53 protein-coding genes and 3 tRNA genes (2 of these 56 cut by a window edge) are annotated in these 57,671 nt (G+C 32.5%); 23 read left to right on the top strand and 33 right to left on the bottom strand.

Going from position 1 to position 57,671, the window contains the following annotated elements; translation table 11 throughout:
* Positions 1–278: the 5' end (the start) of a DUF4407 domain-containing protein gene (locus tag AC1Q5Z_RS11330; RefSeq protein ID WP_343589809.1), read on the bottom strand. The gene continues 823 nt to the left of window position 1, outside the view; 278 of the gene's 1,101 nt are visible here — the first part of the coding sequence; it begins with the start codon at positions 276–278; its stop codon lies off the left edge, out of view.
* 239 nt (positions 279–517) lie between these two features.
* Between AC1Q5Z_RS11330 and AC1Q5Z_RS11325 the strand changes: the two genes are divergently transcribed.
* Together AC1Q5Z_RS11325 and AC1Q5Z_RS11320 are read left to right on the top strand one after the other, a co-directional pair.
* Positions 518–3,328 carry a TonB-dependent receptor gene (locus tag AC1Q5Z_RS11325; protein WP_343589808.1) on the top strand — a complete coding sequence of 937 codons (2,811 nt, stop codon included), beginning with the start codon at positions 518–520 and terminating at the stop codon, positions 3,326–3,328.
* A gap of 76 nt (positions 3,329–3,404) precedes the next feature.
* Positions 3,405–4,463, top strand: a complete 1,059-nt coding sequence (locus AC1Q5Z_RS11320; RefSeq protein WP_343589806.1) for a phytase — start codon at positions 3,405–3,407, stop codon at positions 4,461–4,463.
* A gap of 125 nt (positions 4,464–4,588) precedes the next feature.
* Here the strand turns inward: AC1Q5Z_RS11320 and pckA are convergent, their stop codons facing one another.
* Entirely contained in the window at positions 4,589–6,193 is a 1,605-nt protein-coding gene (pckA, locus tag AC1Q5Z_RS11315; protein WP_278019745.1) for a phosphoenolpyruvate carboxykinase (ATP), read from the bottom strand.
* 301 nt (positions 6,194–6,494) lie between these two features.
* Positions 6,495–6,881 (bottom strand): DUF423 domain-containing protein, encoded by a 387-nt coding sequence (locus AC1Q5Z_RS11310; protein WP_278019746.1) that lies wholly within the window; start codon positions 6,879–6,881, stop codon positions 6,495–6,497.
* Positions 6,882–7,068: 187 nt separating this feature from the next.
* On the opposite strand from AC1Q5Z_RS11310, the gene AC1Q5Z_RS11305 reads away from it, so the two are divergent.
* Complete coding sequence (locus tag AC1Q5Z_RS11305; protein WP_492444866.1) at positions 7,069–8,433, top strand: saccharopine dehydrogenase family protein; 1,365 nt, start codon at positions 7,069–7,071, stop codon at positions 8,431–8,433.
* Between the two features lie 159 nt (positions 8,434–8,592).
* Here AC1Q5Z_RS11305 and AC1Q5Z_RS11300 read toward each other — a convergent pair whose 3' ends face one another.
* From AC1Q5Z_RS11300 to AC1Q5Z_RS11275, 6 genes are all read right to left on the bottom strand, one after another.
* Positions 8,593–9,735, bottom strand: coding sequence for a M56 family metallopeptidase (locus AC1Q5Z_RS11300; RefSeq protein ID WP_492444864.1), 1,143 nt, complete (start codon positions 9,733–9,735; stop codon positions 8,593–8,595).
* A gap of 133 nt (positions 9,736–9,868) precedes the next feature.
* A complete protein-coding gene (locus tag AC1Q5Z_RS11295) occupies positions 9,869–11,071 on the bottom strand; it encodes a M56 family metallopeptidase (protein WP_343589422.1) in 1,203 nt (400 codons plus the stop codon).
* Positions 11,068–11,442 carry a BlaI/MecI/CopY family transcriptional regulator gene (locus tag AC1Q5Z_RS11290; protein ID WP_253787085.1) on the bottom strand — a complete coding sequence of 125 codons (375 nt, stop codon included), beginning with the start codon at positions 11,440–11,442 and terminating at the stop codon, positions 11,068–11,070. The genes AC1Q5Z_RS11295 and AC1Q5Z_RS11290 overlap by 4 nt, the downstream gene beginning before the upstream one ends.
* The gene (locus AC1Q5Z_RS11285; protein ID WP_492444861.1) at positions 11,439–12,401 is read right to left on the bottom strand and encodes a DUF6624 domain-containing protein; all 963 of its coding nucleotides are present in this window, start codon (positions 12,399–12,401) and stop codon (positions 11,439–11,441) included. The genes AC1Q5Z_RS11290 and AC1Q5Z_RS11285 overlap by 4 nt, the downstream gene beginning before the upstream one ends.
* 19 nt (positions 12,402–12,420) lie before the next feature.
* Positions 12,421–12,849 carry a toxin-antitoxin system YwqK family antitoxin gene (locus tag AC1Q5Z_RS11280; RefSeq protein WP_492444859.1) on the bottom strand — a complete coding sequence of 143 codons (429 nt, stop codon included), beginning with the start codon at positions 12,847–12,849 and terminating at the stop codon, positions 12,421–12,423.
* A 419-nt stretch (positions 12,850–13,268) separates the two neighbouring features.
* On the bottom strand, positions 13,269–14,657 hold the full coding sequence (locus AC1Q5Z_RS11275) for a dipeptidase (RefSeq protein WP_492444857.1): 1,389 nt from the start codon (positions 14,655–14,657) through the stop codon (positions 13,269–13,271).
* Between the two features lie 110 nt (positions 14,658–14,767).
* Here AC1Q5Z_RS11275 and AC1Q5Z_RS11270 point away from each other — a divergent pair.
* The 4 genes from AC1Q5Z_RS11270 (at position 14,768) to AC1Q5Z_RS11255 (ending at position 17,184) form a co-directional block, all read left to right on the top strand.
* Positions 14,768–14,849 (top strand) — tRNA-Leu (locus AC1Q5Z_RS11270).
* Positions 14,850–15,028: 179 nt separating this feature from the next.
* Positions 15,029–15,886: a hypothetical protein gene (locus tag AC1Q5Z_RS11265; RefSeq protein ID WP_492444856.1), complete on the top strand. Its 858-nt coding sequence runs from the start codon at positions 15,029–15,031 to the stop codon at positions 15,884–15,886.
* A gap of 81 nt (positions 15,887–15,967) precedes the next feature.
* A complete protein-coding gene (locus AC1Q5Z_RS11260) occupies positions 15,968–16,258 on the top strand; it encodes a helix-turn-helix domain-containing protein (protein WP_492444854.1) in 291 nt (96 codons plus the stop codon).
* On the top strand, positions 16,258–17,184 hold the full coding sequence (locus AC1Q5Z_RS11255) for a hypothetical protein (RefSeq protein ID WP_492444852.1): 927 nt from the start codon (positions 16,258–16,260) through the stop codon (positions 17,182–17,184). Before AC1Q5Z_RS11260 ends, AC1Q5Z_RS11255 begins: the two co-directional genes overlap by 1 nt.
* Before the next feature lie 65 nt (positions 17,185–17,249).
* Here AC1Q5Z_RS11255 and AC1Q5Z_RS11250 read toward each other — a convergent pair whose 3' ends face one another.
* From AC1Q5Z_RS11250 to AC1Q5Z_RS11225, 6 genes are all read right to left on the bottom strand, one after another.
* On the bottom strand, positions 17,250–18,359 hold the full coding sequence (locus AC1Q5Z_RS11250) for a YaaC family protein (RefSeq protein WP_492444850.1): 1,110 nt from the start codon (positions 18,357–18,359) through the stop codon (positions 17,250–17,252).
* A 61-nt stretch (positions 18,360–18,420) separates the two neighbouring features.
* Positions 18,421–19,251: a hypothetical protein gene (locus AC1Q5Z_RS11245; protein WP_492444848.1), complete on the bottom strand. Its 831-nt coding sequence runs from the start codon at positions 19,249–19,251 to the stop codon at positions 18,421–18,423.
* Between the two features lie 62 nt (positions 19,252–19,313).
* Positions 19,314–19,892, bottom strand: coding sequence for a super-infection exclusion protein B (locus AC1Q5Z_RS11240; RefSeq protein ID WP_492444846.1), 579 nt, complete (start codon positions 19,890–19,892; stop codon positions 19,314–19,316).
* Positions 19,893–19,976: 84 nt separating this feature from the next.
* Positions 19,977–21,692, bottom strand: coding sequence for a hypothetical protein (locus AC1Q5Z_RS11235; protein ID WP_492444844.1), 1,716 nt, complete (start codon positions 21,690–21,692; stop codon positions 19,977–19,979).
* Entirely contained in the window at positions 21,689–22,786 is a 1,098-nt protein-coding gene (locus AC1Q5Z_RS11230) for a hypothetical protein (protein WP_492444842.1), read from the bottom strand. The genes AC1Q5Z_RS11235 and AC1Q5Z_RS11230 overlap by 4 nt, the downstream gene beginning before the upstream one ends.
* Before the next feature lie 185 nt (positions 22,787–22,971).
* Positions 22,972–23,829 (bottom strand): hypothetical protein, encoded by an 858-nt coding sequence (locus tag AC1Q5Z_RS11225; protein ID WP_492444840.1) that lies wholly within the window; start codon positions 23,827–23,829, stop codon positions 22,972–22,974.
* A 146-nt stretch (positions 23,830–23,975) separates the two neighbouring features.
* Between AC1Q5Z_RS11225 and AC1Q5Z_RS11220 the strand changes: the two genes are divergently transcribed.
* On the top strand, positions 23,976–24,200 hold the full coding sequence (locus AC1Q5Z_RS11220) for a helix-turn-helix transcriptional regulator (protein WP_492444838.1): 225 nt from the start codon (positions 23,976–23,978) through the stop codon (positions 24,198–24,200).
* Here the strand turns inward: AC1Q5Z_RS11220 and AC1Q5Z_RS11215 are convergent.
* Positions 24,190–24,642 (bottom strand): hypothetical protein, encoded by a 453-nt coding sequence (locus AC1Q5Z_RS11215; protein ID WP_492444836.1) that lies wholly within the window; start codon positions 24,640–24,642, stop codon positions 24,190–24,192. The genes AC1Q5Z_RS11220 and AC1Q5Z_RS11215 overlap by 11 nt on opposite strands.
* A gap of 324 nt (positions 24,643–24,966) precedes the next feature.
* Positions 24,967–26,277, bottom strand: a complete 1,311-nt coding sequence (locus AC1Q5Z_RS11210; RefSeq protein WP_492444835.1) for a phage integrase SAM-like domain-containing protein — start codon at positions 26,275–26,277, stop codon at positions 24,967–24,969.
* A gap of 397 nt (positions 26,278–26,674) precedes the next feature.
* On the opposite strand from AC1Q5Z_RS11210, the gene AC1Q5Z_RS11205 reads away from it, so the two are divergent.
* Positions 26,675–27,637: a hypothetical protein gene (locus AC1Q5Z_RS11205; RefSeq protein ID WP_492444833.1), complete on the top strand. Its 963-nt coding sequence runs from the start codon at positions 26,675–26,677 to the stop codon at positions 27,635–27,637.
* 669 nt (positions 27,638–28,306) lie between these two features.
* Here the strand turns inward: AC1Q5Z_RS11205 and AC1Q5Z_RS11200 are convergent.
* Positions 28,307–28,546 carry a hypothetical protein gene (locus AC1Q5Z_RS11200; RefSeq protein ID WP_278019755.1) on the bottom strand — a complete coding sequence of 80 codons (240 nt, stop codon included), beginning with the start codon at positions 28,544–28,546 and terminating at the stop codon, positions 28,307–28,309.
* 86 nt (positions 28,547–28,632) lie between these two features.
* On the opposite strand from AC1Q5Z_RS11200, the gene AC1Q5Z_RS11195 reads away from it, so the two are divergent.
* Together AC1Q5Z_RS11195 and AC1Q5Z_RS11190 are read left to right on the top strand one after the other, a co-directional pair.
* Positions 28,633–28,863: a helix-turn-helix domain-containing protein gene (locus tag AC1Q5Z_RS11195; RefSeq protein ID WP_008466338.1), complete on the top strand. Its 231-nt coding sequence runs from the start codon at positions 28,633–28,635 to the stop codon at positions 28,861–28,863.
* Between the two features lie 70 nt (positions 28,864–28,933).
* A complete protein-coding gene (locus AC1Q5Z_RS11190; RefSeq protein ID WP_492444830.1) occupies positions 28,934–29,395 on the top strand; it encodes a YcxB family protein in 462 nt (153 codons plus the stop codon).
* 54 nt (positions 29,396–29,449) lie between these two features.
* Here the strand turns inward: AC1Q5Z_RS11190 and AC1Q5Z_RS11185 are convergent, their stop codons facing one another.
* Both AC1Q5Z_RS11185 and AC1Q5Z_RS11180 read right to left on the bottom strand, forming a co-directional pair.
* Positions 29,450–29,806, bottom strand: coding sequence for a GIY-YIG nuclease family protein (locus AC1Q5Z_RS11185; RefSeq protein WP_492444828.1), 357 nt, complete (start codon positions 29,804–29,806; stop codon positions 29,450–29,452).
* Positions 29,807–29,810: 4 nt separating this feature from the next.
* Entirely contained in the window at positions 29,811–30,401 is a 591-nt protein-coding gene (locus tag AC1Q5Z_RS11180; protein WP_492444826.1) for a TetR/AcrR family transcriptional regulator, read from the bottom strand.
* A gap of 301 nt (positions 30,402–30,702) precedes the next feature.
* On the opposite strand from AC1Q5Z_RS11180, the gene AC1Q5Z_RS11175 reads away from it, so the two are divergent.
* Positions 30,703–31,494 carry a hypothetical protein gene (locus AC1Q5Z_RS11175; RefSeq protein ID WP_492444824.1) on the top strand — a complete coding sequence of 264 codons (792 nt, stop codon included), beginning with the start codon at positions 30,703–30,705 and terminating at the stop codon, positions 31,492–31,494.
* 223 nt (positions 31,495–31,717) lie between these two features.
* Here AC1Q5Z_RS11175 and AC1Q5Z_RS11170 read toward each other — a convergent pair whose 3' ends face one another.
* The 9 genes from AC1Q5Z_RS11170 to AC1Q5Z_RS11130 form a co-directional block, all read right to left on the bottom strand.
* On the bottom strand, positions 31,718–32,377 hold the full coding sequence (locus AC1Q5Z_RS11170; protein WP_492444822.1) for an HAD family hydrolase: 660 nt from the start codon (positions 32,375–32,377) through the stop codon (positions 31,718–31,720).
* A gap of 350 nt (positions 32,378–32,727) precedes the next feature.
* Positions 32,728–34,311 (bottom strand): MFS transporter, encoded by a 1,584-nt coding sequence (locus AC1Q5Z_RS11165; RefSeq protein WP_177211227.1) that lies wholly within the window; start codon positions 34,309–34,311, stop codon positions 32,728–32,730.
* Position 34,312: 1 nt separating this feature from the next.
* A complete protein-coding gene (locus tag AC1Q5Z_RS11160; protein WP_073408093.1) occupies positions 34,313–35,362 on the bottom strand; it encodes an HlyD family secretion protein in 1,050 nt (349 codons plus the stop codon).
* A gap of 79 nt (positions 35,363–35,441) precedes the next feature.
* Positions 35,442–36,797 (bottom strand): TolC family protein, encoded by a 1,356-nt coding sequence (locus AC1Q5Z_RS11155; protein ID WP_492444820.1) that lies wholly within the window; start codon positions 36,795–36,797, stop codon positions 35,442–35,444.
* Positions 36,798–37,067: 270 nt separating this feature from the next.
* Complete coding sequence (locus AC1Q5Z_RS11150; protein WP_492444819.1) at positions 37,068–37,889, bottom strand: helix-turn-helix domain-containing protein; 822 nt, start codon at positions 37,887–37,889, stop codon at positions 37,068–37,070.
* A 262-nt stretch (positions 37,890–38,151) separates the two neighbouring features.
* A tRNA-Asp gene (locus AC1Q5Z_RS11145) sits at positions 38,152–38,225 on the bottom strand.
* Between the two features lie 769 nt (positions 38,226–38,994).
* A tRNA-Asp gene (locus AC1Q5Z_RS11140) sits at positions 38,995–39,068 on the bottom strand.
* 86 nt (positions 39,069–39,154) lie between these two features.
* A complete protein-coding gene (locus AC1Q5Z_RS11135) occupies positions 39,155–40,081 on the bottom strand; it encodes a DUF58 domain-containing protein (protein ID WP_111367556.1) in 927 nt (308 codons plus the stop codon).
* On the bottom strand, positions 40,078–42,645 hold the full coding sequence (locus AC1Q5Z_RS11130) for a M1 family aminopeptidase (protein WP_492444817.1): 2,568 nt from the start codon (positions 42,643–42,645) through the stop codon (positions 40,078–40,080). Before AC1Q5Z_RS11130 ends, AC1Q5Z_RS11135 begins: the two co-directional genes overlap by 4 nt.
* Before the next feature lie 157 nt (positions 42,646–42,802).
* Here AC1Q5Z_RS11130 and AC1Q5Z_RS11125 point away from each other — a divergent pair, with 157 nt between their 5' ends.
* From AC1Q5Z_RS11125 to AC1Q5Z_RS11105, 5 genes are all read left to right on the top strand, one after another.
* Positions 42,803–43,153 (top strand): hypothetical protein, encoded by a 351-nt coding sequence (locus AC1Q5Z_RS11125; RefSeq protein WP_343589450.1) that lies wholly within the window; start codon positions 42,803–42,805, stop codon positions 43,151–43,153.
* 451 nt (positions 43,154–43,604) lie between these two features.
* A complete protein-coding gene (locus tag AC1Q5Z_RS11120; RefSeq protein WP_343589452.1) occupies positions 43,605–44,027 on the top strand; it encodes a DUF4625 domain-containing protein in 423 nt (140 codons plus the stop codon).
* Positions 44,028–44,032: 5 nt separating this feature from the next.
* The gene (locus AC1Q5Z_RS11115; protein WP_492444814.1) at positions 44,033–44,503 is read left to right on the top strand and encodes a DUF4625 domain-containing protein; all 471 of its coding nucleotides are present in this window, start codon (positions 44,033–44,035) and stop codon (positions 44,501–44,503) included.
* A gap of 10 nt (positions 44,504–44,513) precedes the next feature.
* Positions 44,514–46,721, top strand: coding sequence for a TonB-dependent receptor (locus tag AC1Q5Z_RS11110; RefSeq protein ID WP_492444812.1), 2,208 nt, complete (start codon positions 44,514–44,516; stop codon positions 46,719–46,721).
* A gap of 50 nt (positions 46,722–46,771) precedes the next feature.
* On the top strand, positions 46,772–47,995 hold the full coding sequence (locus AC1Q5Z_RS11105) for a hypothetical protein (protein WP_492444810.1): 1,224 nt from the start codon (positions 46,772–46,774) through the stop codon (positions 47,993–47,995).
* Between the two features lie 83 nt (positions 47,996–48,078).
* Here the strand turns inward: AC1Q5Z_RS11105 and AC1Q5Z_RS11100 are convergent, their stop codons facing one another.
* On the bottom strand, positions 48,079–48,657 hold the full coding sequence (locus AC1Q5Z_RS11100) for a hypothetical protein (protein ID WP_343589460.1): 579 nt from the start codon (positions 48,655–48,657) through the stop codon (positions 48,079–48,081).
* 34 nt (positions 48,658–48,691) lie between these two features.
* The gene (locus AC1Q5Z_RS11095) at positions 48,692–49,273 is read right to left on the bottom strand and encodes a hypothetical protein (RefSeq protein ID WP_198854784.1); all 582 of its coding nucleotides are present in this window, start codon (positions 49,271–49,273) and stop codon (positions 48,692–48,694) included.
* A 229-nt stretch (positions 49,274–49,502) separates the two neighbouring features.
* On the opposite strand from AC1Q5Z_RS11095, the gene AC1Q5Z_RS11090 reads away from it, so the two are divergent.
* Positions 49,503–50,207 carry a LytR/AlgR family response regulator transcription factor gene (locus AC1Q5Z_RS11090; protein ID WP_233074016.1) on the top strand — a complete coding sequence of 235 codons (705 nt, stop codon included), beginning with the start codon at positions 49,503–49,505 and terminating at the stop codon, positions 50,205–50,207.
* Positions 50,204–52,282 (top strand): tetratricopeptide repeat-containing sensor histidine kinase, encoded by a 2,079-nt coding sequence (locus AC1Q5Z_RS11085; RefSeq protein ID WP_492444808.1) that lies wholly within the window; start codon positions 50,204–50,206, stop codon positions 52,280–52,282. The genes AC1Q5Z_RS11090 and AC1Q5Z_RS11085 overlap by 4 nt, the downstream gene beginning before the upstream one ends.
* 166 nt (positions 52,283–52,448) lie before the next feature.
* On the opposite strand, the gene trxA is transcribed toward AC1Q5Z_RS11085, so the two are convergent.
* Positions 52,449–52,766: a thioredoxin gene (gene trxA / locus AC1Q5Z_RS11080; RefSeq protein WP_008466289.1), complete on the bottom strand. Its 318-nt coding sequence runs from the start codon at positions 52,764–52,766 to the stop codon at positions 52,449–52,451.
* Positions 52,767–52,997: 231 nt separating this feature from the next.
* On the opposite strand from trxA, the gene AC1Q5Z_RS11075 reads away from it, so the two are divergent.
* The 3 genes from AC1Q5Z_RS11075 to AC1Q5Z_RS11065 all read left to right on the top strand — a co-directional run bounded on the left by AC1Q5Z_RS11075 (position 52,998) and on the right by AC1Q5Z_RS11065 (position 57,000).
* The gene (locus AC1Q5Z_RS11075) at positions 52,998–55,469 is read left to right on the top strand and encodes an AsmA family protein (RefSeq protein WP_492444806.1); all 2,472 of its coding nucleotides are present in this window, start codon (positions 52,998–53,000) and stop codon (positions 55,467–55,469) included.
* 99 nt (positions 55,470–55,568) lie between these two features.
* A complete protein-coding gene (locus tag AC1Q5Z_RS11070; RefSeq protein ID WP_492444804.1) occupies positions 55,569–56,036 on the top strand; it encodes a hypothetical protein in 468 nt (155 codons plus the stop codon).
* A gap of 190 nt (positions 56,037–56,226) precedes the next feature.
* Complete coding sequence (locus tag AC1Q5Z_RS11065) at positions 56,227–57,000, top strand: HNH endonuclease (RefSeq protein ID WP_492444802.1); 774 nt, start codon at positions 56,227–56,229, stop codon at positions 56,998–57,000.
* A gap of 50 nt (positions 57,001–57,050) precedes the next feature.
* Here AC1Q5Z_RS11065 and AC1Q5Z_RS11060 read toward each other — a convergent pair whose 3' ends face one another.
* Entirely contained in the window at positions 57,051–57,284 is a 234-nt protein-coding gene (locus AC1Q5Z_RS11060) for a hypothetical protein (RefSeq protein WP_129746039.1), read from the bottom strand.
* A gap of 344 nt (positions 57,285–57,628) precedes the next feature.
* On the opposite strand from AC1Q5Z_RS11060, the gene AC1Q5Z_RS11055 reads away from it, so the two are divergent.
* Positions 57,629–57,671 carry the start of an HPF/RaiA family ribosome-associated protein gene (locus AC1Q5Z_RS11055; protein ID WP_111286077.1) on the top strand. It continues 272 nt past the right edge of the window, so only the first 43 of its 315 coding nucleotides appear in the window; its start codon is at positions 57,629–57,631; the stop codon falls past the right edge of the window.

The raw sequence follows: 57,671 nt of genomic DNA, 5'->3' as shown, positions 1-57,671 counted from the left end.
AAAAATTCGTCTAAGAAACGATCTCTTTTCTTAATAGTAGAAACAATGAATCGGTCTAAATTGAAGATTAGTAAACTCCAAACAAATCCGAAAATTAAAGCTGGATAAATAGAATCGAAAACGGTAAAAAGTGCATAAGCACTGGCTAGAAAAGCCATTACTGCTGTAAAGAACACCGTGGCTCCAATACCAACATATTTGGTTTGTTCGCCTTCTGAGCAGTCTTTCAGGATGTCTCGGTCGACTCCTGAACATAGGATAAAAAATTGTTTTAACATGATTGATGATTTTTGATTAAGATGATACGGCAAATTTAGCGCCAAAAATTTAATTCTCAGGTAAATAGTCAATTTGTTTTTAATCGATTCTATAAAATTTCTTTTTTTTAAATGTTATTTTAACATTAATCTATCTCTAATGTTGGCCAGGAATCATAACACTATGTTAATTTTTTTTCAAGGCTTTAGTAATACGTAGGTCTTAGTTTCGCAACCGAAAATCAAACTAAACACACACAATGAAAAATTTTTATCTATTAACAGCATTCTTTTTATTCGCCTTTACAGGTTTTGCACAGAAAGCGATTATATCTGGAAAGATATTAGACGCCGATGACAAACTGCCTCTTCCTGGAGCTATGGTTCAAATTGTAGGCGAGAAAAAATACACCGTTTCTGATTATAACGGTCGTTTCGAGTTATTAAATATTAACGAAGGAACTTACAAAGTTGAAGTAAAATATATTGGATATGCTACTTTAACTCAAGAAATAAAAGTAGAGCAAGGAAAAAACAATGTAATTGACTTTGCTCTTAAAGCTTCTGAAAATGAATTGAAAGAAGTTGTTGTTGGAGACATCTTAAAAGGTCAAGCAAAAGCGCTGAACCAACAAAAGAACAACAAAAACATCGGAAACGTAATTTCTTCTGATCAAATGGGACGTTTTCCTGATGCTAACGTTGGAGACGCTTTAAAACGCGTTCCTGGTATTACCATGCAAAATGACCAAGGTGAAGCGCGTAACATTATTATTAGAGGTTTGGCTCCATCTTTGAACTCTGTAACTTTAAATGGTGACAGAATTCCATCTGCAGAAGGAGATAATAGAAACGTACAAATGGACTTAATTCCATCTGATATGATTTCTACAATCGAAGTAAACAAAACGCTTACATCAGATATGGATGCCGATGCAATTGGAGGTTCTGTAAACTTAATTACAAGAGCAACTCCAAACGGAGAAAGAATTTCTGCAACTCTTGCTGGAGGATATTTGCCAATTCGTGACCACGCTTCTTATACTGCTGGTTTTGTTTACGGTAACCGTTTTGCTAATGATAAACTTGGAGTAGTTTTTAGCGGATCTTACAACAATGTTGATTATGGTTCTGATAACATCGAAAACGAGTGGGTAAAAGATGATTTTGGAAATCAATATTTACAAGCTTCAGAAATTAGAAAATATGATGTACAACGTATCCGTCGTAGTGCTTCTGTTGCTTTAGATTATAAATTCAACGATAACAATACGATTTTTGCTAATGCAATCTACAACTGGAGAGATGATAGAGAAAACCGTTTTAGAACTACTTACGATGATATCGAACCTCTCTATAATGGTGAAGAAATTGTTGGTTTTGAAGGTCGTGTAAAACGTCAGACAAAAGGAGGTTTAGACAACAGCAGAAATAAAAACAGAAGATTAGAAGACCAAAGAGTACAAAATTATTCTATTCGTGGAGAGCACTTAATCAATTCTACATTAGATTTAGATTGGTCTGCTAACTATGCAAAAGCAAGAGAATACCGTCCGGGTGAGCGTTATATCGAATACCGTCAGAAAGGTTTAGAAATGTTTGAAGATTTATCTGATATCAGATTTCCTTTAATAACAACAGTTGGAGAATCTGTTGACGAATTTAAATTTGATTCTGTTACTGAAAACACAGACGAAACAAGCGAAAGCGAGTTTGGCGCAAAAGTAAATATCCGTTTCCCTTTCTCTGTAATTGCTGGAGAAAAAGGAAGATTGAGAACTGGTCTTAGACTTCGTTTAAAAGAAAAAGAAAGAAACAATATGTTCTATTCTTATACTCCACTAAACGATGATATGGAATTATTATCTCAAGTTCCAACAAGTTATTATGACGGAAAAGATTTTAATCCAGGAAGCAAATATGTACCAGGAACTTTTGCTTCAGCTTCTTTCTTAGGAAGTTTAGATTTGAATAATGCTTCTCTATTCGAAAAAGAAGCAGATCCAGCAGAATATTTAGCTGTAAACTATAATGCTAAAGAAAGAATTACTGCTGCTTACGTAAGATGGGATCAGGATTTTAACGATAAACTTTCTATGGTTTTAGGTTTCCGTATGGAAAACACGCACATTGACTACACAGGAAACCGTGTATTAGACGAGGAAGAATTAGAAAGCAAAATCAACAACACCAACTCTTACACTAATTTATTGCCAAGCATTTCATTCCAATACAATGCAACAAAAGATTTAGTTTTAAGAGCAGCTGCTACAACAGCTTTAGCTAGACCTAACTATTACGCATTAGCTCCTTATGTAAACAATATCGCTGCAGATAAAGAAATTACAGCTGGAAATCCAGATCTTAAAGCTACTTACTCATACAATTATGATTTCATGGCAGAGAACTATTTCAAATCTGTTGGTTTAATTTCTGGAGGTGTTTTCTACAAAAGATTAAATGATTTCATTTACAACTACAGCGACAATCAATATACTGATGCGAAATTTGCCGCAGATTTCCCTAATCAAGTAAACCCAATTCCTGCGGGAGAAAACTGGTCGTTCTTACAATCAAGAAATGGAAAAAATGTTGATGTTTACGGATTTGAAGTTGCGTTCCAACGCCAATTAGATTTCTTGCCTGGTAAATTCTTAAAAGGTTTTGCAATCTACTTAAACTATACTTATACACAATCTAAAGCAAAAGGTATTGCTGATGAGGATGGAAACGAAAGAAACGACATCAGTCTTCCTGGAACAACACCTCACATGTTTAACGGATCTTTATCTTGGGAAAACAAACGTTTCTCTGCAAGAATCTCAACCAACTTTACATCTGATTATTTAGATGAATTAGGTTCTGAGTCTTACAAAGACAGTTACTATGACAAACAGTTTTTCTTAGATGCAAATGCTTCTTATAAGATCACAAAGCAATTACGTGTTTTTGCTGAAGCAAACAACTTAACAAACCAGCCGTTACGTTACTACCAAGGAGTTGCGGCTCATACTAAACAAGCAGAATACTACCAGCCTCGTTACAATTTCGGATTGAAATTAGACTTGTAATGCTGCACTTTTATAAAATTCTTAAATTAGACAGAGTTTAATGCTCTGTCTAATTGCATTAAAATATACTATACAAATGAAAAATAAATCTTTAGTTGCTTTTTTACTCTTAGGCTTAGCTTTTACAGCTTGTAAAAACGATAAATTAGCGCCCGTTCAGCCAAATGCTGTAAAACCAACAATTGTTACAGAAGCACTTCCTCACGACACAGATGATCCTTCAATTTGGATCAATCCAACTGATGCGTCAAAGAGTATTATTGTTGGAACAGATAAAGACACAGACGGAGGTTTGTATGCTTTTGATTTGAATGGAAAAATCCTTAAAAAATCAATTCCGTTAAAACGTCCTAACAACGTTGATATCGCTTACGGATTAATCATTGACGGAAAAAAAGTTGATGTTGCCGTAACAACAGAACGTGAAGAAAACAAAATCAGAATTTTCAGTTTACCTGATTTAGAGCCAATTGATAACGGCGGAATTCCTGTTTTTGAAGGAGAAACGCAACGCGATCCAATGGGAGTTTCATTATACACTCGTCCAAGCGATGGGAAGATTTTTGCTATTGTAGGAAGAAAAACGGGACCTTCTGGAAGTTATTTATGGCAATATGAACTTTCTGGAAATGGCAAATTTGCTGTTGCGAAAGTGGTTCGCAAATTTGGAACGTACAGCGGAAAGAAAGAAATCGAAGCTATTGCAGTAGACAACGAATTAGGTTTTGTGTACTATTGCGATGAACAAGCTGGAATAAGAAAATACAAAGCAGACCCGGCTTTAAACGATAATAAAGAATTGGCTTTCTTTGGTCAGAAAGATTTCAAAGCAGACCACGAAGGAATCGCGATCTACAAAAAAACAGATTCTACAGGATATATTTTAGTATCTAACCAGCAGGCAAATTCTTTTATGGTTTACCCAAGAGAAGGCGCCAACGGAAATCCAAACAATCATCCGTTATTGGCGGAAGTTCCAACTTCTACAATTGAATGTGATGGTGCCGATGCTACTAGTGTAAATTTAGGGCCAAAATTCAAAAACGGACTTTTCGTGGCGATGAGCAACGGAATGACTTTCCATTATTATGCTTGGGATTTGATCCAAAAACGCATAGACGAAGCTAAAAAATAAAAGTTTCAAGGTTTTCAGTCGCAGTCCCGTGTTCAGTGTCTATTTTTTTTACTGCGATTGGAAACCAACTAAAAAAAGCTGTTCATTTCTGAACAGCTTTTTTATTTTGAATTAAATAATTCCTTTTATTCTGTAATCGGTGCACCTGCTAAGATTTCAGCATTTGCAAACTCTTCAAATTTGGCGAAATTAGCTTTGAATTTATGTGCTAATTCCAACGCTTTTTTATCGTATAAATCTTTGTCTTCCCAAGTATTTCTAGGATTTAAAATTTCCACTGGAACATTTGGACAATCTTGAGGAATTTCAATTCCAAATACTTCATGATTTTTAAACGCTACATCGTTTAATTCTCCTTTTAATGCAGCAGTAATCATAGCACGAGTATATTTAAGCTTCATACGGCTTCCTGTTCCGTAAGCTCCTCCAGTCCATCCTGTATTGATTAACCAAACTTTTACTCCTGCATCTTTCATTTTTTTGCTCAACATTTCAGCATAACGCGTTGGATGCAAAGGCATAAATGGCGCTCCAAAACAAGCAGAGAAATTAGGTTGCGGCTCTGTTACACCCGCTTCTGTTCCAGCAACTTTTGCTGTATAACCAGAAATAAAGTGGTACGCTGCCTGACCTGGAGTCAATCTTGAGATTGGAGGCAAAATTCCGAAAGAATCGGCTGTTAAGAAAAATATATTTTTTGGATTGTGTCCAACCAAACCTGGCTGAACATTATCAATATGTGTAATTGGGTAACTTACACGAGTATTTTGTGTAATAGAAACATCGTCAAAATCAACTACGTTTGTCCCTGCTTTGAAAACCACATTTTCTAAAAGCGCTCCTTTTTTGATTGCTCTAAAAATATCTGGTTCATTTTCTTCTGTTAAATTAATCACTTTTGCATAACATCCGCCTTCAAAATTGAAAACAGTGTTTTCGTTTGTCCATCCATGCTCATCGTCACCGATTAATTTACGCTCTGGATCTGCAGATAAAGTTGTTTTACCAGTACCAGACAATCCGAAGAAGATTGCTGTATCTCCTGCTTCACCAACATTGGCGCTGCAGTGCATTGGAAGTGTATTTTTGAAAACTGGAAGAATAAAGTTTAATGCAGAGAAAATTCCTTTCTTCATTTCTCCTGTATAACCTGTTCCTCCAATTAAAGCAATTTTTTTAGTAAAATCTAAAATAGCAAAATTAGACTGGCGTGTTCCGTCTACAGCAGGATCTGCCATAAAACTTGGAGCACAAACTACTGTCCATTCTGGAGTAAAATTTGCCAGTTCAGAATCTTCTGGTCTTAAGAACATATTGTAGCAAAACAAGTTTGACCAAGCAGTTTCTGTTACAACACGTACATTCAATCTATAATTTGGATCAGAACAAACATAAGAATCGCGAACAAAAACTTCTTTGTCTGATAAAAATGCTGTTACCTTATTATAAAGCTTTTCAAAAGCTTGGGGTTCAAATGGGATATTTACATTTCCCCACCAAACTTGATCTTTTGTAATATCATCTTTTACGATAAAACGATCTTGTGGAGAACGGCCTGTAAATTCACCTGTATTAATTGCTAACGCTCCAGTAGAATTTTCAACACCTTGACCTGACTGCAAAGTAATCGCATGTAATTCATCTGCAGATAGTTGATAACGAACTTTTGCATTTTCAATTCCTAACTCTTTTAACGAAATCGATTGCGCGAAAACTGTATTAGTGTCCATAAGTTTTTAAGTTGTGTGTGATTTTTTGTTTAAAGCAAAATTACAGATTTATTTTTATTTCTTTTAAAATACTTAAATTTCACTTTAATTTATATGAAAAAAGAGAAATTTCACTTTAAAAATTATAAAAAGAAAAAAATAATCGCTTCTAATTTGTTTATTTACAACCTAATGCGTGATTTTGTTATATTATTTTTGTTTGACAACAGAAAATACAAAAAAGTCACACAAATAAAGTTATATGTTATTTATGTGACAAAATTAAAGATTAATTCTTAGACAGAATTTTTTTTTCGGGATTTTATGATTTTCTCTTCAAAATCGTAAAGAATAATAGCGTCCAGGCAATAATTAATAGAAAACCACCTACTGGAGTTGCGAATACTATAATTTTAGATTCAAACAAAGTGTAGTCTTTTGTTGCCAATAAATAGATCGAACCGCTAAAAAGAACAACACCTGCAACAACGAAATTATAGATCGTTTTTAAGGTCTTTTCTGCAAGTTCTTTTTGTGTAGATAAAAACAGAAGAAATAGAGCGTGATACATTTGGTAACGAACACCAACTTCAAAAGTATTTAATTGGTCAACCGAAAGATATTTTTTTAATAAATGAGCACCAAAAGCACCCAAAATAATAGCTAACATACCAATAAAAGCTCCAGTTAAAACGATTCTTCTTTTCATAATATATCTCTTTTGAAATTTCAAACAAAAATACTTCAAACGAACTGAAAAACCGCCGTTGTTTCTGGATTATTTAGAACAAAATCAAATTATTTTTTGGGTTTTGCGAAAAAAATAATTTTATTTTCTTTAATTTGAATTGTTATATTTATAACATTTAAATATATTTGTGTTAAATATTTAAAGCATGAGAAACATTTTAATATTTGGAGCAGGAAGATCTGCATCGTCTTTGATTCGATATTTATTATCGAAATCTAATGAAGAACAACTACATTTGACTGTAGCGGACCTTTCATTGAATCTTGCGAAAGCAAAAACACAAGATCATCCTAATGCCACACCGATTGCCTTAGATATTTTTAATGCAGAAGAAAGAAAAAAAGCTATTGCAAATGCATCAATAGTAATTTCAATGCTTCCTGCGCATCTGCATATCGAAATTGCAAAAGACTGTTTGGAATTCAAAAAACATCTTGTTACCGCATCTTATATAAGCGATGCCATGCAGGCTTTAAACGAAGAAGCCATTAAAAACAATTTGATTTTTATGAACGAAATTGGCCTCGATCCAGGCATCGATCATATGAGCGCCATGAAAGTCATTGACGAAATCAGATCTAAAGGCGGTAAAATGATTTTGTTTGAATCTTTCTGCGGAGGTTTAGTAGCTCCAGAATCTGACAATAATTTATGGAACTACAAATTTACTTGGGCGCCAAGAAACGTTGTTTTGGCGGGACAAGGTGGTGCAGCGAAGTTTATTCAGGAAGGCACTTATAAATACATTCCGTACAGCGCTTTGTTTAGAAGAACTGAATTTCTGGAAGTAGAAGGCTACGGGAAATTTGAAGCCTATTCTAATCGCGATTCTCTTAAATACCGTTCGGTTTATGGTCTAGATGATATTCTTACCTTATATAGAGGAACTATTAGAAGAGTTGGTTTTTCTAGAGCTTGGAACATGTTTGTACAGCTCGGCATGACAGATGACAGCTATATTATAGAAGATTCTGAAAACATGAGCTACCGTCAGTTTATCAATTCTTTTCTACCTTATCATCCAACAGATTCAGCTGAAATTAAAACACGTCTGATCTTAAAAATCGATCAAGACGATATTATGTGGGATAAACTTCTGGAATTGGATTTATTTAACCCAAACAAAAAAGTAAATCTTCCTAAAGCAACTCCAGCTCAGATTTTGGAAAAAATCTTAACTGACAGCTGGGCTCTTGAACCAGAAGATAAAGATATGATTGTGATGTACCACAAATTTGGTTATGAACTAAATGGAGAAAAGAAACAAATCGATTCTAAAATGGTTTGTATTGGCGATGACCAAACTTATACCGCAATGGCAAAAACAGTCGGACTTCCGGTTGCTATTGCTACATTATTGATTTTAAACGGAAAAATTACAACTCCAGGTGTACAACTTCCTATTAAAAAGGAAGTTTACGAACCTATTTTGAAAGAGTTAGAAGAATATGGGGTCATTTTTAACGAACAAAATGTACCTTATTTTGGTTACAATCCAGATTTGTTTTAGTCTAGATTGCATGTTTATTTTTAGAATTTTTTTTAAATTAGTTTTTTGATTTTATCCGCTTCTCCCATCAAGAAGCGGATTTTTTTTATTTTGAGTTGCAAAGAGGCAAAGATTCAAAGGCACAGAGAAAAACCTTTGAACCTTTGCTACTCTGAACCTCTACTTCTCACTTTGAAGCGTTATAGGCAATGAATACAAAACTCGAACGGCTTGGCCATTTTCGGTTGCGGGAATCCATTTTGGCGAAAGTTTCAAAACTCTTATTGCTTCCTCTCCTGCTCCATATCCTAAATCTTTTACAATTTTAAATTCAGACAAACTCCCGTCTTTTTCAACCATAAACTCAATAAAAAGCTTGCCTTCTATTTTTTGTTTCGAAAATTCTTCTGGCATTTTAAAATTTTGTCCCACAAACATATAGAACTTTTCTATTCCGCCAGGAAATTGTGGCTTTTTTACACTAGCCTCAATATAGTTAATGTAATTATCTTTTTTAGTTGTCAAATTATCACTTGATTGTGCAACTGCTTCCGAATTAAAAGCAATTAACAATACAACTGAAACAGCAATCACACAACTCGCTTTCAAAATCATTAAAAATGGCGATTTCTCTTTTGTCATCATAAGTAAACGTTTTTTAGTTATTTGGTAATTGATAGTACTTGCCAACGAAACAGTTTGTTTATTTGAAGCAAATTGCAACAATAAGTTCTGATAGCTTTTAACTTCATCAAATTGTTTGTTTACAGCTTCATCGGCCAAAAATTCATGATTGAGTTTTATGGCTTTTTCAAACAAAACAAACATCGGATTAAACCAAAATACGATTTGTAAAACCTCAACAAAAAGAATATCCAAAGTATGTTTTTGCTCTAAATGTGCTTTTTCATGAGCGATTAATTCTGATGGAATTTTTCCATTTGCAAAATCTTCTTTACCAATAAAAATAGCATTCCAGAAAGAGTGTGGCAAAATCGATTCTTTCATTAAAACAAGTTTCTGATTGTCTATAAATTGTACCGAATTCTTTTTCATTTTCAAGAAAAAGGAAGACACATTTATAGCAAATCGAATCAGTAAAATTGTTGCAATTAGAAGATAAATTACACCTAAAAAGAAATATACGATTTCATTGTATGAAACTTCATTTAAGATTGATTTATTAGCCACGATCATTATTTCATCCAGCTGAATTGTTTTAATTTTTGACGGAAAAAATGATGCAATCGAAAACAATTGCAGCGGAATAACTAGGCTAAAAATTAAACTTCCGAGAAGATAGACACGATTAAAGCGAAACATTCTTTCGTTTTCTAATAACAATTTATACACTGCATAAAACACAGCTAGCAGCAAACCGGATTTTAAAAGATATGTTATCATTTTTTCTTTTTTTCTGAATCGATTATTTACCTTTTTTAAGAATGTTTTATTCTCAAGGATTTTGTGGTCTTCTAAACATTGTAGTATCAAACTTCATATCTTGATAACCATAAGATTTTCTTCGTTCTTTTACTCTTCCTTCACTTTCGCTAATTATAGCACTCACCTCAGAACCAGATTCTTGTTTTTTATTTAAAGCTTCATTCTCTTTTACATCCTGCGTTTTTTTTGAAGCAACTGCTGGCTGAGACGAAACTTTGGTTTTCTTCTTGTCTGTTAACTTAACAGATTTTTCCTTTACAATCACCTCCTGTTTTTTATCTTTTGAAACAACTGTTTTCTCATCAGAAGAATTTTTACTTGTACTACTTTTTACTTCTGTTTTCACTTCTTGTGCAACTGTTTTCATGCATAACAGCAACATTAAAATCGTGACCAGAGGCACTACAGCAATTTTCTTTAAAAACGCTGTGTTTTTTGATGTTCTTTTTTTCATCATTATTAATCGTTTTTTTGTTACTAAATAATTCAAATTACTGGCCAAGTAAATCGTTTGTTTCTCGCTTCCTTTTGTTAAAAGTAAATTTTGGTAAAACGGAACATTATTATAAGTTTTCACAATTTCTTGATCGGCAAGAAATTCGTGATTGAGTTGTATTGCTTTTTTATAAAACAAAAAGATCGGGTTAAACCAAAAAACAACTTTTAAAAACTCTATAAAGAGAATATCCAAAGTATGTTTTTGATGCACATGAACCAATTCGTGCGTGTACAATTCGGCTTCAATATTTTGCTTTTTATAATCTTCTAAATTGATAAAAATGTAATGCAAAAAGGTATGTGGCACTATTTTTTCTTTTACCAAAACCAATTTTGAATTCTTAAATTCTACATTTGGAGAATTGCCAATTCTGGAAAAAATCTTCCAAATATTTCTTCCAAACCTTACCGCCATCAACAGCATTACGATTGCGTATAAAGTCCATAAAAGAATAAATTTATAATCTACTTTTTCCGCTGTTTGATGAATCGGCGTATTTAGCGCATGCTGACTAATAGCAACTTGCCTTGAAAAATCTACAGGAATTTCTTTGATAATTTCAAATGAGATAAACGGAATCGCAAAGGAAATCGCAATTGCAAAAAGCAAAAAGAACCTATTAAACTGATGCATTTTTTCTCGCTCTAAGATCAAATGATAAAAAGCTAAAAAAACACATAAAGCGACTGTCGATTTTACAATAAAAGCTATCATTTCTTCTTTTTTTGAATTTCTGAATCGATTATTTTTTTAAGATCTTCCAATTCCGAAGCCGACAAATTGGTTTCGGTAGTAAAAAACGAAGCAAATTGCGATGCCGAATTATTAAAGAAATTACTAATCAGTCCTTTTACGTGTTTTGCAAAATAGTCTGTTTTCTTTACTAAAGGATAATATTCTCTCGAATTCCCAAATTCGTTATACGCCACAAATTTCTTATCGATCATTCGTTTTAAAAGCGTTGCCACGGTTGTTGTTGCCGGTTTTGGTTCCGGATACGCTTCCAGCAAATCTTTCATAAAAGCTTTTTCAAGCTTCCATAAATGCTCCATTAACTGTTCTTCTGAGTTTGATAATTGTATCATGGTTTTGTATTTTCAAGTTTTTCTGTTTCAGCCAATTCCTTTTTATATTCCTCCAAGTTCCAGTCAATATTTAGTTTTACTGCATAGTCGGCCATAGTTCCAAGTCCAACTTCTGCACGCCTTTTATCTACATTATCTGGATCTATCATTGGTGCAATACAAATTTTACCAGTCTTTTTATTCTTTGAACTCTGACTGCCATAAATTTGTTTTTTTCCTTCTCTCAAAGCAACTCTATCTTCTAAATAAGCCAGATTTGCTGGATTGGCATTTCCGTCTTTAACCGCCTCTCTCATCATAGGCAGATATTTTTGCTGATATTCTAAATCGGCATGCTGAATCACCAGAAATAAAGTCTGATTTCCCTGAGAGCCTACAACATTTTTCCCTAACCAGCCTTTTTCGTCCAGTATTTTCATCACCTTAATAAGGTTAATACTGTCTTTTCTTTGCATAATTTTACCAATGCTGTCAATTTTCTTTTTATCAGGTTTAGTAGCTCTATAAACATTCATAAATTCTCCACGAATTTCCTGATCTTCGGTATAAATCTCCGCAAGTTGTTTTTCCAGCACTTTATCATAATTTGCCCCAATAACATCTAACTTCTTTTGCAGTTTATCAATTGTCTTATTCCATTCTTTTTCTGAATGCAAAGGTTTTAAATCATTATCAATTTTAATATGCGACATATTCTCGTATCCGTTATCGATAGAAAGATTCAGCCATTTAAATGCTTTTTTATTCCTTTTTGCCATAGAAGCAGAACAACCTGCGTTGTATAAGTCTCGATTGTCTTTCTGTTCTATTTTAAAAGCTTTTTCGTAATACGAAACAGACAACTCATAGTTTTTTGCCGTATAGCAAGAATCTGCTTTGTGAACCCATTCTTTATACGTTTGAGCTTGCAAGAAAAAGCAGTTCATTAAAAGAAAAGAAAGCGTGATTAATTTTTTCATGGTTTAGAGGTTAGTTTGTCTATTTAATATTTTGTTCCGAAATCAATTCTCCTTTGTCGTAATTTTTGATTCCTTTTAATTTCCCTTTGTCCGAATAAAACTTCCATTCTCCAAAATAAAACCAATGCGTTTCAACCGAATTCGTTTCTAATTTTGTTTTCCCTTTCGATTCCAATTTTCCGTTTTCGTAATAACTCTTTACGATACAGATTCCGTTTTTATATTTTTCTGTTTTGTAGATTTTTCCGTTAATATATGATTTCCACTTTTTTACCGGAAGATCATTTCTATAATATTCATACGATTTATAATTTGTACCATCCTGCGTATAATTATCAATCCAAACACCTTCTTTTTTCCTGTCAATTTTCTGATTGATCGGTTTGCTTTTACAGCTCAAAAGCATTGAACCCAAAAGAAATACTAAAAAGATATTTTTCAAATTCATTATTGCTCTACAATTATAGATTCGTTTCTACAAATGTAGAGTTAAATTTCAAACGAACAAGTTTTTTCTTGTTTTTTCTCACACTCTTTGTGTTATTTTTTTTTAACCGCAAAGTACGCAAGGATTTTTTAAGCTTACACCTATAAACGCAAAGTTCGCAAAGCTTTATGATGAAGCTTTGCGAACTTTTATAAAATCTTACTTAAAAAAACTTAGCGAACTTTGCGTAAACTTTTGTGCTCTTTGCGGTTAAAAAAAAACTTAACCGCAAAGAACGCAAGGATTTTATTTAAGGTTACGCTTATAAACGCAAAGTTCGCAAAGCTTTATCTATATAGCTTTGCGAACTTTTATAAAATCTTACTTAAAAAATCTTAGTGAACTTTGCGTAAACCTTTGCGTTCTTTGCGTTAAAAAAACTACTTAGAAAGCTCCACAAAATACTTGTAAAACAACGGAATAGTCTCAATACCTTTCAAGTAATTAAAGATTCCGAAATGTTCATTTGGCGAGTGAATTGCATCGCTGTCTAAACCAAATCCCATTAAGATGGTTTTACTTTTTAATTCTTTTTCAAACAAAGCCACAATCGGAATACTTCCTCCAGAACGAACCGGAATTGCAGGAACTCCAAACGTTTCTGTATATGCTTTATTTGCCGCCTGATATCCGATGCTATCAATTGGCGTTACATAACCCTGACCACCGTGGTGAGGCGTAACTTTTACTGTAACTCCAGCTGGAGCAAGACTTGTAAAATGATTTGTGAAAAGTTCTGTAATCTCTTCCCACTCTTGGTTTGGAACCAAACGCATTGAGATTTTAGCGAAAGCTTTACTCGCAATAACCGTTTTAGCACCTTCGCCAGTGTAGCCGCCCCAGATTCCGTTTACGTCTAATGTCGGACGGATTGAGTTTCTTTCGTTCGTTACATACCCTTTTTCACCATAAACATCGGCAATGTTTAAAGCATTTTTATATTTTTCTAAGCTAAAAGGCGCTTTTGCCATTTCTGCTCTTTCTTCTGCAGATAATTCTTCTACTTTATCGTAGAAACCTGGAATTGTAATATGATTGTTTTCGTCGTGAAGCGAAGCAATCATTTTTGCCAAAATATTAATTGGGTTCGCCACAGCTCCACCGTATAAACCTGAATGCAAATCGCGGTTTGGACCTGTAACTTCTACTTCAACATAACTCAAACCTCTTAAACCTGTCGTGATAGACGGCTGTTGGTTTGAAATCATTCCTGTATCTGAAATCAAGATTACGTCGTTTTTCAGTTTTTCTTGATTGCGCTCTACGAACCAAGCCAAACTTGCAGAACCTACTTCTTCTTCACCTTCGATCATGAATTTTACGTTACAAGGCAACGTATTGCTTTGCACCATTAATTCAAGCGCTTTTACGTGCATGTACATCTGACCTTTGTCGTCACACGCTCCACGCGCGAAGATGGCACCTTCTGGGTGAATATCTGTAGTTTTAATAACGGGTTCAAAAGGTGGCGAAGTCCATAATTCTAATGGATCTGGCGGTTGTACGTCGTAGTGGCCGTAAACTAAAACCGTTGGAAGATTTGGATCTATAATTTTCTCTCCGTAGATAATTGGGTAACCTGGAGTGTCGCAAGTTTCGACATAATCGCACCCTGCTTTTGATAAACTTTCTTTTACAGCCTCTGCTGTATCAATAACATCTTGAGAATATGCAGTGTCGGCAGAAACCGACGGAATCTTTAATAATTCGATCAATTCGTTGATAAACCGATCTTTATGTTGTTGAACGTAGGACTTAATATTTTCCATTTAAATTATTTTTATAGAAAACCAAAAGTACAAAAAAGAGAATTAAAAAAAATTTTGAAAAAATGCTTTGATAATTCAAAAGTATGCCTATCTTTGCACCCACAATTACCGCGGATATGGCGAAATTGGTAGACGTGCCAGACTTAGGATCTGGTGCCGCAAGGCGTGTAGGTTCGAGTCCTATTATCCGCACAAACATTAAGGCTTAAACAACTGGAAAACAGTTTTTTAAGCCTTTTTTGTTTTTACCATTCCCCTAATAAGTCCCCCTTTTCTTGTAACTTAACCTTAATGAACTTAATTTTACCCACTTTTTCTTATTTTTGAAAATAGCTTCAAATGTTTTATTACATTGCATAAAACACTTAAAAATGGATATTCAAAAGATGCATGAAGATCAAAAACAGTCTTTCGAACTAAAGAATAAGGAGAATCTAGAAAGAGATCTTAGACTATTTGTCAATGGAGGGTTTCAAGGACTAATAGAAATTTACCACAACTATCATTCAAAACAGAAAATCAAATATTCAGACTTTGTACCTTTTGAACATTTTATTAATACAAATGATGTAGAAACTTTTTATTTGAATGAAGTATTCTATGAAGTAGATAATAAATATTCAACCAATATTGGTTGCCAACTTAAATCATTATCCGACTATTATTGCAACTCTGAAAAAAACATAGAGAATAAAAAAGTAGAGTTAATTTCAATAATTACCAAATTGGAAGAAGCAATTCATAAATCTGCAACTTCTAAGTACAATGAAAACCCAAAACTTTATGACATTTTAAAAAGAATAGAAAATTATTACCGTATTGCTTATAGTTCATTACATGAAGATTTTTATCCATTCTTTAATGACAGACCTTTAAATAAAAGTTATGGCAAAGATTTTTTATATGTTTTTGACAAAATAAGAGAAACAATACCTTTAAAAATAGCTCTCCGATTCTTTACTGGTGAATTAAAAATTCTTAGAAAAGGAAACATTAATAAATTTTCATATAAAGATAAATTATACAAAAGTGGCAATAGTTTAGCCAAAATTTTAAGTGTTGAAATGAATGAGAAAGTTGAATCTATTAAATCATATTTAAACGAAACATACAATCAAAATTCTAATGATAAAAATATTTTTTATTCTGAAAGAACCATGAATGATGTTAATAAATATGCTTTATTAAATGGACTGACTTTAATTAATTTTTCTGACATTGAAAAGTAGTACGAAAGTGATACGATACATCAATTAAAGTACCAAAACTCTCTTCCTAATTTTGTGAAATAAAACTAAAAAACATAAAATATGGAATTAAAAACAATTCAAGTCTTTCAATTAACTATTGAAGATTTATCACTAATCATTAGCGAGGCTGTAGCTAATGAACTTAAAAAAATCAACAGTTTAATTACCCCAAAACCAATTCAAAAAGAAAACGAATTGCTAACTCGAGAAGAAACTAGCAAACTTCTCAATGTTAGCTATACAACATTGTTTAACTGGAATAAGGATAAAACTTTAATAGCTAAAAAACTTGGCAATAAAGTATTTTATTTAAAATCAGAAGTATTCAACAAACTTAATAATGTTATATAATGATAGACAATATTCGATTTCATATAAAAGATAAAAATGGGTTTGAGAATTACACCGTAAATCACAATATAATCGATTTAGAAAACACTTTAAACCCTTTTACAGGAGAAATAAAAGATTACCCTAAAAGAGGAAAATTAGATAATCTCGAAATTAGAATTACAGAATTAGGCGCTGTAATTTTTGGAAGTCTACATAAATTTGAAAATATAAATTTTGGACTCGGCAATCAAAATTATAATGATTTTACTTTTGAAAACTTATTGTATTTAATTCCCTATTTAACTGAGAATTTTAATATTGAAAATCAAACATCAATCACAAACTTAGAAATGGGCTTTAACATACGATTAAATCAAAACCCTCAAATTATTTTAGACAATAATATATTGATGCATGATTTAAAAAATCACAACAAAGATTTAAAATTTCAAGGCAAAGGAGATTACAAAGAATTTATTAAATCCGACTACAGCATAAAGATTTACAATAAATCTAAACAATATAAGTTATCCAATAACCACATACTCCGTATTGAATTAAAAATAACAAAAAAAAGATTACTTCAAAATTTAGGAGTTTGCAGATTAGAAGATTTGTTGGATAAAGACATTCTATGCAATATTTTCAGATTATTATGGAAAGAATTTAGTAAAATTCAAATTGTTGATGATTTTACATTTACAGAAATCCCTTTAAAGGATTTGGAAAAAATCAATAAATATACAAACCCAAATTACTGGAATAGAATAAGAAAAGAAAAATCTTTAAAAGTGATGAGACGATTACAAAAAGATTTCAACATGCTAATTTCTAAATACAATTTAGACAAAACCAGAAAAGAATTAAAAGAAAAATTGTTAATTAAATTTTGGCATTCATTGAATAATAATTTCAAAGAAACTTCTTTAGAAGAATCTGCCTAAGGCATGAATGTTTACTATAATACTTGTGACAAATTTGCCTTAAGAACACATATTCAGAGCGTGATTTAAGAATAATAGGAATGAGATGCAAATAGGAAATTACGACCGTAAAATTTATTTAGAAATGCATTAGGAACAATACGTTCGGTAGCATCCGTAAATATTGCAAAAAGCGATCTAAATTGGTCGTATTTTCCCTCATTAATCTCACGCCAAAGATTTGGTCTATATCTCGTCCAAATACTTAATAAGTAAAGTAATTTAAAATAAAGCAATAAAGGCTCTTCAATTGTAAGCAGTGGCTTAATAGCACAATCTCTAGCTATGGGAGATTTATATACAACTATTCTGTCATGAAAATCTGCAGGCAATTTATCACACCAAAATTCTTCTTTCACAAAAGATAATGGTCTTTCTTTTTTATATTCAAAAACAAAATCTTCAGGTAAATTTAATATATCATAAATATCCTGAGGTTGAATATAATTTGTATTCTGAGTTTCACCAACACTAACTTTAAAAAAACCACTATCCTCTCCATACAGTTTTTGAGAATTAAAATTCAAATAACTTGGTTGCTCTTTAAAAATTTCGACATAAATATTTTTCAGTTCTGGAATTCTTGAAAGTAAATCTTTAAGAGAAATAAGCTTGCTGTTTTCTTCTTTAGGTATTTCATTCACTTTTCTGAAATTTTTTATCATAACTATCTGTCCAATATCATAGTTAAGATTTACTAAAAGCTCCCTATAAAAACCGTTATTACAGCAGTAAATAAACTCATTATTACCCAAATCTTCTGAATCAGAATTGTAAATAGTTTTCAAACCATGTCCTCCATTCTTTGAAAAGTTTTCAATATCCGACAATGTTAAAGTGTTTCGAACATCACCAATTAGCAAAGCACTTAACAGATTGTACGTACCATAATACAGACTCGTCAGACTTGGCGTTAAATTTTTTGAATCTGATTGTTTAAAAAGATCTCTTGCACTTCGAACACAGAATGCAACACCTTTGGCTTTCTCTAGCAGAAGATCATTCTCAATCCCTACATTTAAGCTAACGGAATTCGTTTCAAGTTGATTTTTTACTCCATTTAAAGTTGTTAAAATATCTATCCTGTCCCAAATCGAAGCCTTAGGAGTTTCTGTGAATATTCTTTCGTTTATCATGATTTGTTATTCAAAAAGCATAAAATAGACTATGCAAGTACATTTTTTAATTTTAAGTGATTTATTCTTTTTGCAAATCAGAATGAATTTTGCCTAATGATTTTTTTGCAAGATCAATTTTATCAAGTCTTCGTTTTTTTTCTAATTTTTCATCAAGTATTAACTCAACACCAAGCTTAACAGTGGGAAAATATTCTAAACAGTCCTCTTCCGTTAATTCGTGGATTCCTTTACTAAGAATTCCATATATTTTTCGATTTTCTATCAGAAATTCAGGAAGAAACGCTTTTAGTAATTCTATTTTTTCATCCATTCTACATCTCCTATAAACTTCCTCATCCCAACCTTCTACTTTTGAATTTTCAACATGAGCTTCCTCAATTAAATCTTCAAATATTCTTCTTAAATATACAAACGCTCCAACACCCACTCCGTGTGTTATTAAGCCAATCCCTCTATTAAATTCTTTATATTTTTCCTTCGTTAAAACTTCTCGATATTTTTTTAAATCAGGAATTGACAAATCAGCTAATGATGGAAATTGCCCAATTTTAAAAATTTCATTATTTAAAAAATAAACTGAAAATTGTAATAAATGACTTTCGTCTCTAGTACATATACAATTAATATGAAAAATTTTGTTCGCCCACCGTGAGATGTCACCACCAGCTCGTTGATAGAAATGCTCATAGCGTGGCGTAACAAACCCATTATAACTTTTTGATTTTGTCCCTTTAAAAGTACTTGATTTATCGCATAATGGACAATAAGCATCAATTCTCTCATCAAAGTAGAAAAGATCAAATAAGTACTCAGCATCTGATTCAGAAACTGCAAATCTTTCGTACAATGGTACTTCTAAAAAAAAATCTTGTATTGACGGTAATGACATAATTTTTTTAATATTAGTTTTTGTTTAATCTATTGATAGCAATAAAGATGTTTTTATTTTAATTAATATCTCCAACTTTTATTAACCCAATTTGGTCTGTTGTTTAAAATAATTTGTTTTTGCTGGTCGGTCGGGTTCTCAATAAAACCTACGTCATAAATAGTAATAATTTTACTTACATAGTCATTTATAGACAAAGGAAAAGTCATGCCATATCCCACTGTACTTCCATTAATTTGCCTATTCATTTTTAGTATTTTTTTATCTAACAAACCTGAAATCACATCATCATTTATTGGCATTGAAATTGAATTTTGCCCTCTGATAAAGAATTCTCTAATAACTGACTGTTCTTGATGATCTAAATTTTTTATAGTTTGTCTTATCTCGGCTTTAAACTTCTTAAGTCTAATATTAAAACTAATTTTATTATATATCCAAATTATCAAATTTAAGACTACTAAAGATGTTGAAAACAGAAATACTATTCCGATATAAGCTACATATTCCTCTAGTTTATCAAATCTAAATTTTTTTAAAATTGTTGGCGTTGAAAAAATAAAAAAACCTGTGACAAAAGAAAAGACGATAAAAATTTTTGTTGGTAGCTTTGTAAAATCAAAGAAAGATTTTAATTCCATTATCATTGTATTTTTCTTGTTTAATAATTACACCTAACTAAGGTTCACTTAACTCTTCCAAAGTCTTTTTAACAAAAAGCCTCATCACCCAATAAACGAAAGTGTTTCTTCTAAATATTTAGTATGATCTATATTAAATTCCGATAATAAAGCTCTCTCTTTTGATTTGCTAGTAAGTATCAATTTTGCTTCATTGTTTAAAAAATCTTTGTTATATTGTGATGCAGTCTTTTTATTGTCAGCCGATTCTGCAAACGAAAATATTATCTGATTCTTTGGCTTGTTTTTATAAATAAATTTCAGAATTAGATTTCTATTCGTTTCGTCAATATCTTCTTTGAAAACGGCATCCAACATAAATGGAAATATATGTACATATTTTGTTTCCTTAATTATTTTATTAAAGGCAAAATAATAAGCGAGTAATGTTTTTAGAAGTTCAACCCCTTGTTTCGGAAACAATTTCATTTTATATAACAAAGTATACCTATCATCATCAAACGGCTTTACTTTTAGTTCCTTCAAATTATCTTCAAAATATTTTTTAAATCTATAATCTTTTATATTACGTTCTTTTCGTAAATCATCAGGAGTCTTAAAACCTTTTAATTTCTCAATTACTGAATCTAATTTTAAAGTTGTTTCACCTATTTGTATTGAAATATTTTTAGACAATTGAATATTTGCTTTATTATCTAACCAAGTATCATACGTTAAACCATTAACGTTGTAATGCAACAATACATTGTAGTCTTTTGAAACACATTTTTTTTGCTGTAAAATGCTTTCTTCTAATGAATTTATTGCTCCTTTTAATTTCTTTACTGATTTATTAAGCTTTTCTATTTCTGCTTGTGTATGATCTAAATTTTGAAAATACTCATAAATATTTTCTATTGAATTTGGCAAATTTTGATAACAGGTTGGACAATTATTTTCTAGAGGAATTTGCTTTTTTAATGCTGTCCTCACCTTCTTTAAAATTTTAAGACGCTCCTCTTGAAAAACCAGTTTATTACAAGTAAGAAGATATTCTTTTTCTAGGGTAATTAATTTATCCTTATTTACCTTATAAGTATTAATATATTCAATTGATTTACCGATGAAAATTTCATCTTTCAATATTGACAGCTTTAAATCATCATTATCTTCTTTACGCCCACTTAAAAATTTTATTTCATTCTCATAATTTTTCTTTTCTGCTTCAAATTCCTGTTTTTCGACTCTATCGAATTCATTTGTTATGCCAAGATAATAATCATAATAGTCATTTTTAAAATTTTTAAAAAAATCCAACCCTCGAAATGATTTTAGAGCTAAAACCCAACCGTAATCTTGAGCAACATAATAAGGTAGAAACATACCTTCTAGCGAAGCTAATTTATACTCTTCTGAAGATTCCAAGTATAATTTAAACCCAAACAAGTTTGCCAAATACTCTTTTAACATAATATGCTCCTTTGAACTATTACCGCTAATTCCAGTAAATTTTATTATCGGTAAATTAAACCTCTTAATGTAAATAAAATCATTATCCCGAATTATTGTAATTTCTTCTTCAACATTAGTTGTTAAGAGAAAATCCAGCCTAAAAATTACATTTTCATTTAATACTTCAGCTAGTTTGTGTTTTTCATCATTTATCCCAAAAGTATAATGAATTGCCTGAATCAATGTACTTTTACCTGATGTATTTTTACCGTGAACAATATTAATATTTGGGCTAAAATCTGTAAAAAAGCTTTTATTACTCTCTTCAGAATAGGCAAAGAAATTTCTATACTCCACAATAGCTCTCATAATACATCTTCTTTTTTATAAGTTACCTCGAAATAGGCTGCAAAAAAAATAGCCTTAAGCTTTAAATCATCAAAAACTGAAGTTTGTTTTTTTTTAAATTCCTCGAATAATTCTAGAACATTTTCCTCTTCAGTAAAAGTAGTAAGTAGATCTAAATGGGATCTTGAGAATTGTAGTATTTTTCGATGTTCAGCTTCTTCAATACTTTTGAACAATTCAAATGACGTAATAAAATCTAACTCAAAAGTATCTTTCTCAATGGGTTTTATTTTCAGAATTTTGCCAATACTGTAAGATTGTGTTTGCCAATATTCAAAACATTTTGATTTACTAGTTAGAAGATTAAAAGTTTCTTCAATTTTTTCACTATCAACTCTTTTCTTGACATCTAACAACTTTGCAATATTTCCTTGATTATAAATAGATTCTATTTCCGAAAAAAGTGAAATTAATGTTTTAACTGCTGATCTCCTATTATTAATTCTATTTCCGAAAATTTCATATAATTTACCATCTAATTGATTTTCTTGTTCTAATACGGTTGGAGCTAAAGGAATCCAATAAAAACTTACATTATCAAATTCGTCATGTAATGCTACTTCAGCAACACCAGCCTTAATCTTATTCTGAATCTCTACAGGTAAATTTAAGAAATGAACTTCTGAATTATCAGCTTTTATTGATTCTAAAACAACAGGTTTGTTTTCACCTTTTTTTGGCTTATGCTCTAAATGAATTGTCTGATTAGTTGAGAAATACAAAAAATGTTCATAATTATCTGATTTTGGAATTTTATCATCAATTAGACTTTTCCCTGTCATCAATAATTTCTTTATTATTTCAAATAATTCTTTGTTTACACGCCAAACACTTGGAGCTTTCTTTTTTGATTGATATGCTTCAATGGATTCAACATAATTTTTTGTATTTAAAAAACAAAATACAAAGTCATCATGATGCTCAAGACAAATAAAATATTTACGATCTTTAAATTTAAGATTGTAATTTTCCAACAATAAAAACAAAGCGGTGTTCCTTTGTAGCGCAAAGCCATTTTGGGCACTAGTTCCAGAATTTACTGTTTTGTTTATCATCTATTCCTGTGTTTTGAAATTTCAACTTCACGATAAGCTCATAAATATAGAATTTCTTCTACTAATATCGAATATATTACATGTTTTCAAATATACATGTTTTTCTTACATGTAAACAAGTGGCTAAGGTTTTCTCTTTTTTTTCTTTAAGAATGACAATTAAAACATATTTTATTTTTCAGTAATCAGATATAATATTTAGGGTTTTTATTAATAATTAATCCTTTTTTTAGCTCAAAAAGATAAAATGAGAATGTTAAAAAAACAAAAGTGATATGCCCAGACTGTCCCTTACTAGCAATTAGGGTTATTGCATTTAGAACACCGAAAACTAAAAATATACAAGCCCAAATATAATGACTTCTTCCACCATTTGTAGGCTTTTCTTTAGCAGATGGACTATTAATTAATGCTATAATTCCTGGTATAAAACCACATAAAAGAAGTAAGAAAGACCACCATCTTCCAATATGCTTACTTCTTCCAAAAATCTCGGCTATTGTAAAACAAATAATAAGGGCTATTATTATTACGTAAACCCCAACCCCATTTTCAAAAAGATTGCTTGAGTACGTTGAAGGACTATCATCATTTAACTTTCTTCCATCAATCTCATTAGAAACCATTTCTGAAGGATGTTCTTTAAAGTACTTTTCTACATCTGCAATTGTTTTAGCTCCAGCAGGTATATATGGATATTTAGCCCGTCTTGTTCCATCAGGTAGATCTTCATATAAATCAGCTTGTGATATAACTGAATATTCTTCTGTCTTCTGCTTACCCTCCTGTTCTCTCAATGCATCACCCCATGCATCCTTTTGAGATGTTTCCGTGTCTTTCATAATTTCATCGACAGCTTTTTGCTGTTCAGCTTTACTAACTATGGCATCTAGCTCCTCTTTTGATTTTAATTCTTCTTGTGAATATTTCGATTGGTTATTTAAAAGTATCTCATCTGGTGTTTGTTCCACTTGAGAAGAGTTTTGACTATGTGTTTCCATTTGCAATAAAAACATAAATAGTAAGAGAATCATTTTGTTCATTTTACTTATTGTTTGGTTAATTCTAAAAACATCTTTATACAGTAATCCATAAATCAATTATTGATTCTTTACAAATATTATAAAAAATATCATTATGACACTTATTTGGGACAAGTGTTTTTATATAAAATGCTGACTTTTATTTTGTGAGAGAAAGTAGCGAAATAGAGTTAATAAAGTCTGTAGGAGAAAAAATAAGGCAGAAAAGAATAGAACTAAATCTGTCCCAAGAACTTTTATCTTACGATGCTAATGTGCCTCGAAATCAAGTAGGACGGATAGAAAGAGGAGAAATAAACACATCTATTTTGACCCTTCATAAAATTTGTAAAGTTTTAAAAATCGAATTAGCTGATTTGTTTAAATCCTAATAAAATCATTCATTTCTTCTTTGCTCAAATAAGCATTACACCACGCAAACTCCATCAGTTCCCCCTTATCATTAATATCTAGATTAATTGCATAACTAGAAAGACAGATTACTGAAAAACTAGAATATGTTTTTTTATAAGTAATATCGTATGCCAATACAGCTTTACCCAATGAACACGCAATACATCTTGTCTCTCTTTTTTCTACTTTCACAATTTCAATATCTTGTTGAATACTTGTGTATTTTTTGAAAAGATATTTCCCCAGTGATAAAAAATCATTAGTATCTGAATGCGTAGTTAATTCAACTCTTTCAAAAACTTCTTTTAACTTTTTAATATCTACACTCATCAATGCTGAATCTAAACATTTTATAAATTTTTGCGTATTCTGAAATGGCAAAATTGGATTTAAACCTTTTGTCTGAATTGTTTCTGTCATTTTAATCGATATTTACATTATAGAATCAGCCTATTATAAAAGGCATTAATCATGATTAATTATTTTATAGCTAATTAATTATAAATTAATAATTGCTTTCATAAACAAACAATGAGGAAAAATTGGAGGATTCTAGGGCATGAACATCATTGCAGATTTCACACTCCCCTAATACTTATATTATATATGGGAAAATTTATAATTCCCCCCGTGCCTTCACACTAAAGCACCATCCTACAAATACCAAAAAGGGTCTATAATTTTCTTCCATACCCCTCAATGCTATCTGCAAAAATTAAATTAAAAATGATCTATTTAATAAAATTAATTTCCTCCAGCAGATAAATTTGCATTTTTCCAGTAAGCTTCTAATTTTTCAGCATATTCTAGAGGAGTTATCTTTATGTAATCTAAAAATTGCTTTTCGGTTTTGTGAGCCGTTATCTTCATGATAGTTAAAGTATCTATCTTTCCATACAAATTTGTAGCAAATGTCCTTCTGCAAATATGAGAAGAGACTAATTGATATTTGGGAAATTTGCCAAACTTCTTTCTACTTATTACAGTTTTTTTACCATTTTCAATAATTTCACTCTTTACCATTTTTGCCCCTTCTGTTTCTTCTTTTAACCCTGCAATTTCAGCTACTTTTTTTACATATTCATTAAATTTCTGATCACTTAAAGCTCTAGGGAAATTTCCATTTCTTTTACGCAGTATTTCTTGAACTTGCCTATGAATTGGAATAATCACTGGAAATTCTGTTTTCATGGTTTCTTTGTAAATAAACTCATTTTTAATATTTTCCTTAGTAAGTTTTAAAAAATCTGAAATCCTTAACCCTGTTCTCAAACCAATTATAAACCAATCTCTAGTATTGTCTAAATAATCTTGTTCAAAAACAGTATTATATATTAAATTAATTTCGTCTTCCTTTAAGTAAATATCCTTTGTTTTATTGCTTGGGGAATAAAATTCTGTAAGCTTAAATTCTTTTGAAACAGTTATGCCTTTCTTGTCAGCATTACCACAAAATAATTTTAAATCATCAATATATCCACCAATTGTATTTTGATTTAATTTTTGTTCTTTCTCTAGATAGGTGATAAAAGCATCATGAAATGCCAAATCAATTTCAGTTAATTTCAATTTAACTCCAATACTTTTTTCAAATGCTAGTATTTTATTTAGTGTAGTATTATAATGTTCAATTGTTCTTGGCTTTAATGGCGTCCCTCTTTTATTTCTCTTTGTCTTTGACTCTTCTATAAAAGAAGTAATAAAATTAGTCATAAAAATTTTGTCATCAATTTCAATATCTCCAGAGACTCTGCTAAAAAACGTATCTATTTTATTTTTTAACCATTTTGTATTGATTAAAATTGTAGCATCAGAAAGCTTAGAATTCTCATACTCCTTTCTAATAAAAGCATCAAATTCTTTTAATTTTACATTGATATCTCTATAATTAATATCTTTCGTAATTAAGACTTCTTGTTTTGAATCACTCCAACGTCCTTTAGGAATTTGAATGCCTATCGAGGTTTCACAATCAAATATTTTACCTTGTTTAAACCTGTAAAAAATTGTATTCCAATCATTGGTGGTTTTAATTCTGAATTTGCCCGTTGCCATGTTAAATTGTTTATCATACAAATATACGAAATAATAACCATTCCCCTATTATTCCCCTAAATATGATTATTTCATCTAAATTCAATGAAATTAAATAGAATTAAAAAAACCAATAAAAACTTTAAAAACAATACATTATAAAATAATTTTAATCCTTTTTATTTTTAATTATTATTAGGTGGCACTCCTATTATCCGCACAAAAAAAAGCTTCTGAAGATTTTTCAGAAGTTTTTTTGTTTTTACTGCATTCTACTTTTTGTTATTAAAATTGTTGATAAGCAATTTACTACAATATCATTTTATTGGTTTCTATTTTTATTTTTGGGAAACGATTATGGCTTCCCAAATACTTCGATTAAAAATCTCACATAACTAGCAAAATATACTACTAAATAATGGATTATTTAAACTCATTTTTCCAGAATATTAAAGATAAATTAAGCAATCCATTTTTCGGAACACTTATCCTAATTCTAATTCTACACCATTGGGAACTATGGTATTCATTATTTAATTTCGACAAAAATTATACTAGAAATGCAAAAGTTTCATTAATAAGAAATCTTGCAGAACACGAATTAAGTACTAAAAACATCCTTTATGATATTCTCTATGCTTTTGCAATATCATTATTAGGATATTTAATTATAGTGGGGACCCGAACTCTTTCAATGGTAATCGAGTTCAGAATCATGCCTTTCATAACTGGAAAAATTATCAATAAAAATGTCGTTTTAAAATCAACTCACGATGAAACAGTTTTAGAAAGAGATGAATACTCCGAAAAATATGAAGAACAAAGAAAAAATGTTAGACTGTTGTCAAAAAATTATGATGAACAAATTGAGCAAATCAAAACGAAAGATATTGAGCTAGCTGATACAATGGCTACTGCTTCAGCATTAACTAAAAAACTCAACTCTTCAGAACGAAAAGCTGAAAATGCTCAAAATGAACTAGAAAAATCAAAAACAAAATTACAACAATTAGAAATCGAAACAGAAAATCAAAAAAATGAATCAGAAACATTTTTAGATAACTTACAAGAATACAGAAGCTTATTTTTTAATGAACAAAATTTACTTTTTTGGAATTCACCAAATAAATTTCCAAACATTATTACAAATAAAGTCATAGAATTAAAAAAGAAAAATAAATGGAAACAATTTTTAGAAGTTGCAAACTATCTTGAAAATGGAGGAACAATGTCTCCTAATAGAATTACTGAAATAAAAGAGTTCGGAGTTGTTAAACAAATAAAAGGGAGGAGATTTAAACAATTAAGTCCAATAGGAGAGATTATATTTAAATATAGATTAATCTTCGACGAAGTAGAAACCGACTATGACATTCATTAAAAACAAATAAACTATATTAAAGTTTTTTTTAATGATTTAACCAAGACCAAATAATCTCAAAACATAAAGTGCACACTGTTACTGAGACTCCTTCCTTCCTCAGAATAACAAACACTTTTGTAATTTCATTTTGGCGAAAAGAAATTACAAAAATAAATCACAATCAAAAACTAAGAGTTCAAAGTAAGCACATTTCACACAAAGCTACAAACCAACAAATTAACATCAAAACCAATTTAAAAAAATCTGCCAATAAACTCTCCTCCTGGCCTATTGCAGAACAAATTCCCTTACAGAAAATGTCATTATTGATGGGAACGCTCTTGTGATTGCTAGAAAGAAAAAATCCCAAATCCGTCTAGTTTTGTCATTTCGAGGAACGAGGACACGAGCGATAGCGAATTGGCGAAGCAATCGCACGCGTATATCTACAAAGATTGGCGATTTTCTTTGCGGAGTTTCTAGTGTGATTTCTCGTTCCTCGAAATGACAAACTACGCTGTAATTCATCTTTATCAAATCATCTTGACGAAAGGAGCTTTTCAGCATCACCAACAGGTTGTCAAACTATGAAAAAAATTGCGGAAATCACTCTGGAATTTTTTGTCGGTTTTGCTTTTGGTTTCTCCTTTCGTCGAAATGAAGATATTTTTAAAACGTTATTTTCTCTTATTCAACTTCCAGATACGGATGCAAAATTTCGGCTAATTCATTTAGCCAATAAAAACCTTTTTCTAAGTTTTCTCTTTGAGCATAAGCATATCCTCTTTCATCATCTTTCATAACAACTAAAGCAATTGCATAATTTAATTGCCGAATTGCTTTTGCCAAATCTTTAGCATCAATAACATTATTAAAAAAATCTAAGAGTCTTTTTTCTGTTTCTTTTGAAAGATCATTTGTAGCCATTGTCTTATTTTTTATTTGAAGCAAATATAATAATTTGTAGGCATGAATGCTACCAAAAGCGAAATAAATCTTTCCACTTTTGAAATATGAACATTTCAGAAGAAAATTACATTATAAATCTTGGCATTCACATTAGACAGTTACGTGAAAAGAAAGACTTATCACAGCAAGATTTAGCTGATGATTCTGGCATGACTAAATCTCAAATAGCAAGAATAGAAACCGCTAAAATTAATACTTCAATAAAAACTCTTGTAAAAATTGCAAAAGGTTTAGATATTGAACCTAAAGAGTTACTTGATTTTCCTTTGAAATAAAACTCAAAACTTTCCTTAACCTCCAATGATTAAAACCAAGAAATTTCAACTTACCAAAAAAGAATATTTCATGTTCCTTGTTAGACTTGAATTAAAAAGACGAGGATGGTTATTTGCTTTTATGTGGATCTTTTCTACTTTCGTTCTTTTTACTGGAAAGAAAGATTCTTTTAGCATTTTTATTATAGTCGTTGGTTTTATGTATCCTGTTCTTACGATTTATAAATATTGGATTTTTGCAAATTCAAAAGACAATAAGATTGTTTTCTACGAAAGACAACATGAAATATTCTCAGATAGAATTATTTCTGGAATGGGGGAAATATCTAATAGTACAGTTCCTATGCAAAATTTTGTAAAAGTTTTCGAACTAAATGACCTCTATCTTTTATACTACACCAAAGGACAAGCAATCTTCCTTCCAAAACGAATTTTTGAAACTCAAGAAGATGAAAATTGGTTTAGAAATAAAGTTTTTTTGAAGATTAAAAACAAACAGATTTCGGCTAAAGCCCTTCCTTCTCAAACATAAAAAAACCTCCAGATAAAGCAGGAGGCAATTCATAAAACTTCATGCCTTAATAGGCTATTTTTTCTTTTTGTTATATCCTTTTTCATCAAAAGGCATTATTTCATCCAAAAACATTTGCTCTAGAAGTTTCAAATCTTTTGGGTCAGATTTTACGGCCGTATCATTTTCTTTTATTTCGCTCAGGATTTCAAATTCGAATTTATCCTCTCCAAGTTCTTTCCAGTCTTTTTGAAGCTCTGCCACAGGATGATTCCCGCAGTTAAGCTGAAATTTCTGGCGTTTAAAAATAGCATCAAGATCAGCACTGCTGTTTATATATACTTTTTTGTTTATGGTATTTCGTATTTGAAAAACACCTTTCTTGAACTTCATTTCCTTGTATTCGTCTCTAAGTTCTTTTTTGGTTTTCATGCGATTATTTTTTCATTGTTTTTTCTATTTGTGATTTTAAATTTTTAGCAAAATCACCATAATCAGACGGATAATTTCGGTTTAAATACAGCAGTAAAATCCCCGTAATTAAACCATTAAGCTCTTTTGCTATTTCTTGAACTTCTTCGGCCGTAAAACTCTTTTGATCAATGCAATATTGAAATTCTTCTTGGCAAAGTTTTTCAAGAAAAGAGGAAATTAATTCTGATATTCTGGCATTTTCAGCCGAATTAGGAAGTTTTTCGATAAAAAAGATTTCAAAAACACTTGGATATTGTACAAAATATTCGGCGTAGGAAATCGCAGTCGCAATAATTTTCTTTTCCCCTTTTTCTACGTCTTTTGTTTTATCTTCAACATATTCCTGGCATTCCTGCTGAAAATCTTTCACACAAAGAAAAATAAGTTCTTTTACATCTTTAAAATAATTGTAAAGTGTAGCAAACGAATATCCCGCTTTCTCAGCTATACTTCTTACACTTAAAGCCTGAATGCCTTCTCCTTTTAAAATCTCCTTTGTAGCCTGAATGAAATAATCTTTCATTCTCTGCTCTTGTATTTCTTTTCTACTCATATCATAAACATCATTATAAAAAATGAACAATGTTCATTTTTTGAACAAAAGTAAAAATAATTAATGCAATTACAATTTTTTTACCCTAAAAAACTTCCGACAAAACAGGAAACAATGCGATAAGTACCCTTTTAATTTTAATATACTGACAACTATCGGGAGCGACAAAACAAAAAGCGATTCAGAAATTTCTTTAATTATTTTACACTTTAATATTTAAATATTCTTACTTTTAAAAAACCAAAAACCTAATTCTCAAAAATTCACTTGTTTTTAAATCTCAAAAAAACAATTAGAACACATGAGAAAATACAGATTATTAGTCATTTTTTTAGCAATTATTGCTGTCTTTTATTTTGCAAGAACAGTTCGAAGCTTTACCGTTCAGCACGAAACCAAAACTCTTAAATCGGAGCATTTTATTGTTTCCTATAACGGAATTTATAAAAGCGAGGCCGAAAAAGTCAGCAAACATCTGGAGGAAAATTATTCTAAAATAAGAGAAAATCTAAAAGACGTAGAACACGACCCGATAAAGGTTTTTGTTTACGGTTCGCAATTTAAGTTTAATGAAGCCACAGGTTTAGCAGAAAGCACAAAAGGCACAAGTCGTGGTCCTAACGAATTTCATTTTGTATGGACGAATTGGTTTAATTCTATCTTTCCAGACGATCCGCTAAAAACGGCTTTGCATGAGTTTACGCATTGCGTTCAGCTCAACATATTAATTTATAAAGCAAAAGACACGATTATCACCCAAGACCGACTAACTTTTGATAAGGAATTTGATAAAAAGTTTAAAGCCGAATATCCGCGCTGGCTTTGGGAATCGATTAGCATTTTTGAAGCGAAAGAGGTTAATTCGTTAAGCGTGAAATACGCCAAAAGCAAAAACCTGACTTTAGAAGATCTTAATCACGGTAATCAGATTTATAACATTGGCTACACGATAATCGAATATATGACTCAAAAATGGGGAAAAGATATTCTGCCCAAACTGATTGCGTCTTTCGGCAATATCCAAAAAACATTGAACGTAACGCAAGAGGAATTTGAAAAAGGATGGATTGCTTTTTTGGAGGAGAAGTATTAAACGGTTTTTAAATCCGTTTAGTTTGTCATTTCGACGAAGGAGAAATCTTCGCGAGTAACTCGGTAACGCATATCAACAATCTTTGTGGAGCTTCTAACTAAGATTTCTCCTTCGTCGAAATGACAAGATTGTGGTTACAATATGAAAAAAACCTTTGTCAAAGTTTTAAACTTTGACAAAGGTTTCGTATCACTTGGAATTTGGGATTTTAAAAAATTGGAATTTATCTACCCAATATTTCAATAATCTTATCCACATCCACTTCACTATAATCATTAATATAAAAATCGCATGGCGGAAGCTGTTCTTTTGTATGCGTGCTCAAAACGCCTACGACTTTCATTCCGGCATTTAATCCTGCTGTAATACCCGAAAAAGAATCTTCGAAAACCACACAATCCGACGGAGAAACCCCAACACGTTCTGCCGATTTTAAGTATACTTCCGGATTTGGTTTATGAAATGTAACGTCTTCAGATGACATCATCGAATCCATTTTTTCGCCAAGTTTCAAAGCGTTTGCAATCAAATCCAGATTCGCACGCGGTGCCGATGTTGCAACAGCTGTTTTGAAACCACGAGATTTTAACTCGTTTAAAAAATCCATATAATGCGGAATCGCTTCGACTTTGTCTTTGTAGATCTCACGGAACATTCCTTCTTTTTCGTCTTCCAATTTTATCAGTTCTTCTCCCGCAATCGGACGTTTGAAGAAATGCGTCATGATATAACTATTGTGTTTTCCGTACATATGTTCTTCAAATTCTTCTTTCGTGTACGGAATATTATATTTATCGAAAAACTTTTCAAAAGCGATTACATGATGCGGATTTGTATGCGAAATCACACCGTCCATATCAAAAATTACACATTGCTGGCTCATAATTTTGTTTTGTTGTTTTTAACGGTTGCAAGATAAGTTTTTCCGCAGAGTTACACAGAGGTTTCTCACAGAGATTCACCAAGATTTTTTTCGAATCGCGCAAAGTCGCAGAGTTTTATTTCACGCAGATTTAAAATGATTTAAGCAGATAAGCGCAGATATTATTAAAATCAAAATTAAATCTGCTAAAATCTGCCGAATCTGCGTGAAACAAAATCCTTTAAATCTTTATAATCTGTGGCTTTAAAAATAAAACTCTTTGCGTCTCTACTCCCGATGGCTATCGGGATTGCGAGAATAACCGACAAAGATTGGCAAAAACTTGAAACATTAAACCTGAAACAAAATCTTTACCCAATCCAAATTTTACTTTTCACCAAAGTCATAGTCTGTCTCAAATGCTGATTGCACGCAATAAGAATAATCAAAACCAATAAACCGTAACCTACAATAGTGTAAATCTCCATATCTGCCAACAGAGTCGACTGTTTGGCAATGCTTCCGAAAATCTTTTTCATAGCTAAAACATTCGCATTATCTGCCGAATATCCTTTGGCAATAAAACTCTGTGTAGCGTTTGCAATGTTTTGCTGTGCTTCGGGATTTTCGCCAGTGACAAACTGACTAAGCTTTAAAAAGTGTTTTTTGTTTAAAAATACGGTTGCATTCTGCATAACGCAAAAACCAATCGTGCTTCCCCAGAAACGTCCAGAAACGCCGACAATTCCTGAAGAAACCGCCATATTTGCAGGAACCGAAGAAGTAGTAAATAAAATCAACGGAACAAATAACAATCCAACTCCGATGCCCTGCAAAAAGTACGGAACAATAATATCTGATAAAGCCACATCGGGCACAAATAGAAACGTAAACCAAAAGTGATACAACGCAATTAGCGAAAAACCAATCAGAAAAATGATTTTGGTTGAAAGCGATTTCATCAAGAAAAAAGCCGCCAAAACCAATCCGATAATATTTCCGAGTCCGTTAATGTATTGCACACCCGCAACTCGAGACGGATCCCAATTCCAAATCGAATACATCGCCGAATGGCAAAGACTCAGCGTTGCCCTGCTGATGTAAAACAAGAAAAACAATAAAAACCCAATTCGAAGATTGGCATATTTAAAAACTTCAAAATTAAAAGTTGGCCTTTTAACCAAAAGCTCTTTGAAAATGAACAAACCTCCCGTAATAAGTGCCGTAATAAGCATTAAAACCATTTGAGAAGATTCGAACCAATATTTTTTCTCGGCATACACAAAAAAGTAGGCACCGCAAAGAATAGCTGTTAAAACCAAAAAATAGCTCATCCAGTCGATTTGATACAACGGGATTTTCTTTGTTGTTCGGTGCCCACGAAAAGTAACCAAGATTAAAAAGACATTTAAAACCTGCAGTCCGCCCGAAACATACAGCATGTATTTCCAGTCGTAATGATCCAGAAACCAAACCGCAATATTCATAATAAAAGGCGTTGACAGCAGTAGAGAACCATAGTAAAAGGAAAAACCAATTATAATGGCATTTTTAGAATCAAACTGCTCAATAAGCAATTGTCTGATAGTAATGGCAGGAAGTGCCATTAAGATTCCTTCGGCAACTCTCAGCAATAGAAAAACCGCAAAATTATCGACATAACCCGACGTCACAATCGTAACTCCAATTAAGGAATAAACGCCCATGAGGTAATTTTTGGCAGGGAAAAAACTCGAAAATCGGCTTTCTATAAGAATTGTCGCCAACAGAGTTCCATACGTAACGCACATCGCGTATTGCAAATCTTCGGGCTCAATGTCCAGAAAACTTGCCGCATACGTTACGTTTGACGTATAAACTCCCAATAAAATCATGGAATGCAAGAGACAAACAAACAAAATCGTAATGATTGCCCATTTTGGAACCCATGATTTAAAAATACTTTTATCTTCCATTTTAGTGTGCTGCGATCACAGTAATATTCATTCCCGCTCTTAAAAAATCGGCTTGTTTGTCGCTGTCTTTCAACTGAATTCTAACGGGAATTCTTTGTTCTATTTTTACGAAGTTACCCGTTGCATTATCTGGAGGAAGCAATGAAAATCTTGCCCCACTCGCCGGTGATAAAGAGGCGATTGTACCAACAAAAGTTTTATCGCTCAAAGCATCGGCTTTAATTTCAACATCTTGCCCAACGGTTAAGTATTGCAATTGCGTTTCTTTAAAATTGGCCGTAATCCATTTTTCTTTACTTACAATTGATAATAAAGACTGGCCTTCTTTTACCAATTGTCCTGGCTGTAAAGTTCGTTTTCCAACCCAACCGTCATAAGGCGCTGTAATTATGGTGTACGAAAGAAATAAAGCAGCATTATCTGCAACAGCTTGTTTTGAAGCAATATTGGTTTGCGTTGTCGGAACATTTGCTTCGGCAACAGAAGTGCTTAAAGCAGATGAATGAATTCTATTTTTCATTTCCTGAAAATGCGCCTGTGCCGACTCGTAATCTGCTTTTACTTTCTCTAATTGCTGAGAAGTTGCAGCTTCTTCGCTTACCAAAGCTTTGTATCTTTCGTATTCCAATTTGGTTTTCCAAAGATTCGATTTTGCCGCTTCTAACTGCGCTTCGTTAATCGCTGTTGCACTTGCCGTATTTATAGCATTTTTCTGCGCCACAACACTATTTTGCTGTGCGTTTTGAACATCGGCAAGAGCCACATTCAATTTTGATTTATATTCACGATTGTCAATTACAACCAAAGTATCTCCTTTATGCACGAACTGATTTTCGTTAAAACGAACTTCCTGCACATAACCCGTAATACGCGACATAATTGGCGTTACATATTGTTCGACTTGCGCGTCGTTAGTTTCTTCGTGATTTCTGTTGAACACATAAAACCAAATTCCTAAAATAACACCGCTTATAACAAGCACACACGCAATAATTGTTATTAGTATATGAAACGTTTTATTTCTTCTAGTTTCATTTTTTATCTTAACCATATCTCTTTAACTTAGTTCTTTTCTAAAAATCTTTCTTCTTTAATCTTTTTTCTAAGGCTTTAGCCAAATCTCTCACCATCTAGCCCTGCGGAAGCATTCCAGCCGTATGAAGCAGTTCGTAATGTTTTAAAACCGCATCCAATCGTGTAGAAATTTTGTTGTATTTCGCCTGAAGCAAAGCATTATCTGCATCAACCATTTCGGTGATTAAAACCAATTGATTTAAGTATTTCAGCTTTACAATGCGGTAATTTTCGTCAGCCAAATCCAGTGCTTTGTCCACAACAACAAACTTTTCAAGAATTTCCTGATACTGCGTATGCTCTTTATAAAGCTTATCTTGAATTTCCTCTTTTACAATTTCATTCTGCATTTCCTGCCATTTGATTTTGGTGCTCGCCTGCTCCATTTTGGTTTTATTTTTATATAAAGACGAAAGATCAAAAGTAGCTTCAATACCAACTTGTCCTAAAGTATACAGATACGGATTGGGCGGAAAGAATTTATAGTTCGGATAATAAAAACCATAATTCCCAAAGAAGTGAACACTTGGCAAATAGTTTCCTTTTACCATTTTCAGTTCGGTTTTACTGATATTCAGCTCCTGACTAGCAATACGCATTTCTTCGTTTTGCAAAGCTTTATTCATATAAAAATCATACGGATCCAAACCATTCATTTCGTCCAAACTCGACGTTGTGTCAATCGCAATTTCTTCGTTTTCTGGAATCTGGATCAGCGTTTTCAGATCGTGAAGTGCGATTTTAATGTTTTTGGAGTTAGTTAACGCATTCAATTCGCGATCTGAAAGCTGTAATTCGGCACGAATAACTTCGTTTTTCGTAACCGTTCCATGTTTTTGAAGCGATTGTACTTCTTTCAATCGGCTTTTTTCTTCTTTGATGTTTTCTTCGAATATTTTCTGAAGTTCCATCATTTTATAAATTGCCAGATAGTTTGCCACCACTTCAAGCTCGATATCATTTTCGGCCTTTTCGGTTTTTATTTTAGCTATTTCGCTTTCCTGATTCGCAATTTTGATGGCGTTATTAATCTTATTTCCGACATAAATTGGCATTTTAAAAGTCGAATTGACCTCATAAATTTCAGGAATTGCCGGAGTTACTTCTTTGTCTTTTAAAAACCCGCTTCCTTTGAATTCGGTAATATTCGTAATTCGAGAATACATACCGTTTAACTGTACGTCTGGCAGTCGGAGTTCTTTTCTTTCTTTGATATTCTGCTCTGAGAGCGTGACCTCCAATTGAGATCTAAGGATTTTTTTGTTGTTTTCTTTAGCCAGCTTCAAAGCTTCTTGTAATGAAACAGTATGAACCTCCTGCGCTTGTAAGCCATTGAATGCTAATACAATTAAGAATAACAGCAGGATTCTGGGAAAACAATCGTCTGTAGAATTTGTTGTTTTAAGGAACATGAATAATTAAATATTTGATGTTGCAAAGTTCCTTCATTTTTCTGGTGACTGATAATTCTAAAAAGCCAAGAACATATTCATTTCAGACAAATGTTAAAATCGTGTTTTCCGAAAACGTTATATTAAAACACTGAAAAACAATTTATTACAAAATAGATTTTGATTGTGATTATTTTTTGATTGCTCTCGCAGATTTGGCAGATTCTGCAGATAATTAATGAATTAAAGTAAAAATTTGCACAATCTGCCAAATCTGCGAGAAAAAACAAATCATTTGCTTTCTAAAATCTCTTCTCCGTTTAAGTAATCGGAAGGTCTTTGGCCTAAAATCTTGAAGAATGTGTTACTAAAAGTCGGAACACTATTGTAACCAACTTCTTCGGCTACCTCTTTTACCGAAAGTTTTCTTTCTAATAAAAGTTCAATTGCTTTGAGAATTCTTCGAATAGTATAATATTGAATAAACGACATGCCCAGATCTTTTTGAAACAAGCGATACAAAGAGCGTTCGCTGAAACCAAATTCGTGAGCTACATCGGCAAAGAGAATCGTTTCTCCTAGGTTATTTTCAATATAACGAAGGATTTTACTAAGTCGTTTATCTTTTGGCTGTGGTAATTCTAAAGGAAGATTATTGGTACATATTTGAGGAAGAATCGCTTTTATCGCTTTCGCAATGGCAAAGTTCGGAGTCCCTTTTTTAAGATCACCGTTCCATCGATTGGTAAAAAGCATCATTTGCAGCAATAGGTTATTAACCGGATAAATTCCTTCTGCTTTATAAAAGTCATCTTCATCCTTTTCAACAGGAAAATACAGATTTCGCATTGTCACACTTTCCGATTTCGGCTCGATGCTATGCTCCACTCCACTCGGAATCCAGATAAAATGTCTGGCTGGCAAAAAATACGTTTTGGTTTCTGTAGTCACAAAAACAACATCACCTTCTGCATAAAGCAATTGCGCTTTAACATGTCTGTGTGGCGGAATAAATAATTCACCCATTAAATCATGGTGACAGTATATGCTTTTTTTATCAGCATCTACTTTCCTGATGTAATATTTATCGAGTTTCTGACCAGAATGTTCCATTGGTGTTTAATACAGCGGTTTTTTCGTTATATTAAAGATAAGGAAATTAAATTCCAAATTTCAATTCCACAACGTTTGTCATTTCTACGAAGGAGAAATCTCCGTAAGTAGCTCCGTCGCTATAATCCAATCTTTGTGGAGCTTCTTGTGAAGATTTCTCCTTCGTCGAAATGACAAATCAGAGTGAGTAATACAAAACTTTGCGGTTAAATAACAAAAACAAAAAAGCCTTTCCGTTAAGAAAGGCTTTTAACAACTTAGGCGGTCTGGACGGGACTCGAACCCGCGACCCCATGCGTGACAGGCATGTATTCTAACCAACTGAACTACCAAACCCTGCGTTATTGCGAGTGCAAAAATACAACAGAATTTCGTTTCTGCAAGCGTTTTTTCAAATAAAATTTAGACAATTTTTTAATTGGTTAAAATCCAATATTTTAAAAATTCAAGTTTTAATTAAAAAGTAGGAATTTTCTTTTACTTAACCACTAAGAACGCTATCCCGATAGCTATCGGGAACACAAAGCCCATAAAGTTTAAAACTTTGACAAAGGTTTTTTCATATAGAAATATTCAACCTGATTTAAACATAGCCCGTGGTTTCAACCACGGGAGACGTATTTGTATCCATTGTGTCCCCGTGGTTGAAACCATGGGCTATGTTTTTATATAATGAATGGAAAATCTTTGTAGAATTACTTGCGAAGATTTCTCCTTCGTCGAAATGACAAACTGTTCGTTGAAATCAGAATCAAGCAAAAAAAAAAAAAATCGCAAAGCTTAATCAATTCTAAGCTTTGCGACTTTGCATTCTTTAAAAAATATCTTTGTGAACTTTGCGTAAATCTTAGCGCTCTTTGCGTTTAAATCTTCACAATCCAATTTTGGAATTTGGAATTTTCAACGAGTATTTAGGAATTGGAATTTGCCTTTTACAAAAGTGTTTTAAATCAAAAAAGCCATCCACAAAAGTGGAAAGCTTTTCATTGGTCTAACTACTAAACCAGCTACGAGTTACAAAGTCGTAGCAAAACAACACAACTAATCTTAGATACCGTATTTGGGCAAAAAAGCCTTTCTGTTAAGAAAGGCTTCCCCAATATTGCGGTCTGGACGGGACTCGAACCCGCGACCCCATGCGTGACAGGCATGTATTCTAACCAACTGAACTACCAAACCTCTGCGTTATTGCGGTTGCAAAGATAGTACAGAATTTCATTTCTGCAAGTGTTTTTGTAAAAAAAATGAAATAAATTTTCAAATTATTATCCAAAGTTTTGTTTTTCAACCAAATATGTAGTCAATATTTTTTCAAAATTATCGCCAACATTTACCGGAACGTACTTAATTTGGTTCTTTGCACAGGTTAAAGCCAAGTTTTTAAAATAAGCTTCTACCCTCTTTTCATATTGCTCTTTTACATTATCAGCAAAAATCGAAACCTCTTCTCCCGATTCTAAGTCGATAAACTTTCTTGGCGTGTTATCAAAATCAAACTTCAATTCGGTTTCATTATCAACTACATGAAACAAAACTACTTTGTGTTTGTTGTGTTTTAGATGTTGTAATGCATTGAATAATTTCTCATCATCTTCCGTCTGAAACATATCGGTAAACAAAATAATCATCGAACGGCGATGCATTTTTTCTGCAATCTGATGCAAATATGTTATTGTATCGGTCGTTTTTTTGACTTTTGGCTGAACCAATAATTCTTCCAGTTTATTCAAAAGCATTCTATGATGGCGATCGCTTCCTTTCTCGGGAGCGTAATATTCGTATTTATCTGAGAAAACGCTTAAACCAACGGCATCACGTTGTTTCTTTAAAATATTCATTAAAACCGCCGAAGCCAAAACAGCAAATCCAATCTTCTTTTCATAAAAAGGCTGATTCGATTTTAGTTCAGGATAATGCATCGATGACGAATTATCAACGATCAGATGACAACGCAAATTGGTTTCTTCCTCAAAGCGTTTCGTGTACAAACGATCGGTTTTGGCAAACAATTTCCAGTCGATATGTTTGGTGCTTTCTCCAGCGTTATAGACTTTATGTTCGGCAAATTCGGCCGAAAATCCATGAAACGGACTCTTGTGCATTCCCGATATAAAACCTTCCACAACCTGATTCGCTAGCATTTCGAGATGCTGAAAACTGGAGACTTTTTCTATTTCCGATTCGATTTTCATTCGGTTTCTTTTTTAATATTTTGTGCTTTATAAAGCAAATCTGTCGCCTGAAACAATTTGCGTTTCAAGATCGGACTAAAATTAGGGTTTTCTTTTAAGAATCGCTGTACTTCATCAAAAGCAAATTTCGACGAATATTTCCCAACGGTATTATCCAGCCAGTCTTTTGGAAAGAAAATATCTCCTGTACGCTGAATTTCATCAACCAAATCTAGTGAAAATCTAATATACTTTTGTGCACTTTCCTGACGAAGTGGATGATTTACATTTGCCAAACCAACAGAAACCCACGATTCTTTCTCTCGGTTTGCATCGTCTTTTAGAGATTCCATAAACGTATTTCGAACCGATTCATCTTTGGATAAAGAAGGAAGCAAAAACTCAAAACGCTTTTGTTTATCGGGATTCGTAAAGGAAGTTCTAGTTTTCTCCAAGATTTCATCGGCTTTTGGATGTTTGGAAATCGCCAGATTCATCGCCATATTGGTGTAATCGTCTTCGTTTAGTTTCAAATTCGGAATAGAAATTTCTCTGTTCCAAACTTTATACAAACTGGCTTTTGCCGAATCAGAATAAGCAATCGAACTAAACAATCCGAATAAAGTCTTTTTGATATTCGCAGATAAATTGGCCTGTAAACGCTCATATAAAACACCTTCAAGCTGTTTCTGAACTTTACTTTGTTCTTTTCCCGTCAATAATCTCCAATAAATCGTATTTAAACTTCCCGAAACAATTCTCAAAACCAATTCGTTTTGTTCTGTTTGAATTCCCTTTAAAAAACAATCAAAAGCTTTTTCTGTCGAAACATTACCAATCAAAGTATTTTCATAAAGATTACTATAACTGGAAGCTCTAGCCATTTCATCTTTCAAATCAGCAATATAATTTAAATTATTCCCGTCAAGCGGAAAAACACCGTATCCAAAACCATTATAATTGTAAACAATCGCAAGCGGTTTTTCAATTCCTATAGCTTCTTTTACAACAGTATTTTTGTCATTAATAGTGATTGATAAAACTTTTACCTCTTTAGCATAAACTAAACCTATCTGAAAAACCTGAGGCCATATATTCTCTGATTTATCTTCTGCTTTTTGCTGAATTTCAAAACTTTTGATTCGGTTTTTAGCATCATATTCGATTTGATCCGTAAAAATGGCTCTCCCTGATTTATTTACCCAGACATCACTCCATTTTTTCATATCAAGCGAAGTTTCAGCATCGAGAAGTTCTACCAGATTATTCCAATCGGCATTGTCGTTGGCGTATTTCTGAATGTATTTTTGAATTCCTTTCTGGAACGGTTCCTTGCCCATCGAAGCCTCTAACTGACGCATCATAATTGGCGCTTTGTTGTAAATAATCGCACCATACAACGAACCCGCATCTTTCAAATTTGCCAAATGCTGCTTGATCGGATGCGTTCCTAAAGATCGATCTTCCGCGAAAGCGCTCGGATAATGAGCGGTAAAAAATTGCAGATTATGATTGACTTTTGGAAAAATTGGATTCATAATTTTATCGGCCATAAAGTTGGCAAAAACCTCTTTCATCCAAACGTCGTCAAACCATTTCATCGTAACCAAATCGCCAAACCACATGTGCGAGGTTTCGTGTGCGATGAGTTTTGCTCGGTTTAGTTTTTCGGTGTCGGTTGCGCTGTTGTCCAGAAACAAAGTTGATTCTCTGTATTGAATTGCGCCGACATGCTCCATTCCACCATATTGAAAAACAGGAATTGAAGCGAAATCTAACTTCTGAAACGGAAATTTACAATTGATATATTTTTCTAAAAAGTCTAACGATTGCTGATGCAGATTGAAAATAGTATCAGCGCTTACGCGAAATTTTTCCTGACTATTTTCTCGATACAGCATCGTCATTTCTAAACCTGGCTTTTGTGTCGCGCTTTTAAATTTTCCTGCAACAAAAGAGAATAAATAGGTACTCATTTTGTCCGATTCTCCAAAAGTGTAAGACGTAAAATCACCTTTATCCAATTTCTCTACAACGTTGGCTCCAGCCAAAACCGACCAATCTTTTGGCACAGAAAGTCTCAGTTTATATGTCGCTTTTAAATCAGGCTGATCAAAACAAGGAAATAAAGTACTGGCACGGTCTGGAACTAATAAAGTGTATAGAAAATCATCGTTTCTATTTAAAGATAAATTTCCTGCAATGAATGAAATCGAAATGGTATTTTTTCCTGAAATCAAAGCGGAAATCGGAATTACAATATGTCCGTTTTCATAAACAATCGAAAGCTTTTTTCCGTTTGCTTCAACCGTTTTTATATTGGATGTTTTCTCTTTAAAATCTAAAATTAACGGCTGACTTAAATCAGATAAATTCAAGTTTACAAATAATTGAGAGTTTACATTTTCTGCTTTCTGATTCGGAATTTCAAAAAACAAAGTGTATTGAAGATCTGAAATCTGTTTTTTACGAAAATTTGCTAGCTGTTCAGAAACACCGTTTTCAAATAATTCATTTGCTTTTGACTGAGAAAAACTATTGAAAATCAAGATAAAAAAACAAAGAAGGCTGTAGAAAATTTTCATTTTTAAGGAATATAAGATTTGCTAAAATTAACAAAAGCATTGATTTTTCGCAAACAATTATCGCAACAATATTGCATTTAAGAATAAGATTTCTATATTTGCAACACTATTGCATTAAACAGCATAAAAAACCTCATCTAGAAGTTAATCTTCACGAATGAAAAAGAAACTTAAATTTATAAATCTCTTAATGCCTTTGATTGTATTGTTCGCAATACTTTTTCCGGCTGTCCATTCGTATGAGCATATTTTGGATACTCATTCGCCAAAAGAGAAATTAGAATTTTCTGTTTCCGAAAAACCGCAATTCAAAGCCAAACTGCATTCGTTTCATAAATGTTCTATTTGCGATTTCAAATTCAGCGCTGTTGGCACATTTGAATTTCATGCTTTTCAGTTTTTCAAGAATAATTCTGTTTTAAAACACATTGTTTTTTACAGCAAACCGCATTTTGCATTTTTTAAGGGCTCTTTATTTTCTCTTCGAGCCCCGCCTATTACACTTTAGTATTTTTTTTGTGCTCTGTTTTGTTTTGGCAATTCGGCTATTTACTTGTTTTAATGATTTCAAAATCTTGAATCATTAAATAGCGATTTCATTCATTTAAGCAATTAAACAAGTATTGATATTGTCATTGACATTATTATTGTTTTCCACTTCTTCCGCACAAGAAAACCTCAACTTTTTATCGATTAACAAATTCGAACTAAATCCCAATTCCGGTTTTAGTTACGGCTGTACTGTTTTAAGCATTTGTTTGTTCTCGCAAAGTCGCGAAGACGCAGAGTTTAGAACAATTTTCTTTGCGTCTTCGCGACTTTGCGAGAGCTAAATCAAAGAAAACCTTAAAGAAAAAATCTTAATCTAATGTCTTTAGCTCGAAAAGCTTAAAAGCATTTGAAACTCTTTTGTAACCCAAATATCCCTTATAAAAATGATCAAAATCAAATCAGAAAAAATGAAAACAACAAAACTTATTCTGGTTTCGCTCTTTGCAGCAATAGCCTTAACAAGTTGCAGTAATGACGATTCAGAAGAAAAACAGGCAATTCCAACTATTGACAAAATCGAGCTTGGTCTTAGCAACAGCGAAACAGCAACTATTGGCGCAGATTTCCATTTTAATGCCGAAGTAACCGCCGCTGATAAAATCGAAAATGTGCAAGTAAAAATTCTACAAAGGAGCACCGAAACCTATTCAAAAGTCTGGTCGCACGAAATTACTTGGACACAATATGCAGGTGCAAAAAACGCCAATGTGCATAAGCATTTTGATATTCCAGAAGATGCTGCAGAAGGCAAATATGACTTTATCATTATCGTAAACGATCAAAACGGAACTAAGCTAGAAGTAAAGAAAAACTTAACCATTATAAATTAGAAAACATGAAACAATTAAAACTTTTAATGGGCATTTTGGCACTTACTTTTATTTCATCCTGCTCCAGCGACAAAGCCGAAATTGACAGCGAATATCCCGTAATTGATATCACTGGAGCAAATGCTTTTCCGATTCAATGTAGCACGATCGAGCGCGGAAAAACCTTCACTTTCAAAGCCACTTTTAATGACAATGTAGCTTTGGGTTCTTATAGCCTTGATATTCACCACAATTTTGATCATCATACACATAGTACAGAAGTTAATACCTGCGAAACCGAAGCTGTAAAAAGTCCTGTAAAACCAATGCTATTCATCAACAATTATACTATTCCAAATAGTTTGAAAAGTTACGAAGCAACAGCACAAATCACCATTCCTACGGATGTTGATCCTGGAGATTATCATTTTATGATTCGCTTGACGGATAAAGAAGGCTGGCAGACGCTGAAAGGTTTAAGTATTAAAATTTTATAAGATTAGATTAATGAAGAATGCCCTATCCATGTATTGGAAATATTGTTTTTTACTCCTCAGTTTATTAATTACGACGGAAGCTATTTCTCAAAATCAGCCTTCAGAAAAGAAACCAGAAATCAAGGAACTTAACGAAGTTTTAATCAGCAATAATACTGCTCAAAAAAGCAAAAAAGAAGAATCGCTGAATGTTGAAACGGTGAACAATAGTTTTATTCAACGTAATCTTGGCGGGAGTTTGATGCAGTCTCTGCAAAAATTGCCTGGCGTTAAAACTATTTCAATTGGCTCTGGAGGTTCGAAACCGCTTATTCGTGGTTTGAGTTTCAATCAGGTTATTGTGGTCGAAAACGGCTTGAAACACGAAGGCCAGCAATGGGGCGCTGATCACGGATTGGAAATTGATCAATATACTGTAAATCGGGTAGAAATTATAAAAGGTCCTTCTTCATTTATCTATGGATCTGATGCTGTGGGCGGCGCGATAAATATTAAACCTTCACCTCTTCCGTTGCAAAACACTTTTGGCGGAAGCGTTGATCTTACCGGAAAAAGCAATAATGCGCAATTTGGAAGTTCGATTAATTTATTTGGAAGAAACGAAAATTGGTTCTTTGATTCTCGAGTAACCACAATGGATTATGGTGATTATCGCGTTCCGACCGATGTTGTTCATGTGTATAGTTATGCGGTTCCGTTATACAAAAATCATTTGCGAAATACGGCTGGGAAAGAACTCGATTTTCATTTGAGTTCGGGTTATTCGGGAGAACGTTTTAAATCGGTTTTCTATTTCAGTAATGTGCATACCAAAAGCGGATTTTTCGCGAATGCGCATGGACTCGAACCTCGAAATGTAGATCTAGAATTACACGACAAATCGAGCCGAGATATTTTAATGCCGTATCAGCAGGTCAATCATTTGAAAGTTAGCAATACGACTTCTTTTCAATTCGAAAATCACGCTTTTGAAACGCAAATTGGTTTTCAGAATAACTTTAGAAGAGAATACAGCCAGTATGTCAATCACGGTTATATGCCTCCAATTTATCCTGAAGATATGTACGCTCCACAAGATTTGGAACGCCAATATGATAAAGATGTTTGGTCGTTTTCTGCTAAAGACGAATTTAGAATTGATAACCATCAAATTACGGTTGGTTCTAATGTAGTTTTTCAGCAAAATGAAATTGGCGGATGGAGTTTTTTAATTCCTGCTTTCACACAATTCAACGCGGGTTTATTTGCTTACGATAAAATTGAACTGAACGAAAAGTGGTTTTTAAACGGCGCTGTTCGTTACGATTACGGAAAAATAAAAATGAAATCGTATTACGATTGGTTTCAAAGTCCGGTTTCCGAAAACAATCAGACGGAATTGGAATATTTACAGCGTTCTCAAGATTTGACCAAAACTTTTGACAGTTTTACATGGTCTATTGGTGCAAATTACAATCCTGGAAAACTTTCGCTGAAAGCCAATTTGGGTTCAAGTTTCAGAATGCCTATTGCCAAAGAACTGGCTTCAAACGGCGTAAATTATCATTATTTCCGATTCGAAAAAGGAAATCCGAATTTGGATGCAGAACGTTCGTATCAGTTGGATTTAGGTATGGAATGGAATCAGCAAAATTGGTCTTTTCAGCTGACTCCGTTTGTGAACTATTTTCCAAATTTCATTTATCTAAATCCAACCTCAGCGCACGATATTTATTATGGTGCAGGAAATCAGGTTTTTGAATATGAACAAAGTAAAGTATTCCGTTATGGCGCAGAATTTCAAACAAGATATTATTTCCTAAAATCTTTAAGTGCAGAAATTGGCGCCGAATATCTTTATTCGGAACAAAAATCAGGAAGCAAAAAAGGCTATACAATTCCGTTTTCTCCGCCACCTTCTGTTTTGTTCGGATTGAATTATGAGCCTCAAATCCCTTTTTTAAAAGAACCTTATTTTTCTGTTGATTATCGTTTTACAGCACAGCAAAACAATATCGTTCCACCAGAAAGAAAAACGGCTGAAAGTCATGTTTTTAATGTGGCTTTTGGCTCAAAAATTAAAACAGGAAAACAGGATATCAGCCTCAATATTCAGATCCAGAATTTATTTAATACAAGATATTTAAATCACACCAGCTTTTATCGACTTATCGAACTTCCAGAAGCGGGACGAAACATTATTGTTTCTATGAAAATTCCGTTTTCGTTTTTGCGATAAGCAAACCATTCAAAACTCAATTATTTACAAATTTTAAATCCTTTATTACAATGAAAAACAAGTTTTACAAACTGCTATTTTTATTTGCTTTATCGCTTTTTGCGGTTTCGTGCAGCAACGATGATGACAACCACGACGATCATGATCATGATCACGACACTTCAGAAGAACATACATTTGTTCGAGTTTTACTTTCTGACGAAAAAACTACAGAGTTAACACTTTTTGATCCGCATGAAGATAAAACAAGTTCTTTTACGGCAAAATTTGCTAAATCTTCTTTGTACACTACAGAATCTGGACGTTATGCAGGAATTGTTCACAGAGACAATAATTTCGTAGAAACTTTCGACAGCGGATTGGAATTACACGACGATCACATCGATGTTGATGATGTTCCAAAATTTGGAGTTTTAGCGACAAGCGCATTAAAACCAACGCATTTTAAAAGTAAAATTGGAGAAATCCTGACTTTTAACGACGGAGACGGAACGCTTTCTGTTGGCAAAGAAGCCGACGTAAACAAAGCTGGTTCAACTTTCAAAACGATAAATGCAGGTTTATTGGCACATCACGGTGCCATGGCGACTTTTACAAACGGAACTTATGCCATTACAGAGAAAGATAATTCGGTAACAGGAACGCTTCCTGAAAAAGTAAAAATCATTGACAATACAGGAAAAACAGTTTTTGATGCTAAAATTGCGACAAAAGGAATTCACGGAAATGCTTCAGACGGTGTTTATGCTGTTTTTGGTTCGTCAAGCGGAATTTTGGTTGTAGAAAGCAACGGAAACCAAAAACTAATCGATCATCCAGCAGATTTTGGAACGGCTTGGTTTGGAAGTATTTTAGAAACGGCTTCTGCTGGAAAATTCATTGGTTATACGGCTGTAAAAGGCGCTTATTTAATTGATGTTGTAGCTAACACTGTAAAACCAATCATTCAAAACACAACGATTATGCAATGCAAAACGAGTTACGATCATAAAAAACTGGCTGTTTTATTTCATTCTGGAGAGCTTAAGCTTTATGATATCAGCAGTTTACAAGCCATAAAAGAAACTAAAGCAACTGCAGAAACGGCTACAGATGCGACATTAAAACCTCAAATGGCAGTTACAGACCGTTTTGCTTATATTACTTCGCCAACAACTGGAGAATTGATACAGGTAAATCTTTCTACATTGGCTATCAAAAAGACTAAGGTTTCTAGCACGCCTTATATGATCACGATTTTAGGTTATGAAAACAGTGAAACTCACAGCCACTAATTCATTATTCAAATAAAAACGGAAAAGGTTTGACAATCGTCAAACCTTTTCCTTTACTAATTCAAAGCTATCCAAAAAAAGAATTATTCAGTTTGTTGAAAATCAAAGCTTAAATCTCCTGCATTGTAATTTGCCGAAACATTTGTCGGGAAAGTTTGTGCAGTTCCAGAAATCCATCTGTATTCGATAAAGGTGATGTTTCCTGCAATAATAGGATAAGTCACGTTCGAATTATCAGCTTTGTTCTTTTTGTACCAATCATTAGAATTCATGGTTATCATGTATTTTTTATCTTTTTCTAAAGCTAATTCGCTGATTTCTTTAGAAACTTGTACATCTGCTGTTGCAATGTTTAAAGTCTCAGAACGTATTACAGATTTTGCTGTGTAGTCCCAGATCGTTACACGCACCGAAGGATTTGTAGCGGGAAGTTTTAAGGTTATGGCTTTAATTTTTCCTTTTACAGTTGGGGTAAATGCCAGTCCGAATTCATAATCTCCAGAATTAATAAAATTTGTTATCGTCGTGAAACCAGTTGCGGTATAGTAAGCGTCTAACGGATTTTCCGTTTTAAATGTTGGTTTATCTTCTTTATCACTACTGCACGAAACGGTAAAAACAGTGGTAACTAAGACTATTAATATGCATTTAAAAGTTTTCATAATATTAAATTTGATTTGTTATTTGGTATTGAAATTATGGCTGAATATTAAAAGCAGCGCAAACTTCTTTGTAACTCATTTTAGAATAATCTTGTTTCGCCATTTTTGATGTTGTAGCGGCAGCTCCTCCAGGAATCAAGATATAACGCCAGTTTAGAGAAGCAGGAAGCGCTACAGTTGTTCCATCATTTGCATGTTTAAATCGGAACAATTTGATGGTTCCAACACTTGCAATCGCAGTAATAGTATTTGTTGATCCTCCAGCTGTTGAAGTATATGGAAGCGTAAAAATATTAGTTCCAGATCCAAAACTTAAATAGACCAATATCGTTCCTTTAGCCATAATGTCTGTTGTAAGTTGCGGCGCAGTAATCGTAGTAGATAAACCTGAAGTTCCGTCGATAGTTTCTGGAGTTCCTGCGGGAGCATTAATCCATCCGCTGTAAATTACGTTTGCTGTTCCTGCCGGACCTTGAGCTCCTGTTGCTCCAGGCGCTCCATCAACTCCGTTTGTTCCATTAGTTCCGTTAACTCCATCAGTTCCATCATCGCTACTGCAAGAAATCATACTTATTAGAAGTAATAAAATTGTAAAAATGGTTTTAAAAGTTTTCATAACATTTTGGTTTTAAAATTTTAATTAAATAGTTCTTTTTTAACTCAATAGCTTTTATTTTTGCATTAATCAAAAAGATCTTTTTTTAACTTTCTGATTGAATTACAAGACAAAGTTGCCCGATTAGATTATCTTTAAAAACCCTTAATAGACGAACAGCATTTTAAATAGACAGACAACTTATTTGGAGCTGTTTTTTTGCCTTTTTATTGAAAAAAACTGGTTATTGATGAAGAAATACTCTTGTATTATTATTGATGATGATGAAATTGACAGACTAACAGCGGTTTCTTATGTCAAGAAATTTCCTGTTTTGGATATTGCAGGTGTTTTTGAATCGGCTGAAGATGCTGTGCCTTTTTTAGAAAAGGAAAAAGTAGATATCTTGTTTCTAGACATCGATATGCCAGGTTTAAACGGAATTGAATTTAGAAAACAAGCTTTAGACATTCCTGTCTGTGTTTTTATAACAGCACATCCAGAACATGCGGTAGAAAGTTTTCAGATTGAAACTTTGGATTTTATTGTAAAACCTTTGAAGTTGGATCGTTTTACGCAAACCATAAATCGAATTGAAGAATTTATGGAAATAAAACTAAAAGCTTCTCTCTTTGAAGCCAGTATTGGCGGCGATACCATTTATATAAAAGAAGGCCACGAGCAGACTAAAGTTAAGCTTCATGAAATTTTATATCTCGAAGCCTTAAAAGATTACACTTTGGTCGTTACAGCACAAAAAAGGCATTGCGTGCTTTCGAGCATTGGAAATTTATTGAAAGAAGATCATTTTCAGTCATTCGTCCGGATTCATAGAAGTTATGCCGTACAGAAACAATATGTTCAGAAAATCAATTCTACTGAGATTATTTTGAATAATAATGCTGTAATTCCGATTGGAAGAAGCTACAAAGAGAACTTAAATCTAATTGCATGAAAAATTTTAAGTTCTTGCTATTCGCATTTATTACTTTTAATGCTTTTGCACAGCAAGAACCTAATTTAGCGCGTTACAAATCGGCAGACGAAAAATTAAAAATCTGGCTAAAATATTGCAACGAACTTTTGGATGCCGATGAATACCTTAAACTTATAAATGCTTCTGAAAAAGGAGTTTTACTTGCCCAAAATAAACCCGCTTACCTTTCTAAATTTTATTTTCTGAAAGGTTTTGGATACGAATTCAACAATAATCAGTACAAAAAAGCCACAACCAATTACGAAATTTCTCTCTCGTATGCTCAAAAAGCAAAACATCTCAAGAGTATTGCTTCAAATTGCATGCGATTGAATTATATGTATTATTCGTTAAACGAAATTAAAAAAAGAGACAATCTTATTCTTTACATCAAAAAAATCATCGATACCACAAAAAACATAAAGACACAAGCAACTCTTAACGGAAGTCTTGGCGAATATTATCTAAGTTATTATGATTATGAGACTTTTATTGGTTATCAATTAACGGCTATAAACTACAAGAAAAAGCTCCCAAAAGATGTTGCCAATATAGAGAATATCGGAATTTCGTATTGCCAAATCGGATCGGCTTATGCCAAAATGAAACAATACAACAAAGCACTCGAATATCTAAATTATGGCAAACCAAATGTAAAAACGTCTCCTTATGTGAGTGCTTTTTTGTGCAATTATTACTTGCAATGTTTTGTTCCATTAAGAAATCGAGACAGCATTAAGAAATATTACAATCTGATTTACACTTATCCGTCTTCAAAAGATTCTCTGTTTTTAAATCTCAGTTTCGCCAATAGGAGTTTATCTGAATATTATATTAATGAAAGACAGATTAGTAAAGCGTACTCGTATGCTCAAAAAGCCGTTTCGCTTGGAAAAAAATCGGCAGATGATGAAATTTTAATGGAAGCCGAAACCGCTATGGGAAGAGTTTTATATGAAAAAGGAGAATATCAAAAAGCCATTGAAACATTAAAAAAAGCTTCTGTAAATGCTTTAACTTATGATAAGGAATCTTTTGTAACCATAAACAAAAAACTCTCTCAGAGCTATGCTGCGCTTGGCCAATGGAAAGAAGCTTATCATTACAACGAAATTTACAGCAAATACAACGATGAAGTAATGGAGCAATCTGCCAAACAAAGCATTGCAAACGCAGAAGCACGTTATCAGAACAAAACCAAAATTCAGGAAATTAAAAATCTTTCGACAGAAAATGCCATCAAAAACATTCAGATTCAAGATGCCAAACAACAACGTATTTTCTTGATTTCAGGAATTGCTTTAGTCTGCATTATCGGATTATTATTGTTTAAGCAAAATCAGAGCAGAAAGAAAACTAATCTTAAACTTCAAGTTTTAAATCAGGAATTGGATGAAGCTAATAAAATCAAAGCTAGATTCTTCAGTATTTTAAACCATGATTTGCGAAGTCCGATTTCAAATCTGATTCATTTTCTTCATCTTCAAAAAGAAAATCCAGAATTGATTGATGAAGAAACAGCATCTAGAATGCAACAGAAAATTACAATTGGCGCCGAAAATTTATTGTCTTCTATGGAAGATATTCTACTTTGGAGCAAGGGACAAATGGAGAATTTTAAACCTCAATTTAGAAAAACAGAAATTGCTGTTTTATTTGAAGAAACCAAAAATCATTTTTCGAGCATAGAAAAGATTGAAATTATATTTGAAAACCCAGAAAACATCATTTTAAAAACTGATGAAAACTATCTAAAAACAATCATTAGAAATCTTACCGGAAATGCAATTAAGGCTTTAGACAAAACGCAAAATGCAAAAATTGTTTGGAAAGCATGGCAGGAAAATCAAAAAAAATATCTTTCTATAACAGATAACGGACCAGGCGGAACACAAGAAAAATTTAAAGCTTTATATAACGACTCTGAAGTAATCGGAATCAAATCGGGTTTAGGATTGCATTTAATTCGTGATTTAGCAACAGCCATTAACTGCAAAATCGAAGTTTGTTCAAAGCCAAATATTGGAACAACTTTTACAATTATTTTTAAATAAATCTGGAATTTTTTCTTTGCGCTTAATTTCTCAAATTTTTTCTGCCACAGATTAAAGGATTAATTGGATTATAATGTGTGTTAATCATTTTAATCTGTGGCAAAAAAATAAAATAAAAAAGGTTTGACTTTCGCCAAACCTCTTTTATATAAATTGCAATCTAAGATTACAATAAAGCGTCTAAACTATCTGCGTAGGCTTGTTTCGGAGCTACTCCTACTTGTTTTCCTACTACTTCACCATTTTGAAACACCAAAACGGTTGGTATGTTACGCACACCATATTTTGCAGCAAATTCTTGGTTAGCATCTACATCTACTTTACCAACAACTACTTTACCAGCGTACTCTTCGCTTAATTGGTCAATGATTGGACCAACCATTCTACAAGGACCACACCATGCTGCCCAAAAATCTACCATTACTGGTTTATCTGATTTTAAAACTACTTCATCAAAAGTAGCATCTGTTATTGCTAATGCCATAATATATTAAGATTAAAATTAGGTCTGAAATATTAACTTTCAAACTACAGTACAAATTTAAAAATTTAAAATAAATCAAACACCATTACTAAATTAGTTTTCGTTATAAATGTATTATCATTAATTATAAGCTAGATAATTTTAAAATTACAACATATTTATCTGAAAATCAAACCAATAAAAAGTTAATATTTTTTGTAGTATCTTTAATACATCCAAAATTCGGCTACTATGAAAGAAGCTTTATCCAAAACCAAATCCTTTCTGCAATCTGATTCTTTTAAAAAATATGCCAAACGTTTTGGATATTTTATCTTAGGCTTAATTGCAATTCTTTTGCTTGCCTGCGGAGGTTTGTCCATATACTTCAATCGAAATAAAGCCGAAATTATTGCTAAAGTCAATACCAAAATCAACGAAAATATAAATGGCAAATTCCATATTAAAGATTTTCATTATAAGTTTCTTACTGGTTTCCCAAACTTTACATTGGCGCTAAATGATGTCGAAATAAAAGACAATCAATGGCAAAGTCACAAACATACTTTGTTGAGAGCAAAAGAAATCGAAGCGCGTTTGAACATTTTGAGTTTGTTGCAGCACGAAATCAACATTCATAAAATCTTAATCAACGACGCTGATATTTATATTTATAAAGCCGAAAACGGTTATTCTAATGCTAATATTTTTAAACCGAAAAAGAAGAAAACACAAACCGATAAAGAAAAACCAGAAACGACAATTGACGAAGTAAACCTCAACAAAGTGCATGTTATTATTGACAATCATTTAGGTCATAAATTGTTTGATTTTGATGTGGCGAGTTTAGATTCAAAAGTAAATTATGAAGATGACAGCTGGCAGACCAATCTGTTTTTGAAAACCAAAATTAACAGTCTCGCTTTTAATACCGTTCACGGAAGTTTTGCCAAGGAAAAAGTTCTGGAAGGCAATTTTGATATTTCGTATGCCGAAGCCAATCAAAAAATAGATATTAAAACCAAAGGACTCAAAATTGGTTCTGATGTTTTTGACATTGTCGCTTTCTTTAATATCGGAAAAAACAATTCGCTGTTCGGAATCAATATCGGAACGGATATTTTATGGCGAAATGCTTCCAATTTATTGTCGGCAAATATTAGTTCGAAACTCAACCAATTTGACATCAAAAAACCGATTAAGGTAAATTGCGACATAAAAGGCGATCTGAATGTTGAAGGCGATCCAAAAATTGTGGTGCAGGCAGATATTCGCGATAACGAATTAACGATTCCCGACGGTTTGTTTACCAATTGCAGTTTCAAAGGAATTTTCACCAACACTTTTAAACCCGAAAAGGAATCCAGCGATCCGAATTCCGCTATTATTCTTACCCATTTTAAAGCCGAATACGAAAGCATTCCGCTAAAAATTGCGCAAGCTGTAATTAATAATCTTGAAAAACCGATTGCCACAGGAGTTGTAAATGCCGATTTTGATATTTCGAAACTAAACGGAATGACGAATGAAAAAATTCTTCATTTTGAAAGCGGTCATGCCAAAGCCAATTTGAAATTTCAGTTTGATATTGTCGATTTGTACATTAATAAACCCAAATTTACAGGCGATGTTGATATTGCTGATGCTACGTTCGATTATCTTCCGAAAAGGATTCATGCCGAAAAAACCGCTGTGCAATTGTCTTTTACGCAAGAGGCGCTTTACATTAAAAAAATAGCCTACAAACACAAAAAGAACATTATCCGCATTGACGGAAAAATCGATAATTTCTTGAATCTCTATTACGACGCACCAGAAAAAATGGTTGTAAACTGGAATATCTATTGCCCAAATATTGACGTAAAACAGTTTATTGGCGTTTTAGAAAATTCGCCGAAACAAAAAGTCGCAGTGAAAAAACCAGTTAAAAAGAATGTGAATTTTACGAACCAATTAAGATCAGTTATCGAAAAATGTACGGCTGTAATTAATCTCAAAGCCGATAAAATCACTTATGGAGCACTTACTGCAACCAATACACAGGCCACAATCCAGATGCTAAATTCTAAAATACTGCTCAAAAACGGAACATTAAACACCTCTGGCGGAAGCATAAATTTTAGCGGTTCTGTTGAGCCAAGCGGAAATCGGTATGTTTTTACTTCAAACGCACAGGTAAACCGAGTAGATATTGCGAGTTTTTTAAGGTCTTTCAACAACTTCGGAATCAAATCTTTTAGTCCAAAAAACATTCGCGGGCGATTAACTAGCAATGCCAATGTTGCTGGTTTAATGAGCAGTACGGGCGATTTAATCATGAATTCGATGAAAGGAAAACTCGATTTTAATGTCAATCAAGGTGCCTTAATTAATTTTGAACCGATTATGAAAGTCGGCAAATTTGCTTTTCCGTTTCGCGATGTTGAGAATATTACTTTCAGCGATTTATCGGGTTCGCTCAATCTTCGCGGCGAACAAGTCGATGTCAATAAACTTACCATAAGCTCCAGCGTTCTGAACCTAGACGCAGAAGGCGTTTATTCTTTCGGACGAGGCACCAATCTCGCGCTTACCGTTCCGCTAAGAAATTCTAAAAACGACGCCAAACTCGCTACCAAAGAAGAACGAAAAGCCGTTCGCGAAAAGGGCATTGTCCTGCATTTGATTGCTTATGATAATGAAGGAAAAATGAAGGTTAAGTGGGGGAAGAAGGATAAAGGGTAATTTTCGTTTTAAAAAAGTTAAAAACATTTTACTGCAGCAAAAAACACTTAAAATCTCATATTTTTACGTAAGATATTTAATACAGTACATAATTAAGAAATGAGATATTCAGTAGAAATAATTTTTGGGAAAGATCAAATTAGAAAATACAATAACAATGAAGCATTTAATGACTTTGAAAAAACAGTAAATTTTAAAAAATACACATTTGAAACTCAAGCACAAAGAAATGCTTTCTATAAAGGAATGTCTGAAACCATTGGCTGGTTGGAATTTGAAGTTGTAAAAGAATTTGAAGAGAATGACCAAATCGTAATAGAGAAAAAAGAAGAAGATCAATTTGACTATTGGAGTTTTATACAAAAATTTTATCCTAAATATTATCAATGCAATAGTGTTTTGCTTAGCGAAATTTTAACAAAAAAACTTGATGGTGAAGAGATTTCCCAAGAAGATGAGGAATATATAAGAGATTGGGATGTTAGGAACGAATTATTAGAAATTGATAAGGAATTGCTATGCAAAGCTTTTGAAAATTACTTTACCATCATGTATCCCGAAAAATAATTAATTAAAGATAATCATAAAAGAGACATACAAAATTGACTTTTATATTCTATTAAACTTTTACTTATGAATTTCTCTTAATTTATCCACCAAAAAAATAGTTCTATATTTTTTTTTACTTTAAGGCTTTATGAAAAATTAGACTTTAGTATTTATTCCCTATATTTACTAAAGACAAATTTATCCAAAAATGCCACCAAAAAACCTCTGGACACGAGAAGAATTAATCGTTGCCTTTAACCTGTATCTTACAATTGAGTTTGGAAAGAGTCATTCTAGAAATCCTGATGTAAAAAGATTGGCAGAAATTATAGGAAGAACCCCTGGCGCAATATCAAGAAGACTAGGAAATTTTGCAAGTATAGACCCTTTTCATCAACAAAGAGGTGTAAAAGGTCTAGATCATGGAAAGAGACAAGTGCAACCGATTTGGGATGAATTTTTCGAAAATAAAGAAGGATTATTGTTTCAAAGTGAAGAAATCTTAGCTCAAAAAGAAAATACTTCTCTTCGAAGCAAATACAAAGATATTCTCGAGGATTTAAAAGATTTAAAGGGTGAAACTGTTCTTCGTGAAGTAAAAACTAGAGTAAATCAATGTGTTTTTAGAAAAATAGTTTTAACCAATTACTCCTATAAATGTGCAATTACAGGTATTGATATTCCTGAATTATTACATGCCAGCCATATAATTCCTTGGTCAACAGGTGAAGAGCATCGTTTAAGTCCTGAAAATGGAATTTGTTTTTCAGCACTTTATGATAAAGCTTTTGATAAAGGATTAATTGGCATTAATACAGATCTTAAAATCATATTTTCTGAAACTTTAAAAAAGAAAAAGAAAACTGAATACTTTGAAAAGTATTTTGCGTCAATAGAAAATCAAGAAATACTTAAAGCAAAAAAATATTTACCAAGAAAAGAATTTTTAGAACATCATTTAGATACAATTTTCAATAAATAAGATTTATGAAAACAAAAAAGCCACTTTCCCAAGTGGCTTTTTCTCATTTCTTACTCAATCCCCAAATAAGGATCAAGAATTTCGGCTAATTCATTCAACCAATAGAAACCATCTTCAATATTTACGGTTTCAGTTTTCATAAATCCATCTTCTCGTATTGCGTTTAACGCAATTAGGAAATTTACTTGCCTAATGGTTTTCGCCATACTTTTAGAATCAATTGAATTGTTGAAGAATTCAGTTAACCTCAATTCGGTTTCTTTGGAAAGGGTGTTGGTACTCATAATTTTGCATTTAGGAATTATAAAACCCGTATAGCTTAGGTGTCCTACGCTGCAAAGAGCGTTGCGATTGTTTCCAATATCGCCACCATACTACACGGGCAAGAAGATTTTTTTGTATTCATAATATTTTGCATTTAGGAATTGCAAACATACGAAACAAAATAACAAATTGTAAGTTTTTTCTTTATTTAAAAAATAAAATACTCTGAGTATATTTTCTCCAAATCGAAATTACAAAATTGAAAAATAAATCAATTTAAAATTTCATAATATTTCCTTAACCTACTTGTCTTTTATCTTTAAAATCGATAAGTTTGAGAATGAATCATTAAATTTTATTTGTTATGAAAGTACAAATCAACACCGACAAAAACATTGAAGGAAGTG

This window comes from Flavobacterium sp. GW823-FHT06G12 (assembly GCF_058794775.1).
This window is presented reverse-complemented; position numbering and strand designations above follow the sequence as displayed.

Excerpts from the sequence above, each read along its gene's own strand:
- AC1Q5Z_RS11310 (WP_278019746.1), bottom strand. The coding sequence starts at position 6,881 with ATGAAAAGAAGAATCGTTTTAACTGGAGCTTTTATTGGTATGTTAGCT.
- AC1Q5Z_RS11130 (WP_492444817.1), bottom strand. The coding sequence starts at position 42,645 with ATGAAAATTTTCTACAGCCTTCTTTGTTTTTTTATCTTGATTTTCAAT.
- AC1Q5Z_RS11135 (WP_111367556.1), bottom strand. The coding sequence starts at position 40,081 with ATGAAAATCGAATCGGAAATAGAAAAAGTCTCCAGTTTTCAGCATCTC.
- AC1Q5Z_RS11205 (WP_492444833.1), top strand. The coding sequence starts at position 26,675 with ATGGATTATTTAAACTCATTTTTCCAGAATATTAAAGATAAATTAAGC.
- AC1Q5Z_RS11110 (WP_492444812.1), top strand. The coding sequence starts at position 44,514 with ATGAAGAATGCCCTATCCATGTATTGGAAATATTGTTTTTTACTCCTC.
- AC1Q5Z_RS11070 (WP_492444804.1), top strand. The coding sequence starts at position 55,569 with ATGAGATATTCAGTAGAAATAATTTTTGGGAAAGATCAAATTAGAAAA.
- AC1Q5Z_RS11175 (WP_492444824.1), top strand. The coding sequence starts at position 30,703 with ATGAGAAAATACAGATTATTAGTCATTTTTTTAGCAATTATTGCTGTC.
- AC1Q5Z_RS11295 (WP_343589422.1), bottom strand. The coding sequence starts at position 11,071 with ATGATAGCTTTTATTGTAAAATCGACAGTCGCTTTATGTGTTTTTTTA.
- AC1Q5Z_RS11265 (WP_492444856.1), top strand. The coding sequence starts at position 15,029 with ATGGATATTCAAAAGATGCATGAAGATCAAAAACAGTCTTTCGAACTA.
- AC1Q5Z_RS11245 (WP_492444848.1), bottom strand. The coding sequence starts at position 19,251 with ATGTCATTACCGTCAATACAAGATTTTTTTTTAGAAGTACCATTGTAC.
- AC1Q5Z_RS11095 (WP_198854784.1), bottom strand. The coding sequence starts at position 49,273 with ATGAAAACTTTTAAAACCATTTTTACAATTTTATTACTTCTAATAAGT.
- AC1Q5Z_RS11300 (WP_492444864.1), bottom strand. The coding sequence starts at position 9,735 with ATGTTTCGCTTTAATCGTGTCTATCTTCTCGGAAGTTTAATTTTTAGC.
- AC1Q5Z_RS11260 (WP_492444854.1), top strand. The coding sequence starts at position 15,968 with ATGGAATTAAAAACAATTCAAGTCTTTCAATTAACTATTGAAGATTTA.
- AC1Q5Z_RS11100 (WP_343589460.1), bottom strand. The coding sequence starts at position 48,657 with ATGAAAACTTTTAAATGCATATTAATAGTCTTAGTTACCACTGTTTTT.
- AC1Q5Z_RS11155 (WP_492444820.1), bottom strand. The coding sequence starts at position 36,797 with ATGTTCCTTAAAACAACAAATTCTACAGACGATTGTTTTCCCAGAATC.
- AC1Q5Z_RS11060 (WP_129746039.1), bottom strand. The coding sequence starts at position 57,284 with ATGAGTACCAACACCCTTTCCAAAGAAACCGAATTGAGGTTAACTGAA.
- AC1Q5Z_RS11305 (WP_492444866.1), top strand. The coding sequence starts at position 7,069 with ATGAGAAACATTTTAATATTTGGAGCAGGAAGATCTGCATCGTCTTTG.
- AC1Q5Z_RS11275 (WP_492444857.1), bottom strand. The coding sequence starts at position 14,657 with ATGGAAAATATTAAGTCCTACGTTCAACAACATAAAGATCGGTTTATC.
- AC1Q5Z_RS11160 (WP_073408093.1), bottom strand. The coding sequence starts at position 35,362 with ATGGTTAAGATAAAAAATGAAACTAGAAGAAATAAAACGTTTCATATA.
- AC1Q5Z_RS11320 (WP_343589806.1), top strand. The coding sequence starts at position 3,405 with ATGAAAAATAAATCTTTAGTTGCTTTTTTACTCTTAGGCTTAGCTTTT.
- AC1Q5Z_RS11280 (WP_492444859.1), bottom strand. The coding sequence starts at position 12,849 with ATGAATTTGAAAAATATCTTTTTAGTATTTCTTTTGGGTTCAATGCTT.
- AC1Q5Z_RS11125 (WP_343589450.1), top strand. The coding sequence starts at position 42,803 with ATGAAAAAGAAACTTAAATTTATAAATCTCTTAATGCCTTTGATTGTA.
- AC1Q5Z_RS11230 (WP_492444842.1), bottom strand. The coding sequence starts at position 22,786 with ATGATAAACAAAACAGTAAATTCTGGAACTAGTGCCCAAAATGGCTTT.
- AC1Q5Z_RS11120 (WP_343589452.1), top strand. The coding sequence starts at position 43,605 with ATGAAAACAACAAAACTTATTCTGGTTTCGCTCTTTGCAGCAATAGCC.
- AC1Q5Z_RS11210 (WP_492444835.1), bottom strand. The coding sequence starts at position 26,277 with ATGGCAACGGGCAAATTCAGAATTAAAACCACCAATGATTGGAATACA.
- AC1Q5Z_RS11255 (WP_492444852.1), top strand. The coding sequence starts at position 16,258 with ATGATAGACAATATTCGATTTCATATAAAAGATAAAAATGGGTTTGAG.
- AC1Q5Z_RS11325 (WP_343589808.1), top strand. The coding sequence starts at position 518 with ATGAAAAATTTTTATCTATTAACAGCATTCTTTTTATTCGCCTTTACA.
- AC1Q5Z_RS11115 (WP_492444814.1), top strand. The coding sequence starts at position 44,033 with ATGAAACAATTAAAACTTTTAATGGGCATTTTGGCACTTACTTTTATT.
- trxA (WP_008466289.1), bottom strand. The coding sequence starts at position 52,766 with ATGGCATTAGCAATAACAGATGCTACTTTTGATGAAGTAGTTTTAAAA.
- AC1Q5Z_RS11075 (WP_492444806.1), top strand. The coding sequence starts at position 52,998 with ATGAAAGAAGCTTTATCCAAAACCAAATCCTTTCTGCAATCTGATTCT.
- AC1Q5Z_RS11290 (WP_253787085.1), bottom strand. The coding sequence starts at position 11,442 with ATGATACAATTATCAAACTCAGAAGAACAGTTAATGGAGCATTTATGG.
- AC1Q5Z_RS11170 (WP_492444822.1), bottom strand. The coding sequence starts at position 32,377 with ATGAGCCAGCAATGTGTAATTTTTGATATGGACGGTGTGATTTCGCAT.
- AC1Q5Z_RS11285 (WP_492444861.1), bottom strand. The coding sequence starts at position 12,401 with ATGAAAAAATTAATCACGCTTTCTTTTCTTTTAATGAACTGCTTTTTC.
- AC1Q5Z_RS11065 (WP_492444802.1), top strand. The coding sequence starts at position 56,227 with ATGCCACCAAAAAACCTCTGGACACGAGAAGAATTAATCGTTGCCTTT.
- AC1Q5Z_RS11180 (WP_492444826.1), bottom strand. The coding sequence starts at position 30,401 with ATGAGTAGAAAAGAAATACAAGAGCAGAGAATGAAAGATTATTTCATT.
- pckA (WP_278019745.1), bottom strand. The coding sequence starts at position 6,193 with ATGGACACTAATACAGTTTTCGCGCAATCGATTTCGTTAAAAGAGTTA.
- AC1Q5Z_RS11190 (WP_492444830.1), top strand. The coding sequence starts at position 28,934 with ATGTTCCTTGTTAGACTTGAATTAAAAAGACGAGGATGGTTATTTGCT.
- AC1Q5Z_RS11240 (WP_492444846.1), bottom strand. The coding sequence starts at position 19,892 with ATGGAATTAAAATCTTTCTTTGATTTTACAAAGCTACCAACAAAAATT.
- AC1Q5Z_RS11105 (WP_492444810.1), top strand. The coding sequence starts at position 46,772 with ATGAAAAACAAGTTTTACAAACTGCTATTTTTATTTGCTTTATCGCTT.
- AC1Q5Z_RS11150 (WP_492444819.1), bottom strand. The coding sequence starts at position 37,889 with ATGGAACATTCTGGTCAGAAACTCGATAAATATTACATCAGGAAAGTA.
- AC1Q5Z_RS11085 (WP_492444808.1), top strand. The coding sequence starts at position 50,204 with ATGAAAAATTTTAAGTTCTTGCTATTCGCATTTATTACTTTTAATGCT.
- AC1Q5Z_RS11200 (WP_278019755.1), bottom strand. The coding sequence starts at position 28,546 with ATGGCTACAAATGATCTTTCAAAAGAAACAGAAAAAAGACTCTTAGAT.
- AC1Q5Z_RS11235 (WP_492444844.1), bottom strand. The coding sequence starts at position 21,692 with ATGAGAGCTATTGTGGAGTATAGAAATTTCTTTGCCTATTCTGAAGAG.
- AC1Q5Z_RS11225 (WP_492444840.1), bottom strand. The coding sequence starts at position 23,829 with ATGAACAAAATGATTCTCTTACTATTTATGTTTTTATTGCAAATGGAA.
- AC1Q5Z_RS11185 (WP_492444828.1), bottom strand. The coding sequence starts at position 29,806 with ATGAAAACCAAAAAAGAACTTAGAGACGAATACAAGGAAATGAAGTTC.
- AC1Q5Z_RS11195 (WP_008466338.1), top strand. The coding sequence starts at position 28,633 with ATGAACATTTCAGAAGAAAATTACATTATAAATCTTGGCATTCACATT.
- AC1Q5Z_RS11165 (WP_177211227.1), bottom strand. The coding sequence starts at position 34,311 with ATGGAAGATAAAAGTATTTTTAAATCATGGGTTCCAAAATGGGCAATC.
- AC1Q5Z_RS11090 (WP_233074016.1), top strand. The coding sequence starts at position 49,503 with ATGAAGAAATACTCTTGTATTATTATTGATGATGATGAAATTGACAGA.
- AC1Q5Z_RS11250 (WP_492444850.1), bottom strand. The coding sequence starts at position 18,359 with ATGATAAACGAAAGAATATTCACAGAAACTCCTAAGGCTTCGATTTGG.
- AC1Q5Z_RS11215 (WP_492444836.1), bottom strand. The coding sequence starts at position 24,642 with ATGACAGAAACAATTCAGACAAAAGGTTTAAATCCAATTTTGCCATTT.